43 protein-coding genes and 1 pseudogene (1 of these 44 cut by a window edge) are annotated in these 57,671 nt (G+C 72.0%); 28 read left to right on the forward strand and 16 right to left on the reverse strand.

Going from position 1 to position 57,671, the window contains the following annotated elements; genetic code table 11:
• Positions 1–65 precede the first annotated feature (65 nt).
• From ACT2CW_RS36240 to ACT2CW_RS36265, 6 genes are all read right to left on the reverse strand, one after another.
• Positions 66–671 carry a LuxR C-terminal-related transcriptional regulator gene (locus tag ACT2CW_RS36240; RefSeq protein ID WP_051573486.1) on the reverse strand — a complete coding sequence of 202 codons (606 nt, stop codon included), beginning with the start codon at positions 669–671 and terminating at the stop codon, positions 66–68.
• A gap of 331 nt (positions 672–1,002) precedes the next feature.
• Positions 1,003–3,813 (reverse strand): AAA family ATPase, encoded by a 2,811-nt coding sequence (locus ACT2CW_RS36245; protein WP_445519612.1) that lies wholly within the window; start codon positions 3,811–3,813, stop codon positions 1,003–1,005.
• Entirely contained in the window at positions 3,803–6,559 is a 2,757-nt protein-coding gene (locus tag ACT2CW_RS36250) for an AAA family ATPase (protein WP_445519613.1), read from the reverse strand. The genes ACT2CW_RS36245 and ACT2CW_RS36250 overlap by 11 nt, the downstream gene beginning before the upstream one ends.
• A 58-nt stretch (positions 6,560–6,617) precedes the next feature.
• Positions 6,618–9,518, reverse strand: a complete 2,901-nt coding sequence (locus ACT2CW_RS36255) for a helix-turn-helix transcriptional regulator (protein ID WP_445519614.1) — start codon at positions 9,516–9,518, stop codon at positions 6,618–6,620.
• A 235-nt stretch (positions 9,519–9,753) separates the two neighbouring features.
• Positions 9,754–10,257, reverse strand: coding sequence for an ATP-binding protein (locus ACT2CW_RS36260; RefSeq protein ID WP_445519615.1), 504 nt, complete (start codon positions 10,255–10,257; stop codon positions 9,754–9,756).
• A complete protein-coding gene (locus tag ACT2CW_RS36265) occupies positions 10,254–10,448 on the reverse strand; it encodes a DUF5999 family protein (RefSeq protein ID WP_078956464.1) in 195 nt (64 codons plus the stop codon). The genes ACT2CW_RS36260 and ACT2CW_RS36265 overlap by 4 nt, the downstream gene beginning before the upstream one ends.
• A gap of 367 nt (positions 10,449–10,815) precedes the next feature.
• On the opposite strand from ACT2CW_RS36265, the gene ACT2CW_RS36270 reads away from it, so the two are divergent.
• Both ACT2CW_RS36270 and ACT2CW_RS36275 read left to right on the forward strand, forming a co-directional pair.
• Positions 10,816–13,116, forward strand: a complete 2,301-nt coding sequence (locus ACT2CW_RS36270; protein ID WP_445519616.1) for an ATP-binding protein — start codon at positions 10,816–10,818, stop codon at positions 13,114–13,116.
• A gap of 233 nt (positions 13,117–13,349) precedes the next feature.
• The gene (locus ACT2CW_RS36275) at positions 13,350–15,314 is read left to right on the forward strand and encodes an aminotransferase class I/II-fold pyridoxal phosphate-dependent enzyme (protein WP_445519697.1); all 1,965 of its coding nucleotides are present in this window, start codon (positions 13,350–13,352) and stop codon (positions 15,312–15,314) included.
• Between the two features lie 19 nt (positions 15,315–15,333).
• On the opposite strand, the gene ACT2CW_RS36280 is transcribed toward ACT2CW_RS36275, so the two are convergent.
• Entirely contained in the window at positions 15,334–15,876 is a 543-nt protein-coding gene (locus ACT2CW_RS36280; protein WP_445519617.1) for a hypothetical protein, read from the reverse strand.
• 141 nt (positions 15,877–16,017) lie between these two features.
• Between ACT2CW_RS36280 and ACT2CW_RS36285 the strand changes: the two genes are divergently transcribed.
• Together ACT2CW_RS36285 and ACT2CW_RS36290 are read left to right on the forward strand one after the other, a co-directional pair.
• Positions 16,018–16,878, forward strand: a complete 861-nt coding sequence (locus ACT2CW_RS36285; RefSeq protein ID WP_182473539.1) for a helix-turn-helix domain-containing protein — start codon at positions 16,018–16,020, stop codon at positions 16,876–16,878.
• 5 nt (positions 16,879–16,883) lie between these two features.
• Positions 16,884–17,120 (forward strand): DUF397 domain-containing protein, encoded by a 237-nt coding sequence (locus tag ACT2CW_RS36290; RefSeq protein ID WP_037957374.1) that lies wholly within the window; start codon positions 16,884–16,886, stop codon positions 17,118–17,120.
• A 76-nt stretch (positions 17,121–17,196) separates the two neighbouring features.
• On the opposite strand, the gene ACT2CW_RS36295 is transcribed toward ACT2CW_RS36290, so the two are convergent.
• Positions 17,197–18,351, reverse strand: a complete 1,155-nt coding sequence (locus tag ACT2CW_RS36295; RefSeq protein WP_445519618.1) for a M20 family metallopeptidase — start codon at positions 18,349–18,351, stop codon at positions 17,197–17,199.
• 261 nt (positions 18,352–18,612) lie between these two features.
• On the opposite strand from ACT2CW_RS36295, the gene ACT2CW_RS36300 reads away from it, so the two are divergent.
• Entirely contained in the window at positions 18,613–19,023 is a 411-nt protein-coding gene (locus ACT2CW_RS36300; protein WP_445519619.1) for an SRPBCC family protein, read from the forward strand.
• 8 nt (positions 19,024–19,031) lie between these two features.
• On the opposite strand, the gene ACT2CW_RS36305 is transcribed toward ACT2CW_RS36300, so the two are convergent.
• Positions 19,032–19,865 (reverse strand): MOSC domain-containing protein, encoded by an 834-nt coding sequence (locus tag ACT2CW_RS36305; protein WP_445519620.1) that lies wholly within the window; start codon positions 19,863–19,865, stop codon positions 19,032–19,034.
• A 1,660-nt stretch (positions 19,866–21,525) separates the two neighbouring features.
• On the opposite strand from ACT2CW_RS36305, the gene ACT2CW_RS36310 reads away from it, so the two are divergent.
• Together ACT2CW_RS36310 and ACT2CW_RS36315 are read left to right on the forward strand one after the other, a co-directional pair.
• Positions 21,526–22,683, forward strand: a complete 1,158-nt coding sequence (locus tag ACT2CW_RS36310) for a transglycosylase family protein (RefSeq protein ID WP_445519621.1) — start codon at positions 21,526–21,528, stop codon at positions 22,681–22,683.
• 183 nt (positions 22,684–22,866) lie between these two features.
• Complete coding sequence (locus ACT2CW_RS36315) at positions 22,867–23,313, forward strand: VOC family protein (protein WP_432046731.1); 447 nt, start codon at positions 22,867–22,869, stop codon at positions 23,311–23,313.
• A gap of 29 nt (positions 23,314–23,342) precedes the next feature.
• Here the strand turns inward: ACT2CW_RS36315 and ACT2CW_RS36320 are convergent.
• Positions 23,343–24,070, reverse strand: a pseudogene (locus ACT2CW_RS36320) (transposase); the annotation flags it as partial.
• Positions 24,058–24,729 carry a DUF429 domain-containing protein gene (locus ACT2CW_RS36325; protein ID WP_445519698.1) on the reverse strand — a complete coding sequence of 224 codons (672 nt, stop codon included), beginning with the start codon at positions 24,727–24,729 and terminating at the stop codon, positions 24,058–24,060. The gene ACT2CW_RS36325 and the pseudogene ACT2CW_RS36320, both read right to left, overlap by 13 nt.
• A 123-nt stretch (positions 24,730–24,852) precedes the next feature.
• Between ACT2CW_RS36325 and fdh the strand changes: the two genes are divergently transcribed.
• The 3 genes from fdh to nrfD are packed head-to-tail and all read left to right on the forward strand — an operon-like array spanning position 24,853 to position 30,181.
• Positions 24,853–28,116, forward strand: a complete 3,264-nt coding sequence (gene fdh / locus ACT2CW_RS36330; protein WP_445519622.1) for a formate dehydrogenase — start codon at positions 24,853–24,855, stop codon at positions 28,114–28,116.
• Positions 28,113–29,132 carry a 4Fe-4S dicluster domain-containing protein gene (locus ACT2CW_RS36335; RefSeq protein WP_445519623.1) on the forward strand — a complete coding sequence of 340 codons (1,020 nt, stop codon included), beginning with the start codon at positions 28,113–28,115 and terminating at the stop codon, positions 29,130–29,132. The genes fdh and ACT2CW_RS36335 overlap by 4 nt, the downstream gene beginning before the upstream one ends.
• Complete coding sequence (nrfD, locus tag ACT2CW_RS36340) at positions 29,132–30,181, forward strand: NrfD/PsrC family molybdoenzyme membrane anchor subunit (RefSeq protein WP_445519624.1); 1,050 nt, start codon at positions 29,132–29,134, stop codon at positions 30,179–30,181. The genes ACT2CW_RS36335 and nrfD overlap by 1 nt, the downstream gene beginning before the upstream one ends.
• A gap of 24 nt (positions 30,182–30,205) precedes the next feature.
• Here nrfD and ACT2CW_RS36345 read toward each other — a convergent pair whose 3' ends face one another.
• Complete coding sequence (locus ACT2CW_RS36345) at positions 30,206–32,113, reverse strand: sulfatase (protein WP_445519625.1); 1,908 nt, start codon at positions 32,111–32,113, stop codon at positions 30,206–30,208.
• Positions 32,114–32,488: 375 nt separating this feature from the next.
• On the opposite strand from ACT2CW_RS36345, the gene ACT2CW_RS36350 reads away from it, so the two are divergent.
• The 3 genes from ACT2CW_RS36350 to ACT2CW_RS36360 are packed head-to-tail and all read left to right on the forward strand — an operon-like array spanning position 32,489 to position 34,009.
• On the forward strand, positions 32,489–32,860 hold the full coding sequence (locus ACT2CW_RS36350) for a MerR family transcriptional regulator (RefSeq protein ID WP_182473547.1): 372 nt from the start codon (positions 32,489–32,491) through the stop codon (positions 32,858–32,860).
• A gap of 19 nt (positions 32,861–32,879) precedes the next feature.
• The gene (locus tag ACT2CW_RS36355; protein WP_164426665.1) at positions 32,880–33,251 is read left to right on the forward strand and encodes a VOC family protein; all 372 of its coding nucleotides are present in this window, start codon (positions 32,880–32,882) and stop codon (positions 33,249–33,251) included.
• Positions 33,248–34,009, forward strand: coding sequence for an aminotransferase class IV family protein (locus ACT2CW_RS36360; protein ID WP_445519626.1), 762 nt, complete (start codon positions 33,248–33,250; stop codon positions 34,007–34,009). Before ACT2CW_RS36355 ends, ACT2CW_RS36360 begins: the two co-directional genes overlap by 4 nt.
• Before the next feature lie 152 nt (positions 34,010–34,161).
• Here the strand turns inward: ACT2CW_RS36360 and ACT2CW_RS36365 are convergent, their stop codons facing one another.
• Entirely contained in the window at positions 34,162–34,920 is a 759-nt protein-coding gene (locus ACT2CW_RS36365; protein ID WP_445519627.1) for a GntR family transcriptional regulator, read from the reverse strand.
• Between the two features lie 104 nt (positions 34,921–35,024).
• On the opposite strand from ACT2CW_RS36365, the gene manD reads away from it, so the two are divergent.
• From manD to ACT2CW_RS36395, 6 genes are all read left to right on the forward strand, one after another.
• Positions 35,025–36,242: a D-mannonate dehydratase ManD gene (manD, locus tag ACT2CW_RS36370; RefSeq protein ID WP_445519628.1), complete on the forward strand. Its 1,218-nt coding sequence runs from the start codon at positions 35,025–35,027 to the stop codon at positions 36,240–36,242.
• Positions 36,239–37,672 carry a mannitol dehydrogenase family protein gene (locus tag ACT2CW_RS36375; protein WP_445519629.1) on the forward strand — a complete coding sequence of 478 codons (1,434 nt, stop codon included), beginning with the start codon at positions 36,239–36,241 and terminating at the stop codon, positions 37,670–37,672. The genes manD and ACT2CW_RS36375 overlap by 4 nt, the downstream gene beginning before the upstream one ends.
• A 33-nt stretch (positions 37,673–37,705) precedes the next feature.
• A complete protein-coding gene (locus ACT2CW_RS36380; RefSeq protein WP_445519630.1) occupies positions 37,706–39,085 on the forward strand; it encodes an MFS transporter in 1,380 nt (459 codons plus the stop codon).
• Between the two features lie 38 nt (positions 39,086–39,123).
• The gene (locus ACT2CW_RS36385) at positions 39,124–40,146 is read left to right on the forward strand and encodes an NAD(P)-dependent alcohol dehydrogenase (RefSeq protein ID WP_445519631.1); all 1,023 of its coding nucleotides are present in this window, start codon (positions 39,124–39,126) and stop codon (positions 40,144–40,146) included.
• A 95-nt stretch (positions 40,147–40,241) separates the two neighbouring features.
• Entirely contained in the window at positions 40,242–40,664 is a 423-nt protein-coding gene (locus ACT2CW_RS36390; protein WP_164426651.1) for a YchJ family protein, read from the forward strand.
• A 177-nt stretch (positions 40,665–40,841) separates the two neighbouring features.
• Positions 40,842–44,348 carry a phosphodiester glycosidase family protein gene (locus ACT2CW_RS36395; protein WP_445519632.1) on the forward strand — a complete coding sequence of 1,169 codons (3,507 nt, stop codon included), beginning with the start codon at positions 40,842–40,844 and terminating at the stop codon, positions 44,346–44,348.
• 67 nt (positions 44,349–44,415) lie between these two features.
• Here ACT2CW_RS36395 and ACT2CW_RS36400 read toward each other — a convergent pair whose 3' ends face one another.
• A complete protein-coding gene (locus tag ACT2CW_RS36400) occupies positions 44,416–44,970 on the reverse strand; it encodes a tyrosine-type recombinase/integrase (RefSeq protein ID WP_445519633.1) in 555 nt (184 codons plus the stop codon).
• A 108-nt stretch (positions 44,971–45,078) separates the two neighbouring features.
• Here ACT2CW_RS36400 and ACT2CW_RS36405 point away from each other — a divergent pair, with 108 nt between their 5' ends.
• The 3 genes from ACT2CW_RS36405 to ACT2CW_RS36415 all read left to right on the forward strand — a co-directional run bounded on the left by ACT2CW_RS36405 (position 45,079) and on the right by ACT2CW_RS36415 (position 46,898).
• Complete coding sequence (locus tag ACT2CW_RS36405) at positions 45,079–45,582, forward strand: metallophosphoesterase family protein (RefSeq protein ID WP_164426647.1); 504 nt, start codon at positions 45,079–45,081, stop codon at positions 45,580–45,582.
• Between the two features lie 124 nt (positions 45,583–45,706).
• Entirely contained in the window at positions 45,707–46,282 is a 576-nt protein-coding gene (locus ACT2CW_RS36410) for a DoxX family protein (RefSeq protein WP_164426645.1), read from the forward strand.
• A 121-nt stretch (positions 46,283–46,403) separates the two neighbouring features.
• A complete protein-coding gene (locus ACT2CW_RS36415) occupies positions 46,404–46,898 on the forward strand; it encodes a hypothetical protein (RefSeq protein WP_164426643.1) in 495 nt (164 codons plus the stop codon).
• A 311-nt stretch (positions 46,899–47,209) separates the two neighbouring features.
• Here ACT2CW_RS36415 and ACT2CW_RS36420 read toward each other — a convergent pair whose 3' ends face one another.
• Positions 47,210–48,277: an alpha/beta fold hydrolase gene (locus tag ACT2CW_RS36420; protein ID WP_445519634.1), complete on the reverse strand. Its 1,068-nt coding sequence runs from the start codon at positions 48,275–48,277 to the stop codon at positions 47,210–47,212.
• A gap of 258 nt (positions 48,278–48,535) precedes the next feature.
• Here ACT2CW_RS36420 and ACT2CW_RS36425 point away from each other — a divergent pair, with 258 nt between their 5' ends.
• Positions 48,536–49,174: a response regulator gene (locus tag ACT2CW_RS36425; RefSeq protein ID WP_445519635.1), complete on the forward strand. Its 639-nt coding sequence runs from the start codon at positions 48,536–48,538 to the stop codon at positions 49,172–49,174.
• Entirely contained in the window at positions 49,171–50,217 is a 1,047-nt protein-coding gene (locus ACT2CW_RS36430; protein WP_445519636.1) for a sensor histidine kinase, read from the forward strand. Before ACT2CW_RS36425 ends, ACT2CW_RS36430 begins: the two co-directional genes overlap by 4 nt.
• A gap of 25 nt (positions 50,218–50,242) precedes the next feature.
• On the opposite strand, the gene ACT2CW_RS36435 is transcribed toward ACT2CW_RS36430, so the two are convergent.
• The gene (locus tag ACT2CW_RS36435) at positions 50,243–51,556 is read right to left on the reverse strand and encodes an aminotransferase-like domain-containing protein (protein ID WP_445519637.1); all 1,314 of its coding nucleotides are present in this window, start codon (positions 51,554–51,556) and stop codon (positions 50,243–50,245) included.
• A 593-nt stretch (positions 51,557–52,149) separates the two neighbouring features.
• Between ACT2CW_RS36435 and ACT2CW_RS36440 the strand changes: the two genes are divergently transcribed.
• From ACT2CW_RS36440 to ACT2CW_RS36455, 4 genes are all read left to right on the forward strand, one after another.
• Positions 52,150–54,534: an ATP-binding protein gene (locus ACT2CW_RS36440; RefSeq protein ID WP_445519638.1), complete on the forward strand. Its 2,385-nt coding sequence runs from the start codon at positions 52,150–52,152 to the stop codon at positions 54,532–54,534.
• Positions 54,535–54,662: 128 nt separating this feature from the next.
• Positions 54,663–56,033, forward strand: a complete 1,371-nt coding sequence (locus ACT2CW_RS36445; RefSeq protein WP_445519639.1) for a cytochrome P450 — start codon at positions 54,663–54,665, stop codon at positions 56,031–56,033.
• A 46-nt stretch (positions 56,034–56,079) separates the two neighbouring features.
• A complete protein-coding gene (locus ACT2CW_RS36450; RefSeq protein WP_445519699.1) occupies positions 56,080–57,060 on the forward strand; it encodes a terpene synthase family protein in 981 nt (326 codons plus the stop codon).
• On the forward strand, positions 57,057–57,671 hold the 5' portion of the coding sequence (locus tag ACT2CW_RS36455) for a polyprenyl synthetase family protein (protein ID WP_445519640.1). The gene runs 405 nt beyond the window's last position; 615 of the gene's 1,020 nt are visible here — the first part of the coding sequence; it begins with the start codon at positions 57,057–57,059; the stop codon falls past the right edge of the window. Before ACT2CW_RS36450 ends, ACT2CW_RS36455 begins: the two co-directional genes overlap by 4 nt.

Below are 57,671 nucleotides of genomic sequence, written 5' to 3' on the forward strand. Positions count from 1 at the left end.
AATGTCTGGCCAGGATCGCATCTGGTTCGGCTTTACCGCGTTCGTGGACCTCCGCGGCGCGGGGGTCATTTGATGAAGTCGTCGACGACCTTTGGCGGCCAGCAGCCGACGTTGAGTACGCCGATCGAGTAGGCGCGGGAGACGAGGGCCGCGCGGTTGGGCACCCGCAGCTTCCGCAGCAGCCGGGTCACGTGGTACTCGACACCCTGCCGGCTGAGGTAGAGCCGGGAGGCCAGCGGGATGGTGGAGAGCCCCGCGGCGATGCCCTCCAGGATGCGCGCCTCGGTCTCGGTGAGGAGCTTCTTGCGGTTGGTGACCATCTCCACCTCCTCGCCACCCGCCGTGGGACGCATCACCACGAGGATCGAGGCCACATGGGCGGTGCCCTCGCGCACCGCCACGGCGGTGAGCCCGCTGGTGAAGGCGGCCCCCTCGGCCCCGATGGCCACCACATGGGTGGTGAACCGGTGACGGGAGCCGTCGAGGAGCCGGGTGAACTGCCGCTTCAGCGCCTGTCGGACGCTGGGGTGGACAAGGTCACAGAAGTCACGGCCGCACACATCCGAGGAGGCGTCGTCGAACTGCCGGAAGAATTCCCGGTTCGCCTGCTGGACGATGAGCGACGGGTCGAGACAGACGACACACGCCCCTGGCTGATCGAACTGGCGCAATAGATCCGTGTACTCGGTCTGCTCGTGTCCAAGCTCGTGGGGGGTTGGCCGAGCCGAATCCGATAGTAAAGGCAATGCCAAGGGACTGCCATCCCTTCCTAATTCTCAGTATTCGGAATTGAATACCGATATTCAATTCCGAATGTTCATTTCAGAATTGAGACTAGGGATCTGCGGGTACGGAAGTCAACGTCAACAGGGGTGTGGCCACCCAATCCTGTGGTGGGGTGCCCCGAAGGTTCGGTCCGCACCCCACCCCTTCGGTGGGCCGGTACGGTCGGTTCACGAATCCTCGTCAAACAGCGTCCAATTATCGCCGTTAACGCTCCGTTCACGAATGCATGCGAGGCAGCAGCTCGATGAGCTCGCGCCGGCCGGAGACGCCCAGCTTGCGATAGGAACTCGTCAGATGCTTCTCGATGGCGCGGGAGCTCACCCCCAGCTCGGCCGCGACCTCCTGGTTGGTCAGACCGCGTCCGACGAGGGAGGTCACGGTGCGTTCGGTACGGGTGAGGGTCGCCTCCGGCGGGGCGGCCGCGGCACCGCTGCCGTCCGCCGCGCGGATCCGCTCGACCAGCCGTGGCACCCCGCACGCCGAGGCCAGCGCCGCGGCCTCCCGGAGTACCGCCGCCGCCTCGCCGCCTCCCGGCCGCAGCCGCTTGCCCAGCAGCAGCAGCGTGCGGGCGAGCTCCAGTTCATTGGCCGAGGCACGCAGTACATCGACCGATTCGCGCAGCAGCCGCATCCCCTGGTCACCGTCGCTCAACCGGGCCTTCACCCGCAGCGCGCGGCCGAGCGCCACGGGGGCGCCCCATTCGGTCGCCCGCAGCAGCTCCTCCTCGGCCAGCGCCCCGGCCGCGTGGGGGTCGCCGACCCGCCGGTGGAGGTCGGCCGCCCAGGGCCGCCAGGAGAAGAGCACGGGATTGCGCCAGCCCGAAGCCTCCAGCTGCCGGCCGCAGGCCAGGAGGGTTTCCAGGGCGCTGGACCAGCGGCCCTGCTCGGCGTCCTGTGCCGCCTTGACGAATTGCAGCGCCGCGGTCAGGGCCAGGCTTGAGGAGCGGCGCCGCCCGGGGCCGTCCAGAATCCGCTCGATCAGCGCGGAGTCCTGGAGGTCCAGGGCGACGCGGGTGAGGGCGAGGGTGGAGACGACCCCGACCTCCTGCCAGTGCACCTCGGCCAGCCGCACGGCGCGCTCGGCGTACTCACGCGCCTGGGCGACGCGGCCGCGGGCGCCGAGCACCATGGCCTGCTGAACGTTGACGAGCGCGTCCACGACCGTGCCGCCCTGCCGCCGCGTCTGCTGCTCCATCGCCAGCCAGGAGCTGATCCCCCGTACCGAATCGGCCGCCACCAGCCCGATCACCACCAGCGGCAGCGGGGTGTGGACCTGGTCGGAGGTGGCCGGTTCGCGCTCCAGGATGCGGTTGGCCAGCCGGGAGACCTCGGCCGCGGGCCATCGGGCGGTGAGCACCGCCGCGTTGAGCAGCACCGCCGTCAGCTCGCGCTCGGCGGAGGTGAGCAGTGGCGGCTCCGCCCCCAGCGCGGACAGCCGCTCGACCGCCGCGGCCAGCTCCGCCGGGTCCTCGTGTCCGGCGTGCCGCAGCCGCGCCTCGAGCCGCAGCGCCACATCGCGCGCCGTGCCTTCCAGCGAGGCGGCGGGCCCCAGGTCCTCGGCGACCTGGTGCAGCAGATCGATGACCGACGGGGGCCCCAGGCCCACGATGCTGGGCGAGATCCGCAGGGCCGCGGCGGCCCGGAGCCTGGCCGTGGTCAGCAGGGGGATCGCCTGGGAGATATGGCGTTCACAGGCGGCCGGGTCGAAGCCGCGCTCCGCGGTGGCCAGATCGATCAGCAGCCGGGCCCGGCCCTCCCCGGTCAGCGAGCCGTCCAGGAGGGCGCGGCGCAGATAGCGGGCGGCGGTGCGGGGCGCGCCGCGGCGCAGCGCAGTGTCCGCCGCGGCCCGCAGCACCTCCACCGCCCAGGGGTGGTCGGAGCTGGTGACGGCCAGGAGCTGGGCGGCGACGCGTTCGGCGGGGCGTCCGTTGTGGTACATCAGTGCCGCCGCGGCGTCGTGCAGCCGCTCCCGTTCGGCCACGGTCATCGAGGACTCGACCGCGTCCTGCACCACCCGGTGGAGAAAGCGCGGCTCCTGTTCGGCGGCGACCAGCCCCAGCTGGTGGAGGTCGCGCAGCGCGGCCAGGAAGCCGATCGGATCCAGCCCGGCCAGCCGGCCCAGCAGCTCCGGTTCGGCCTGGTCGCCGAGGACCGCGATGGCGGCGGCCAGGTCGCGCGGCGGCCGGGGCTGGGCGCGCAGGGAGCTGGCCAGCCGCTCGCGCAGCTGGGCGGGGCGCAGCGAGCGGGCCGTCTCGGCATTCTCGGCGGTGGGCCGGTGGCCGCGCATGGCCAGGTCCGCCAGCACCGACTTCAGGAACAGCGGGTTGCCCGCGGAGCTCTCGTGGCAGGCGCGGGCGAACTCCTCGTCCCCCGGCACGCCGAACTGCTCGAGGATCACTTCCTTGGTGGCCCCGAGCGACAGCGGCGCGGGGCGCAGCACCAGCCGTGCCGCCTCGACGATCTCCCGCAGCAGTGGGTCACCGGGGCGCCGGTAGCCGTCCCGCAGGGAGCAGACGAGCACGGCGCGCAGCCCGTGCAGCCGCTTGACGAGGAAGGCGAGCCAGCGCAGCGAGGGGGTGTCGACCCACTGGAGATCGTCCACGAGGATGAGCAGCGGGCGCTCGGCGCCGGCGGTGGCCAGCACCGAGCGCAGGCCGTACAGCGCCTCCTCGGGGATGGCGACGGCCCCGTTCTCGTCGAGCGGCGGGGCGTCGTCGGAGAAGACCGTCCGGCAGAGGTCGACCTCTGCCTCGATGCGCTGCCCGCGGAGGTCTTCCGGGGCGCCGGTGAGCAGGCTGTCGAAGAGCTGGCGGACCACGCCGAGGTCGAAGTCCTGCTCCATCGGCGCGGCGTTGGCGCGCAGGACCCTGATCTTCTCGCCCTCGGCGAGCATCGGCAGCTGGTGCAGCAGCGCGGTCCGGCCGGTGCCCAGGGGGCCGGTGAGCAGCACCAGTGACGAGTCCCCCGCCGCCGCGGCCCGCAGTGCCTCCGCGACCCGCGCCAGCTCGGCCTCCCGTTCAAGCAACATCGATTCCCCCTCCTTGCGCCGCCCGCAGCAACTCGATCAGTTCCGCGCGACCGCCGATCCCCAGCTTTCGGTACGCACCGCTGAGCCTCAGCTCGACGGTGCGTCTGCTAACGGAGAGGGTCTCGGCTATCTCCCGGTTGCCATGACCGAGCCCGGCGAGGGATGCGGTGCGCTGCTCCGGCTCGGTCAGCGTCGCCCACGCCGGATGCGGGACGCGTCCGCGGACGGCGGAGGGCCCCGTCCGCTCGGACAGTTCGCGCACCTTCGCGACCAGCTTGCTGGAGGGCCGGTGGGCGATGACGAAGGTGAACAGCTCGGCCACCAGGGGGGCCGCGGCGTCCGGGTTCCCGGTGTCGAGCTCGGCCGTGGCCAGCTCCATCAGGGCCCCCGCGTAGGCGAGCCTGGCCGGGGTGGAGCGCAGGGTGGCCACCGCCTCGCGGAGCCGCTCGACCCGCCCCTCGCGGGCCACCCGTCCGGCGCCCAGCTGGGCCCAGCCGAGCGTGTTGGGAGCGCCCCATAACCGGGCCAGCGCGAGTTCCTCGTCGGCGAGCCGCCGTGCCTCCTCGTGGTCGCCGAGGGCGTGGTGGACCCGGGCGGCCATCGAACGCCACGGCATCAGGGCGGGGTTGATCCGCCCGCGGCCCAACTGCCATCTGCCGGTGGCCCGGAACAGCTCCACCGCCTCGGGCAGCCGGTCGTCCTTGACGGCCACCTGCGCCCTGGCGAAGAGCAGATAGCCCCAGGAGGCGCCCTCGCGCGACTCGGCGGGGGCAGAGGTGGCCGCGAGCACACCGGCCTGGCCGAGGTCGCCGTTCTCCAGGGCGATGAGGATCCGGATGGCCAGCAGATACGGGACGGTGTGACGGTGCCAGAGGGAGCGGGGCAGTGACCGCTCGGCGGCGGCCACGTCCCGTTCGGCCATGTCGAGCCGGCCGCGCCGCAGGTTCAGCTCGCCGCGGACGGCCAGGGCCTGGGCTGCGGCCGCGCGGGCGTGCCGCCTGCGCAGGTCGGTGTGGAGGATGTCCAGCCGGACCTCGGCCTCGTCCAGGTCGTCGGTGAGCAGCAGGGTCCGGGCGGCGGTGAGCCGGGGCAGGATCAGGGCACCCGCGCCGCCGTCCAGGGTGAAGACCCGGTGGGCCAGCGCCCGTGCGGTGGGCAGGTCCGCCCCGCGCAGCGCCAGCCGCCAGGCGCGCGCCGCGGCCTGCGCCGGGCATGTGGGGTCGTCGGGCAGCGGCGGGATCCCGTCCGGGACCAGATCGGTGTCGTCCTGCCCGTCGGACTCGGTGAGCCAGAACAGCCCGGCCAGCGCCCCCCGTTCCTCGCCGTCGGTCGAGGGCAGCACGTCGACGATCGCGCGGCGCAGCGCCTTGTCGTCGCCGCGGGAGAGCCCGAGGTCGGCGGCGCGCACCCGGGTCCGGCCGGGCCCGCCGTCGCCGGTGCGGATGATCTCCGCCAGCCGGCGGCCGGCGGCCTCGGGGGCGGCGAGCACTTCGATGGCGGCGAGTTCGATGCCCAGCTGCGCGCGCGGCACCGGGTCCAGCGGCTCCTCCAGCGCCCGGGACAGACAGGCGATGGCCTGGGCGGTCCGGCCCGCGCGCAGCGCGGCGGCGCAGGTGCGGCGCAGCACGGGGATCACCCAGGGCTCGTCGACCGGGCGGGCGGCGAGCAGCAGCCGGGCGATGTCCTCGTCGGCCACGGCCGCCCGGTAGGCCAACTCGGCGGCGCGGGCGTGGAGTTCGGCCCGCTCGTCACCGGGCATCTCGGCGAGGATCCAGCTGCGCGCCTCGGGCCGGCTCAGCCGGAGCCCGGTTCCGGAGGCGATGGCGAGCCCGCTCTCCTGGAGCACTTCGGGCAGTCCGGGTTCGCTCGCGGCGCGGGGGCCGGCGAGCGCGAACAGCAGGGACAGATCCAGCAGATCGCCGCAGACGGCGAGCGCGCGGACGAGCGCGACGGCCGTGTCGGACAGCCCCCCGAGCACGCGGAGGGCGTGTTCACCGCCCACGGCCTCGGTGATGGTGGTCAGTTCCGGCACTCGACCGGCGACCGGCGCGTAGCCGTGTTTGGTGAAGCGGCGCAGGGCCTCGGACAGCACCTCGGGGTTGCCCGCGCTCGCCTCCAGGGCCGCGGAGATGAAGGCGTTGTCGCCGGGGCGGCCGCAGATCAGCGCGACCGTGGCGGCCACGTCGCGCGGGGCGAGCGGGGCCAGTTCGCATTCGAGGGTGATCACCTGCTGCGGCGCGGTGGACAGGGGGCACACGCCGGGGCGGAGCCGGCCGGTGCCGCTCACCAGGAGGGCGATCAGGGCGTCCGGCAGCCGCCGGATGAGCGCCCCGAACCAGCGCACCGATGCCGGGTCCAGCCATTCCACATCGTCGACGACCAGCAGTGTGGGCCGCTCCCTGGCGGTCCGCAGCAACTCGGTCAGGCCCGGTAAGCGGCTCTCGGGCCCCTGCCCGGTCAGGGCCTTCATCGAGCCGTCGGTGAGTCCGTCCATCGGGGCCAGCAGCTGTCCCACCACGCCGTAGCGCACATCGCGCTCGCCGGGGGTCGCCTTGGCGCGCAGCACCCGGAAGCCCTGGTCCTCGGCCAGCCTGGCGGCGAGGTTCAGCAGGCGGCTCTGTCCGTAACCGGGCCTGCCGATCAGTGTCACCACCGAGGAACGGCCCCGGCCGAGGTCGGCGACGGTCTGGGCAAGCATGGCCTGCTCTCGTTCGCGGCCGGGGAACGGGAGCCCGTTGAGCTGCATGGTGCGACTATATGCCTGGGATGGGTCGTGGACCTGTCACCGAACCGCCGCACGCGCGTCAGCGTCGGCCGCGTGAGGCGAAGACCCAGGCGGGGGCCTGTGGATCGGGAAGTCTCGGCGTGTTCAGCACCGAGGCCAGCTCCCCGCGCTGACTCACACTCAGCTTCCGGTAGACGCTGGTGAGATGGGTCTCTACGGTCCGTACGGTGACGAACAGCGACTCGGCGATCTCGCGGTTGCCCGCCCCGCGCGAGGCCATCTGGGCCACCTTGCGCTCGGTGCCGGTGAGCAGGTCGACCGGTGAGGCGGTGATCTCGCGCATCCGGCCGCCAGCGGCCACCAGCCGGTTGCGGGCGTCCCTGGCGAGCGCGAGCGCGCCGCAGCCCTGCGCGAGGTCGACGGCCGAGCGCAGCCGCTCCCGGGCCTCGCGCGGCCGCCCCGCGTCCAGCAGCGCCCCGCCGAGCAGGAACTCGGCCCGGGCGTGCTCGGAGCGGGCGGGCGACCCGGAGAAGCGCTCGACCGCCTCGGTGAGCCGGGCGATGCCCTCCTCGCCGGGGGTGGTCACCCCGCGGGCGAGGGCGGCCAGACCGAGCGCGCGCGGGGTGCTCCAGCGGCGGGCCAGCTCGGCGCCGTGCTCGACCAGGTCCCGCGCCTCGTCCGCCCGCTTCTCCGCCGCGAGCAGGCAGGCCGCCTCGGCCCACCAGGGCAGGAACACCGGGTTGGCGAAGCCGGACTCCTCCAGCGAGGCGCCGCAGTCGAGCAGCAGCCGCAGCGCGGTGGCGCTGTCGCCGAGCGCCCAGCGGGCCCGGGCGCGGGCCATGAGATACGAGTGGTACTCCATCACGAACCCGTCCAGGTTCGGCCGGGTGACGGCGGCCAGCAGCTCCTCGGCCCGCTCCGGTTCGCCCCGGTCGATCAGGATCGTGGCCAGCGCGGTCTGCGGCACGGTCACATTGGCGCTCCAGCGCTCCTCGCCGATGATCTCGACGGCGGTCTGGGCGTCGGCGAGGGCGTCCGGGATCGCGCCGACGCCGTGCAGCAGCTGGGCGCGGTAGGACAGGGTGATCACATACGACCACACCGCGGCGTTGTCCTGGCCGTGGCGCAGCGCGTGCTCCAGGGCCGCCATCGACTCCTCGATCTCGTCGGCCAGGCCGAGGGTGAACGCGGAGAAGAGCAGCGACCAGTTGTCGAGCCGGTCCGCGGAGCTCAGCGCGCGGCGGGCCTGCCCCACCGCCCGCTGCACCGAGCGGCCCTCCATCGCGGACAGGACCGTCATCATGGCGAGCATCTGGCGCTGGGCGGGGGTGTCCCCGGCGGGTTCGGGAATCCGCGCGAAGCGCTCCCGGACCGTGTGGATCGTGGCCTTCTCGTCGGATCCGCTGATCAGCAGCGTCGATTGGACGAGGGTGCGCAGCTCGCGGTCGCGCGGATCGGGGTCGGGCCCCAGCTCGGCCTCGAGCTCGTCGAGCACCTCGCTGAGCACCCGTACGGCGGCCGGTGACTGCTGGACGGTCAGGCAGGTGAGGCCGAACTGCACGGCGATGGGCGCCTTGGTGCGGATGTCGGTGGCCAGCGTGAGCGCCCGCCTGAGCAGGCGGACGGCCTCGGCGGGGTTGATCTCCGCGAGCGCCTTGGCGAGCGGGACATGGGCCGACAGGCTGTCCGGCTCCGCCTCCAGGACCCGGTAGAGATAGCGGGCGGCGGCCTCCGGGGCGCCGCGGTGCTCGGCCTGGGCGGCGGCTTCCCGGAGCACCCAGCCCATCCACGGCTGGGGGGTGCCGGGCACCAGCAGCACCTGGTTGGCGACCTCCTCGGCGGGCCGTCCGGCGTCGCTCAGCAGCAGGGCCGCCCTGGCGCGCAGCTCGGCCAGCCGCTCCTCCCCCGCGGCCTCGAGCACCGCGGAGCGCAGCACGTCATGGGCCAGGTCCGCCCGGTCCGGCGCCATCACCTCGGCCTCGCGCAGCTGCTCCACGGCCTCGGGGACGCGGGCGGCGGGCACTCCGGCCAGCGCGCCGATGTGCTCCGCGTCCTCCTCGCCGAGCACCGCGATGGCGGTGGCCACGTCCCGGACCCAGCCGGGCCGGGCGTCGAAGAGGGCGCGCACCGACAGGGCGACCACGTAGCTCCCGACCTCGGCGATCTCGCGGATGCCGCTCTCGTCGGGCGCCACGCCCTTGGCCCGCAGCTCGCGCAGCAGCCGGGTGACGGTCAGCGGATTGCCGCCGCAGACGGCGGCGGCGCGCTCGGCGAAGGAGGGGGCGACGGGGGCGCCGAAGACCTGGTGGGCCATTTCGGCCACCTCGGCGTCGGTCAGCGGGTCGAGGCGGATCACCGCGGAGCGCGGCTGGGCGAGGATGTCCGCAAGGGCCGCGGGTGCGACCGGTTCCTCCTCGCTGCGCTGGGCGAGCACGACCAGCAGCGGCAGCTGGTCGGCCCGGCGCAGCAGGAAGTCGATCCAGCGCAGGGAGCGCTCGTCGCACCAGTGCACATCGTCCAGGACGAGCACCAGGGGGCCCTGGGTCATCAGGTTGGCGGCGAGCCAGTACAGGCCGTGCAGCACCGGGTAGACGCTGGCGGCCGTGGGCGGCCCCTCCTCGCCGGGGCGGGGGCTGAGCGCGGGGAGGGCGCGGCGGGCGCTGCCGCGCAGCAGCGGGGAGTTCTGGGCGTCCTCGGCCGAGAGCCCGAGGCTTCCGAAGAGTGCGCGCACCCCGCCGTATCCGGCGCCGGCCACCACTTCACCGCAGGCGCCGTGCAGCACGGTCATCTTCCGGCAGGCGTCGCTGTCGAGGAAGGCGCGCAGCAGGCTGGTCTTGCCGATCCCGGCCGGACCGGACAGGACCACCAGACCGGAGCGGGCGCTGTGGGCGGCCTCCGCGTGGGCGGTCAGCGCGGCGAGTTCGGCGGCGCGCCCGACCAGCCCGCCGGGTAAACCGGAATCCGTTTTCCGGTCCACCACGCAGCCTCCTCGAGCCACAAAATACGAAGAATTATCGGAAAAGTGTGCTGCTGCCGCGATCAGCAGGCTACACGAGCGCAATGACGGCGATCAATCCCGATCAATCGGCAAGCAGAAGCCCGGAGACGGAAGGCGTGGTGAGGGCGTTCACCATTCCGTCTCCGGGTCATTCGGTATCACTGTGTGGGTACGAGGCGTGAAGTCGTCTATGGCATCTCCCTTCGTCGGCGAACGATCACGGGGTCGTTCGGGCCGCCTTCATGGCGGCCTCCAGGGCGACGGCAGGCGGGTGGAGCTCGAACCAGACGACCTTGCCGGCCGTCGTGCAGGTGGATCCCCAGCAGCGCGAGAGCAGATCCAGCAAGTGGAGTCCGCGCCCGCCCTCGTCATCGCCGCACGCCCGGCGCACCTGGGGCTGCCCGGGGTCCTCGTCCGCAACCTCGCAGCGGAAGGCGCGGTCGACGGAGCACAGCGAGAGCGTCAGCCGGATCGGTCCGCCCGCGTGCCGCAAAGCATTGGTGACCAGCTCGCTGACGAGCAGTTCCGCGTCGTCGGCGAAGTCGTGCAGCGTCCACGCCGACAGCTGGGCGCGCGCCAGCCGCCGGGCCGTCGGCACCGAGGACGGCTCGGAGGGGAGCAGCCAGGACGTCCCGCCGCTGGTGGCCGGGGGTCGCGTGTCAGGGCGGCGCTCGGTGCTCATCGGGGAGCCGTGCGCGGGGGCGAGGGTGGTGGCGTTCATGCTGACGGGTCGGGGCTGGTGCGGGGGGCGGGGATGGCACGCCCGTCGGGAAGGATCTCACCCGTGTCCGCGAAGATCACCACGCCGTTGCAGAGCAGGCTCCATCCCTGCTCGGGGTGGGAGGCCACCGGGCGCGCCGAATCGTGATCCGGTGCGTCGGCGGGAGGACATTGGGGTTGGTGGAGGCACATGGTCCGAACCTTCGATCTTCCGCCCTAGGGGGCGGCGGAACTCACCGACACCACCATCCTGGGCCTGCGCGGCCGGACGCGGCGAGGGGAGATCTCCCCGCATCGGTACCCGTCCCGCTCCCCTCCCCCCGCCGGGCGGTCACGGCCGGGCGGCCGCCACTCACCCTCGGTGACTCCGGCCCGGCGCCCGCCCGGGGTGTGTGCGGCGGCCCCCGGCCCGGGCATAGCCTGGAAACAGGGCTTCGGGTCCGCGCGGGCACAGGTCCCGCCCGCCCGGGGCCGGTGCGAGGCATCGATGGGTGCGGTGGCGACAGGCACCCCGACCGGGCGGCAGACAGTGAGGCTGCCGGCCGAGGTGACGAGTTTCGTGGGACGTCGGCACGAGGCGGCCGAGGTCAAGCGGATGCTGTCCGCGTCCCGCCTGGTCACCCTCACCGGGGTCGGCGGGGTCGGGAAGACCCGGCTGGCGCTGCGGGTCGCGGACGAGGCGCGCCGGGCCTTCCCCGACGGGGTCTGGCTGGCCGAACTCGCCGATCTGGACAACCCCACGCTGCTCGCCCAGGGCGTCACCGAGGCGCTGGAGATACGCGACCACTCCTCCCGCCCGGCGATGGACATCCTCGTCGACCATCTGCGGGACCGGCAGGCCCTGATCGTCCTCGACAACTGCGAACACCTGCTGGAGGAGTGCGCCCGGCTCGCCGACCGGCTGCTGCGCGCGGCCCCCCGGCTGCGGCTGCTGGCCACCAGCCGTCAGGCGCTGGGCACCGCCGGTGAGCAGAGCCTGGCCGTGCCCACCCTGGGGCTGCCGGACCCCGAGGGGCCGCGGCCGTCGCTGGCGACGCTCGCCCGGTGGGACGCGGTACGGCTGTTCGTCGAGCGCGCCGCGGCCATCGTGCCCGGGTTCGAGCTCAGCGAGGACAACCGGGACGAGGTGGAGCTGATCTGCCGCCGGCTCGACGGCATCCCGCTGGGCATCGAGCTCGCGGTCGTACGGCTGCGCGCCCTGTCCGTCCAGCAGCTGCTGGACCGGCTCGACGACCGGTTCCGGCTGCTCACCACCGGCTCCCGCACGGTCCTCCCCCGCCACCAGACGCTGCGGGCGCTGATCGACTGGAGCTATGAGCTGTGCACCGAGCGGGAGCGGCTGCTGTGGGCCCGGGTCTCGGTGTTCGCCGGAAGCCTGGACCTGGAGGCGGCCGAGGCGGTCTGCTCGGACGAGGGCATCGACCGCGAGGAGATCCTGGACCTGGTGACCGAGCTGGTGGACAAGTCGGTGCTGCTCAGGGAGGAGCACCCGACGGCGGTGCGCTACCGGATGCTGGACACGCTGCGCCAGTACGGCCGGGAGCGGCTGGCCGCCTCCGGGGAGGAGGCCGTACGGCTGCGGCGCCACCGCGACTACTACCGCGGGCTCGCCGCGGACGCGCGGGCGGCGCTCTTCGGACCGGCCCAGGTGCAGTGGTTCACCCGGCTCCAGCTGGAGCACGCCAATCTGCGCACCGCCCTGGAGAGCTGCCTGGCCGAGCCCGGGCAGACCGTCTGCGGCCTCGACATGGCCGCCGATCTGCTCTACCACTGGATCACCAGCTACTACCTCGGCGAGGGCCGCCGCTGGCTGGACCAGGCCCTCGCGCTGTGCACCGAACCCGACGGGTCGCGGGCGCGGGCCCTGTGGACCAACAGCTGGCTGGCCATCATCCAGTCCGACATCGACGCCGCCGCGGCCATGCTCGAGGAGAGCCGGGCCCTCGGCACCCGGCTGGGCCTGGAGCCGGTGCTCGCCTACACCGCGCTCTACTCCGGCATGGTCGCCATGTACCGGGGCGAGACCCGGTCCGCGATCGCGCTCTACGAGGAGGCCGTGGCCCGCCATCGCGCGACCGGCGATCCGGTGGGGCTGGCGCTCGCGCTCATCCGGCTCTCGCTCGCCCACTCCTTCATCGGCGACTCGCCGCGCGCGATCGCCCTGGGCGAGGAGTCGCTCGAGGTGTGCGACGCGTACGGGGAGGGCTGGCACCGGGCCTACACGATGATGGCGCTCGGCGTGGACGTCTGGCGCCAGGGCGACACCGCCAGGGCGGCCGCCCTGGAGAAGGAGAGCCTCACGTTCAACCGCTCGCTGGACGACCCGCTGGGCGTCGGGGTCAACCTCGAGGTGCTGGCCTGGATCGCGGCCACCGAACGGGACCACTCACGGGCGGCCAGGCTGCTGGGCGTCCTGGGGACCCTCTGGCACGCCATCGGCGCCCCGCTCTCCGGCTACGGGCACCTCGTCCACTACCACGAGGAGTGCGAGGCCGCGGTGCGGCGGGCCCTGGGCAAACCGGCCTTCAACGCGGCGTGCAAACAGGGCGCCCGGCTGTCCTACGCCGAGGCGCTGGAGTACGCGCTGGAGGACGAGCTGCCCAGCGGGGAGGCGACGGGCGGGCGGCCGTCGCCGCTGACGCCCCGGGAGTCCGAAATCGCGCGGCTGGTCGCGCAGGGGCTCAGCAACAAGGAGATCGCCTCTTCCCTGGTCATCGCCCAGCGCACGGCCGAGGGCCATATTGAGCACATTTTGAGCAAGCTGGGTTTCACCTCGCGTGCGCAGGTGGCGGTCTGGGTAGCGGAACAGCACCGCACCACCGAGGCCGATGGCGAACGCCCGCCGGAGGATACGGTCTGAAGGCCGTGCCGCATTCTCAAGGGGCAAGGGGCGGAATTCTATTCGAGACCGGAGCAGGTGTCCCGGAAGTTTTCACAACCCCCACGAAAATCCTCGCCCGCCCCGGCTTCGAGAGATCATGCGTCAGGCTCGAGGGACGAGCCGCTACGGCCGTGTCAGTGCGTCGACGCGGCTCATGCGACCGAGGAGGTCCCGCCGTGACTGTTGCCGCAGTCGGCAATACCGGTGATGCCATGGAGCTTTTCCGTGGCACCGCCCACAGCCCGTCGTTCTTCGCGCTCAACCGCGCCGGGGTCACGGGTGGCGGACAGGAGCTCGTGGACTTCTGCATCCCCTGCAATCCGTACTTCCCCACCCCCGCGATGTTCGCCGTGATGGCGGTGAGGCTGCGGGACATCCTCACCTACTACCCGAGCTCCGCGGAGACCATCACCGCCGAACTGGCCGATGTGCTCGGGCTACAGCCGCAGACCATGGCGATGGGCAACGGCTCGACCGAGCTCATCACCTGGATCGACCACCTGCTGGTGAAGGAAAGCCTGGCGGTGCCGATTCCCACCTTCGGCCGCTGGACCGACCAGCCGATGGAGACCGGCAAACGGGTCGATATGTTCCAGCTCCCGGAAATGAGCGGATTCGCACTCGACCCCAACGCCTTCGTCAACTTCGTACGCTCCCGGGGCTCCCGGGTCGCCGTGATCTGCAATCCCAACAACCCCGACGGCGGGCTGGTGTCCCGCCAGGCCCTCATCGGCATCATGGACGCCCTGGCCGACCTCGACCTGATCGTGATCGACGAGTCCTTCCTGGAGTTCGCGGACGCCGAGGCGTATCCCAGCGTCGTGGACGAGGCCATCCTGCGCCCGAATGTGATCGTGCTGCGCAGCCTCGGCAAGAACTTCGGCCTCCACGGGGTCCGCTTCGGCTATCTGGTGGCCAATCCGTCGCTCGCCGTGCAGATCCGCTCCCGGCTGCCGAAGTGGAACCTCAACTCCTTCGCCGAGGTCATCGTCTTCATGCTGAAGCGGTACCGGCAGGAGTACGTGGAGAGCCTGCGCATGCTCAGCCGCGACCGGCAGCAGATGACCACCCAGCTGGCCGGGCTGCCCGGGATGACGGTCTTCCCCTCCCAGGGCAACTTCGTCTTCGTCAAGCTGCCGGCCGGGACGGACGGCGGCTGGGTCCGCGACCAGTTGCTCTCCCAGCACGGTGTGCTGGTGCGCGAATGCGGCAACAAGCTGGGCAGCAGCAGCCAGTTCATGCGGCTGGTGGTGCGTTCCCAGCCGGATGTGCAGCGACTGCTGACCGGGCTGAGCACGGTGCTGTACGGGACGTCCTTCTACGCCCCGCAGGTCGGCTGGGACCAGCAGCCGTCGCTGTCCTCGGGGTACGGGGGGTCCTCGGGGTCCATGGGGGCCCTGGATTCCAGCACCTCACAGGCGCAGTTCATGGACTACTCCTACCAGCAGCAGCCCCAGCTGCCCGCGGCGCCGATGGCGCAGGAGCCGCAGCCGATGTACTCCGCGGCCGCGCTTCCGGCCCCGCAGGGCGTCGCCGGCGACCCGTACGGGCAGACGTCCTTCGCGGGCGCGGGCGCGGGCACGGGTGCCGCGCCGGGGTACGTCCAGCAGCAGCCGCTCCCGGAGCTGTCGCCCGCGTATGTCGCCACTCCCCCGGCCCAGCCGCCCCTGTACCAGGCCCCGGCCGCGCTGCCGCAGCCCCAGATGGTCCAGGCCCCGCAGCCGCAGATCCCGCAGCAGGTGCCTGCGCAGCAGTTCCAGGCCCCGCAGCCGCAGCCGGCCCAGAGCCAGGCGCCGTTCATGCAGATGGCGCCCCAGCCGCAGAGCGGGCAGTACCAGGGCGTCCAGGCGCAGACCTCCCAGATGCCCATGGTCCAGGCCCAGGTCCAGGGCGCCCAGGGGCAGGGGGCGGCGGCGTACGCCCAGACCCGGCCCGAGGAGACGACGGTCGACCAGATCCCGGTCTACGGGCAGCAGGACACCGGCATACCCGAGCCGACGCCGATGGAGCGGACGCAGGCCATGACCTACGACCCCGCCGAGCTGAGGGCCGCGGCGGCGGCAGCGGCGCCGGTCGTTCCCCTCAGCGAGCAGGAGGACGACCCGACCGGCCAGACCCCGGCGATGAAGCGCTATCCGCGCCCCGCGGCGTACCTCCAGGACGACTCGACCGCATGACCGGGCGCCGCCGCCGGGGTCATGACCGGCGCAGCCGGTCGTCGCACGGCCAGGCCGGGGAGACCCCGGCCGCCGCGCAGACCGCGATGTGCAGCAGCAGGGGGTGGGTGTACGGCTCCCCGTCGTCCGGCCAGTGCACCACATCGGGCTCCAGGCTCCCCGTGGGGCCGGTCCGCCGCCCGGGCGGGCCGGTCACCATGGCGCCGACCGCGTAGACGGCCGGTGCGGGCCAGTCGACGCCGACGTCCGAATGGGGCGGCACGATCCACCACCAGCACCCGGCGCCGGTGAGTACACATCCCGCCCGGGGCAGCAGGGCCATCACCCCGGGGCCGTGCCGCTCGGCGATCCCCACCGCGTCGTAGCCCCGGTCCGTCCGCAGCCTCGAGGGCAGTTGGAGGCGGTGGCGGCCGGAGACCGCACGGAATCCCCGCCGGCCGAACCGGCCGCGGACGAGGCCGGTCAGCGCACCGGCGAAGGCGTACGTCATCTCAGGGCACTTCACAGAGGTCGGGCCGATGGTGCCTGCGGTCGCCGCGGCGGAGCGCGGTAACGGGATCATGCCGCAACTATGCGCACCGCCGGGGACACTTGGCAAGGCTCACTCTGAATTGTGCAGAGTCGTCAGTGCAATGTGTCCGTTCCGCATTGGCCATGGCACACTGCGAACATCAGCGTTGGGGAGGGTCAGGGAGGGATTCAGGTGAGCGAACCGCGGTCGGCACCGACCGTGGGTCAGGTCGTCCTCGGCAAGAGGCTCCAGGATCTGCGGGAGAAGGCGGGATTCAAGCGGGACGAGGCGGCCAGGGTGCTGCGGGTGGCGCCCGCCACCATCCGCCGCATGGAGACCGCCGAGGTCGCGCTGAAGGTCCCGTATGTGCAGCTGCTGCTGGACGCCTACGGGGTCACCGGTGAGGAGCTCGACTCGTTCATCACCCTGACCGAGGAGGCCAACAAGCCGGGCTGGTGGCAGCGGTTCCACGACATCCTGCCCGACTGGTTCAGCGTCCACGTCAGCCTGGAGGGCGCGGCCGAGATGATCCGGGCGTACGAGCCGCACTTCGTGCCCGGGCTGCTCCAGACCGAGGACTACGCCCGCGCGGTCATGCAGACCGGCGCCGTCGGCCAGGCCGGTCCCCGGCAGGCGGAGCGCCATGTGGCGCTGCGCATGGAGCGGCAGTCCCTGCTCACCCGGCGGGAACCGCCCCGGCTGTGGGTGGTGATGGACGAGACGGTGCTGCGCCGGCAGGTGGGTTCGGCGGAGGTGATGCGGCAGCAGGTCGACCGGCTGCTGGAGGCCGTGGAGATGCCGCACATCACGCTACAGATCTCGGAGTTCACCTCCGGCCACCATCCGGGCACCTATGGGCCCTTCGTCCTCTTCCGCTTCGCTGTACCCGAACTGCCGGACATGGTCTACGTCGAGTACCTGACCGGCGCCGTCTACCTGGATGAGCGCATCGAGGTGGCCTCCCATCTGGAGGCCATGGACCGCATGGCGGCCCAGGCGGCAACCGCACGACGCACAAAGGAAATCCTCCAGGATTTCCGCAAGGAGCTCTGATCGGAATGGATCGCATTCACAACGGCATGCGCGCGAGCGACCTCGGCAGTGAGGGCTGGCAGAAGCCGTGGAGCGGTGGCAACGGCGGCAACTGCGTCGAAGCCATGAAGCTGGACGACGGCCGGGTCGCGATCCGTCAGTCGACCGATCCGGACGGTCCGGCGCTGATCTACACCCGCAGCGAGATCATCGCGTTCATCCAGGGCGCCAAGGCGGGCGAGGCCGACTTCCTCGTCTGCTGACCTTCCTCGTCTGCCGACGCGGCCCCGTGCGCCGACGGCCGGTGGCCGTCGGCGTCGGCGTGGCCTCGGTGTGCCGCTACGTGGCGTCGGCCGCCAGTGCCCGCAGCAGACCGATGGTCAGCGCGGTACGGGCCGGGATCGGGGCGAGCACGGTGTGTTCGTGGCGGGCGTGGGCCCCGGAGCCGAGGGCACCGAGCCCGTCCAGGACCGGACGGCCGAGCGCGGAGACGAAGTTGCCGTCGCTGGCACCGCCGACCGCGGTCTCCTCCAGCTCCCAACCGTGTTCCGCGGCGATCGCGTGGGCCCGCTCGAACAGCCGGCGGGAGGCATCGCCCGGGACCATCGGCGGACGGTTCCACTCACCGGTGACGGTCAGCCGCACCCGCTGGTCGGAGGGGGCGAGGGCGTGCAGCGCAGCGTCGATCCGCCGCATCTCCTCCGGCGCGGCGATCCGGATGTCGATACCGCAACTCGCCCGCGCGGCGATCACATTGCGCCCGGTACCGCCTTGAATCAGCCCCACGTTCACCGTGGTCCCCCGCTCCGGGGCGCTGAGCGCGGCGATCCGCGGGACCACCTCGGCCAGCGCGTGGATGGCGCTCGCGCCCGCGAACGGGTCGAGACCCGCGTGCGACTCGATGCCGTGGGCCGTCACATCGAACAGCCCGACGCCCTTGCGGGAGGTCTTGAGCGCCCCGTCCAGCGACGCCTCGAAGACCAGCGTGGCCAGGACGTCCTCGCTGAGCCGCTCGATATGGCGGCGGGAGCCGGGGCTGCCGATCTCCTCGTCGCCGTTGAGCAGCAGCCGCACCGAGGGGTGGGGAAGCTCCAGCTCGCGCAGCAGCCGCAGGGTCCACACGGCCTGCACCAGGCCCGTCTTCATGTCGAAGACACCGGGGCCGCTCGCCCGGCCGTCCTGGACCTCGAAGGGCCATTCGGCGAGCGTTCCGGCCGGCCACACCGTGTCGTAGTGGCACAGCATCAGCACGGTGCCGGGGGCCGTGCCGCGATAGGTCAGGACGAGCACATCGCCCTGCGGTCCGCAGTCGTGGCGCTCGGTTCCGTCCGGCTCGCCCAGCCGGTCGACGACCCAGCCGCTGATCGCGGCGAGCCCCGCGTCCAAAAGCCGCTTGTCGTCGCTCGGCGTCTCCAGCTCCACCAGCGTCCGTAGGTCTTCGATCATCTCGGGCAGCGCCTGGGCGGTCGCGGCGGCGAGGTCGGAGGGGGTCATGCGATGAGGGTCCTTCCCGGGGGTGGCGGGGTGAGGGAGCGGCTGGGGATCAGCGGACGGGCGCGCCGGGGCGCACCGGGACGGCCATCCGCTGGAGGTCGTGATCGAGTTGCATGCCGCGCCCGCGGCCGCGCCGGTACTGGATCGGCCGCGCGGACGGAAGGCTGCTGGGCCGGGACCGATGAGTTCCGCGCGGCGCGCCGGTCTGAGTGGTGAAACAGGAGGCGGCGCCTGCCCGCCCCCGCTCACCGAGGAGACACCATGAGCAGCGACGAGATCACCATCAGCCGGGACCTGGACGCACCGCGCGAGACCGTGTGGCGGGTGTGGACCGAGCCGGAGTACTTCGCCCGCTGGTTCGGCGCCGCACCCGAGTCCGTCGACCTCGACGTCCGGCCGGGTGGCGCCTGGAAGGCGACCGTCGCCACGCCCGCGGGCGAGATGCCGATGCGCGGTGTCTACCGCGAGGTGGTCGGCCGGGAGCGGCTGGTGTGGACGCTGGACCTGCCGCAGGGCGCGATGGAGATGACCGCCACCTTCGCCGATCTGGACGGCGGCCGGACCCGGGTGGTGCTCCGGCAGCCGGCCCCGCCGCAGGAGCAGTGCGCCCAGGCCGAGGAGGGTGCCGGCCAGCTGCTGGACGCCTTCGCCAAGGTGCTCGCGTCGGTCTGAGTCCCCGGTCACTCCCCCGGCGGCGGCCCGTCCCACTCGATGACGTCCACTTCGTCGCCCACGGCCAGTTTTCCGGCGCGGACCACGGAGAACTGGCAGCCGAACAGGGTGGCGCCGCCGGGGCCGCGCCGGTAGCCGGCCATGGTGCGCAGCGGTTCGGGGCCCGCCTTGACGCCCTCGCTCTGATCGACCGTCGTCACGGCGCACCGGGCGGTGTGTTTGGCGAAGCCCAGCTCGGCTCCGCCGATGGCCATTCTGCGGATCCGGTCCTCCCGATGGGGTTCGTCCCATCCGCCGATCACGATGCCGGGGCGGAAGCGGTTCATCGGCAGTGCCGCGCCGCCCGCCTCGGCGATCCGTTCGTTCAGCCCGTCCAGGCTGGCCCGGGAGACGATGTGCACCGCGGCGCTGTCGGCGTAGCCACAGGTGCCGGGGATCCATCCGTCGGTCACCCGGTCGTGCTCCGGGGGCACCCGCACCAGCCTGCTCGGCGCGCCCAGGAACCGGGAGAGCCACGTGGCGGCGGCCTCGCCCTGGTCGATGCCGAGATAGGGCGTGTCGAACACGGTGACCTCGCGCCGGGCGGAGGTGGTGTCGATGTCGATGGCCACCTCGCCCTCGCCGGGTGCGGACAGGGTGAGCCGGGTGCCGTGCGGGTCGATGGCGGGGCGGATGACGGCGAGCCGGGGATCCCGCCGCTGAGTGCGGCACTCTCCGTCCTCGCCGATGACCATGAAGCTGCGGTCGTGTCGCAGACCCGCCTCCGTCAGCAGTGCCTCGGACAGCGGGACGCCCGCACAGCCCTTGATGGGATAGCAGGTCAGCTCGACAACGGTGGCCACGTGGGCACCTTACCCCAGGGGTGGCCGCGTCTCCGAGCGGGCGATCGAGGCGCTCATTCCGCATCGCCCGGTGCCCGACCGGCGTTTCAGGGCACGGCCCGGCGGCGCCATGCGCCCCCGGCCCGGCGTCCAGCGGCAAGGCGTAGCGCCGAGTACGCCGAATGACTCACCGCGCACGGCCGGTGACCACCGGCATGCGCCGTAGGCGCGCCGCGCCTCCCGTCGGCGGGAACCCAAAACGAACCGTTTCCGGGGAGCGGCGGACGAGGCCGCGGGAAAAGCGCGGCCCCCGGCGCCGCCCGGGGTCCCGGACAGGCGGGGTGAAGGGTGATTATTCCGGGGCCGCTCCCGCGAGCGGCCGGAAGGGAGGAAGTCGATGTGAGGCAATGATATGCGCGGCGGCGCGGTTCCCGCTATACACGGGCGGCGTGATTCTCCGCCAGTTCCCCACCGCCATGACGACCGGCCCTATTCGGAGAACTGCCGGGGCGCACGGGCGGTCGGCGAGGCGATGCTTGACAAGAGATACGGTAAACGCCGAGTCAAGTCCGTTCCGTGGCCCATGAGTTGGCCAGGCGCGCAAGCGGCTTCCCCTGTTCCGCGGGCCATACGAGGGCGAGCGGGCATAGGAGTCGGGGCCCGGGTTCCGCGCCCGGTGCCCTCGGGAGCGAGCCGTAGGGCGCGCCGGTGCCGAAAGCGACGAGGAGCAGTGAGCGAGGAACGAGCGACCGTCGACGAGGAGTGCCGGCACCGGATCAGAGGGCCCGGAGGCGAGCGACCCAAGACGAGGCGGTCGCCCAGCCGTCTTCCCTCCGTCTCCTCGCCGTGTCGCCGCTCCGGCCGCGTCCGCTCCCGGCCGGCCCCGGGCCCGAACGCCACGGTCGGCGGCGGGCCCCATCGATACGTTTCAGTCTCCCGCCGCACCCGGGGAACTCCGCCGGGCACCTCCGGCGCGTTCGCTCACGCGTCCCCCTCTTCCCCGCCCCACCGCAAGGCCGTCCTATTTCCCGCCCCTCCCACCGTCTCCCGCTCTCCCCTTCCTCTCCTCCTCTCCCCGGCATTCCCCGGATGCCGGGGAGGCGACCGGAACGGCCGGTTCCAGCGCGGTGCCGCGCGGTTACGGCCGCCCGCTCGGGCCCGTCCGCCAAGCGGCCGATCTTGACCGGGCGGTGCGGCAATAGCGCCGGGGAAGATCCCGTGCCGTGCGACCGGTCCGCACCGGACGCCGTATTGAGCCGCCCGCCGCTCGTCCGGTCTTCAACCTCCCGCGCCCCGGCTGCAATTCACCCGGACCGCCGTCCGAGATCGGTCACCGATCACCCGGAAACCAATCCGGCGGAATAGCGTCCGGCCCGTCCGGCGCCCCGGAGAATCATTTCCCGCCCAACGAGGACGTCCGGCGGCGCGTGATCGCCCGCGCCCGTCCCCGGCCCGCCGCTCCCGCCCCGCCGACGGCCGTGCGCCCCCGGCCCTCCATGCGCCTCCCACCGCGCAGCTGAGGGGGCGTCAACCGATTCCGGGGTGGCACCGGGCGGCGCGCGGCGGTCCATGAGGCCCCCTGCGCCTTGTGACCGGCGGGGCCGGGCTGCGGTACTCGTGACAGCCCGCCGGGTCCTCCGGAGGGCGACGTCGAGAGCCGTTGTGGAGAGGAACCAGCCTCATGGCCGTACGAGGAAGTCACCGACGCCCCGCATCGCCCAGCCGGGTCTCGCCGCTGTGCGCGGCGCTCACCGCGGGTGGTGTCGGCATCGTCCTGCCGCTCCTCGGCACCGGCGCCGCCCACGCGGCCTCGGTCGACACCTGGAACCGGGTCGCCAAGTGCGAGAGCGGGGGCAACTGGCACATCAACACCGGCAACGGCTACTACGGCGGACTACAGTTCTCCCAGCACACCTGGGCGGCGTTCGGCGGCACCGCCTACGCCGCGCGGGCCGACCTGGCCTCCAAGGCCCAGCAGATCACCGTGGCGGAGGCCGTGCTGCGCAAACAGGGCCCCGGCGCATGGCCGGTGTGCTCCGTCCGCAGCCGGCTGACCCGGTCCGGGCCACCCGCCGCGGTGACGAGCCAGAACGCCCACCCCCGCGCCCAGCACCCGGCGAAGCCCAAGAAGTCGGCCAAGTCCGCCGCGAAGTCCCGGGCCCGGCAGCACACCGCCCGGCGCGCGGCGGCCTCCGGCTCCTACGCGGTCGTCCGCGGCGACACACTCTCCCGCATCGCCACGCGTGCGTCGGTCAGGGGCGGCTGGAAGGCGCTGTACCACGCCAACCGCGGCACCGTCGGGCCGAACCCGGATCTGATCCACCCGGGGCAGCGGCTGACCCTGCCCGCGGGCTCCCGGCATCCGCACAAGCCGGCGCCCCGCCGGCGCGCCTCGACGGTCTCGAGCCACACGGTGGTCCGCAAGACGGCGGCCCGCCCGCATACGGCCCCGGTCAGCGGGCCGGTCAGCGCGGGGTACGGCGTCCGCGGCTCGCGGTGGGCCAGTGGCCATCACACCGGTGTGGACTTCGCGGTGCCCGTCGGCACCTCCGTGCGCGCGGCCGCCCCGGGCACCGTGGTGGCGGCCGGGTGGGGCGGTGCCTTCGGCTACCAGGTGATCATCCGCCACGCCGACGGGCTCTACACCCACTACGCGCACCTGTCGGCGCTGACGGTCCGCACCGGGCAGTCGGTCCAGGCGGGCCACCGGATCGCCCGGTCCGGCAGCACCGGGAACGCCACCGGACCGCATCTCCACTTCGAGGTCCGCACCGGCCCGCGCTACGGGTCCGACATCGACCCGCTGGCCTATCTGCGCTCCCACGGCGTCAGCGTCTGACGCCGCACACCGGACGCATCGCGTCCGCACGGTCCATCTCCGAGGGGTGGGAAAGGGGAGGTCGCCCGAGGCACGGCTCGGGCGGCCTCCCGCCATCCGCGCGCGGACCGCTCAGCTTGTCGTTTAACGTCCGCACCGGGAAACCAGCAGACATAGCTTCGGCATCTGGTCGATCATGAGCTGATGACTGCTTTCTACCATGTGTGCTTCGTCGTGCCGGACATCGAGAAGGCTATGCAGGACCTTGAGATGTCTGTGGGAGCTGAGTGGGGTGCTCCTGTAGCTGATCGGCTTGGCGAGTGGGACTTCCGCATCGCCTTCACTCGCGGCGGGCCACCGTTCATCGAGCTGATCGAGGGGCCTGCTGGGAGTCCTTGGGATGCGTCGCAAGGAGCTCGGTTCGACCATCTGGGCTACTGGACCAGCTCGGTCCAGCAGGGTTCTCAGCGGCTGGAGGACGATGGTTTCACCGTTGACTTCTCCGGCTGCCCCTATGGCCGGCCCTTCGCGTATCACCGCTTGGACAGCATTGGCGGCCGTGTCGAGCTGGTGGATGTGACACGGCAGCCGAGCTTCCTCCAGATGTGGCATGGGGATGGCGGCCCAATGCCCGTGATCGACGAGAGATGACGCCAAGGTCCTTGGCCTCGTTGTGTTGCTCACCCCGCGCGTCGTGGTTTGGTGCCCTTCTTGTGATGTGAGGGGCGTGCGTAAGCCTCGCCCGTGGCCAGGACGCGTCCAACGTCGTGGCGTGTCGCTGAGTGACGGTTCTTCGAACCTGCCGGGCGTCCCGGGCCGGGCCGGGAGGGGCAATCACCAGCCACGTCCAGCGGTCGGCGGCCTCGGGGCTACGGAGCCTCGGCTTCGTCCAGCCCAGGGTCTGCTTGAGCATGGGGAAGGTGTGCTCGACGTCGAATCTGCGCAGGAAGGACTGCCAGCAGCGGTCGACGTCCGCCGCAGCGGCGCCGGTGCCCGACCACCATAGCCAGACCGGCTTGCTGACCCCGCCGGAGGGCAGATTCTCGACGGTCAGGCGGATGACGCTGCCCTCGATGATGGGCAGCGGTCCCTCGTAGTCGGTCCAGGCCGCCCGGTGGGTCAGCCGCGGGTGCAGCCGGTCCCACGCCTGCGCGGTCGCCTTCCCGTAGAGCCGGGTGTCGGTGATCGTGACGGCCTGCTCGGCGCCCCAGGTCTCGGGTTGACCAAAGAGGAACTCGCCGCCGTGCTTGGGCGGCCGACCACCCTTGGGGTTGTAGACGCGCGGCGGCGTCGGGCGGCGCATCACCCGGTCCGAGCGGAGCCGGCCAAGGATCTCGACGGGCAGGCCGGCCAGCAGGTGGGCGATGCGCGGGGCGTCATATCCGGCGTCCAAGCTCAGTACCAGATCGCGACGGGCAGCCCGGTCTCCGTCGTCTGAGGCGGATCGGGCAGGCTCCGGGCGGTGCGGAGCGCGATGCGCCGCGCGCTCCAGGCCGCCGCAGCGGCGTCCAGGACGTCGTCGGGCGGCACCCGCCCGGCCGGTCCGAGGTCGTCGGGCAGGACGATGCCCTGGTCCTCCAGCAGCCGGCGGCGCACGGCCTGGCCGTTCCAGCTCTTCTTGCTCCAGGGCACGGGCCGCCCCTCGCCGAGGGCGGCGAAGGAGACCTCGGGATGGACCTCGTACAGCCGGTGGTCGCCCCCGTCGCGGCAGGCGTTGGCCTCGCGCAGCTTCGCCGCCAGCCCCCACGACTGACGGCTCAGCCCCTTCTCGACCACCCGCCGGCACACCGCGTTGGCGGCGTCGTAGCCGTCCGCCTCCCAGACCTCGCGCGGCGGTACGGAGAAGACCCGGGAGCGGTGCGGGGCCACCATCGCGGTGGCCAGCGCGTCGGCCTCACGCCAGCCCCGCTCCAGCAGCCCCAGCGGCATGTCGACCGCCACCACGGCGGCGTCCGGAACCCGGCCGAGCAGCTCGCTGAGCGCCTCGTCGGTGTCGGCCCCGGCGAAGCGGCCCTCCTCGTCCAGGGTCACGGCCACCCAGCCGGTGCGGCAGGCGTCCACCCCCACGACGGGCGATTCGGCGCATCCGGGTGCGGGCGGAGTGTGAAAAGTATCGCGACGGGAACCCATGCGCCGTATCCGACCACGCGGATGAGCCGGTACGGGGCCGAACGGCAGGAAAGGACGGCGATGGGCGTACGCACATGGATCCAGGATTGGCCTGTCTACCGCCAGCTGACCGGAAACGACCCGCTCGGCCGCGGCGCCGCCACCACCTCGGCCGCCACCCGTGGACAGCGCCCCCGCACCGTCACGGCCGACAAGGTGGTCAAGTCGGTGTGCCCCTACTGCGCGGTGGGGTGCGCCCAGAACGTCTATGTGCGGGACGACCGGGTGGTGCAGATCGAGGGCGACCCCGACTCACCGGTCAGCCGCGGCCGGCTGTGCCCCAAGGGCTCGGCGTCCCTCCAGCTGACCACCGGCGAGTCCCGGCGCCATGAGGTGCTCTACCGCCGCCCGTACGGCACCGATTGGGAGCGGCTGGACCTGGACACCGCGATGGACATGGTCGTCGACCGGGTGATCCGCACCCGCCGCGAGGGCTGGCAGTGGGAGCGGGACGGGGTCGACGTCAACCGCACCATGGGGATCGCCAGCCTCGGCGGCGCCACCCTGGACAACGAGGAGAACTACCTCATCAAGAAGTTGCTGACCGGTCTCGGGGTGATCCAGGTGGAGAACCAGGCCCGGGTCTGCCACTCCTCGACCGTGGCCGGGCTCGGCACCTCCTTCGGCCGCGGTGGCGCCACCACCTTTCTCCAGGACCTCCAGAACGCGGACTGCATCGTGATCGAGGGCTCCAACTTCGCCGAGGCCCATCCCGTGGGCTTCCAGTGGGTGATGGAGGCCAAGGCGCGCGGCGCGAAGGTCATCCATGTCGATCCGCGCTTCAGCCGCACCAGCGCGCTGGCCGATCTGTACGTACCGATCCGGGCCGGCACCGACATCGCCTTCCTCGGCGGCATCATCAACCACGTCCTGACCGGCGGCCACGACTTCCGCGACTACGTCCTGGAGTACACCAACGCGGCAAGCGTCGTCGGCGAGGAGTTCGAGGACACCGAGGACCTGGCCGGGATCTTCTCCGGTCTCGACCCGGAGACCGGCCACTATGACATTTCCACCTGGGCCTATGAGGGCGCCGAGGTCCAGGCGCCGCAGGGCGCGCCCGACGAGCTGTACGAGGACCGCACCCGGCGCGGCGCGTCCCTGTCCACCGCCGCCTTCTCCGAATCCCACGGCTCCGGCGGCGCGCCCGCCGCCGCGGAGGTCCCCACCGACCGGACCCTGCGACATCCGCGCTGCGTCTATCAGATCCTCAAGCGCCACTTCTCCCGCTACACACCCGAGATGGTGGAGGAGACCTGCGGGATTCCCCAGGACACCTTCCTGGAGGTGTGCCGCGCGCTGGTGGAGAACTCCGGCCCGGACCGCACCTCGGAGTTCGTGTACGCCGTGGGCTGGACCCAGCACACCGTGGGCGCCCAGTACATCCGCACCGCGAGCATCCTCCAGCTGCTGCTCGGCAACATCGGCCGCCCCGGCGGCGGCATCCAGGCGCTGCGCGGCCACGCCAGCATCCAGGGCTCCAGCGACATCCCCACGCTGTTCAACGTGCTCCCCGGCTACATCCCGATGCCTCATGCCCACGCCCACGAGGACCTGGACACCTTCGTCGAGGCCGTGAAGACCGAGAAGGGCTTCTGGGGCGAGATGCGCTCCTTTGTCGTCAGCCTGCTCAAGGCGTACTTCGGCGACGCCGCGCACGCCGACAACGACTACTGCTTCGGCCATCTGCCCCGGCTGACCGGCTCCCACAGCACGTACCACACCGTGCGGGAGATGCTGGACGGAGTCTGCAAGGGCTACTTCCTGATGGGCGAGAACCCCGCCGTGGGCTCGGCCAACGCCAAGATGCAGCGGCTGGGCATGGCCAACCTGGACTGGCTGGTGGTCCGGGACTTCTCCCTCATCGAGTCCGCCACCTGGTGGCAGGACGGCCCGGAGATCGAGACCGGCGAGCTGCGCACCGAGGACATCGCCACCGAGGTGTTCTTCTTCCCCGCCGCCGCCCACACCGAGAAGTCCGGCTCCTTCACCAACACCAACCGGATGCTCCAGTGGCATTTCGCCGCCAAGGAGCCGGACGGCGAGGCGCGCAGCGATCTGTGGTTCATGTACCACCTGGGGCGCCGGATCAAGGAGCGGCTGAAGGACTCCACCGACCCGATGGACCGGGCCGTCCAGGACCTGGCCTGGTCCTACCCCACCGAGGGCCCGCAGGACGAGCCCAGCGCCGAGGCGGTCCTGGCCGAGATCAACGGCCAGGACGCGCGCGGCGAGCCGCTCAGCGCGTACACCCAGCTCAAGGATGACGGCTCCACCTCCTGCGGCTGCTGGATCTACTGCGGGGTGTACGCCGACGGCGTCAACCAGGCGGCCCGCCGCACACCGCACACCGAGCAGGACTGGATCGCCGCCGAATGGGCCTGGGCCTGGCCCGCCAACCGCCGCATCCTCTACAACCGCGCCTCGGCCGACCCGGACGGCAAGCCGTGGAGCGAGCGCAAGGCGCTGGTGTGGTGGGACGCCGACCAGAAACGGTGGACCGGCCATGACATCCCGGACTTCATCCCCGACCGGGCGCCGTCCTACCGGCCGCCCGAGGACGCCCAGGGCCCGGACGCGCTCAGCGGAGTGGATCCGTTCATCATGCAGGCCGACGGCAAGGGGTGGCTGTACGCCCCGGCCGGGCTGGTGGACGGTCCGATGCCGGCGCACTACGAGCCGCAGGACTCGCCTGTGCGCAATCCCCTCTATCCGGAGCAGCAGCGCAACCCGGTCCGGGAGGTGATCTCCGATGAGCACAACGCCTTCCACCCCAGCGGGGGCGAGCCGGGCAGCGAGGTGTTCCCGTACATGATCACCACCTATCGGCTCACCGAGCACTTCACGGCGGGCGGGATGAGCCGCTGGACGCCGTATCTGGCCGAGCTCCAGCCGGAGTTCTTCTGTGAGGTCTCCCCCGAGCTGGCCGGTGAGCGGCAGCTGGAGCACACCGGCTGGGCGACGCTGATCAGCGCGCGCGGGGTGATCGAGGCCCGGGTGATGGTCACCGAGCGGATGTCCCCGATCAGGGCCGGGGGCCGCACGGTGCATCAGATCGGGCTGCCGTACCACTGGGGTCCCAATGGCTACACCCGCGGGGACGCCGCCAATGAACTGACCGCCATCGCCCTCGATCCGAATGTCCACATCCAGGAGGTGAAGGCGCTGAGCGCCGACATCCGTCCCGGCCGCCGCCCCCGCGGCCCGGAGCTGACCGCCCTGCTCGAGGACTACCGGCGGCGCGCCGGCATCACGGTACGGACCGGAACGGAGGTGCGGGGATGACCGACGCCTCGGAGCGCTCATCGCTGATCGGCCGCAATCTGCTGGCCGGAGCCGAACCGGATGTCGCCGGGGACGCCGGGCACGAGGACCATCCGCCCCGGGTCGGCTTCTTCACCGACACCTCGGTGTGCATCGGCTGCAAGGCGTGCGAAGTGGCGTGCAAGGAGTGGAACGCCATCCCGGAGGACGGGCTGGACTTCACCGGCATGTCCTTCGACAACACCCAGGGCCTCTCCGGCTCCACCTGGCGCCATGTGGCCTTCATCGAGCAGAACAAACCGCTGGGCCGGGCCGAGACGGGGGTCGACCACGGCGATGTCGATGTGCTGGCCCTGGCGGCGCAGGGCTCCGGGACCCCGGTCGAGGAGGCGGCGATCACCCCCACCTCCCCGGCGTCCCCGTCCGACGGCGGGCAGCACGGGCTGCGGTGGCTGATGTCCTCGGACGTGTGCAAGCACTGCACCCACGCGGCGTGCCTGGACGTGTGTCCGACCGGTGCGCTGTTCCGCACCGAGTTCGGCACCGTGGTGGTCCAGGACGACGTCTGCAACGGCTGCGGCTACTGCGTGCCCGCCTGTCCGTACGGGGTCATCGACGTACGGCCCGAGGACGGCGGGGCCCATAAGTGCACCCTGTGCTACGACCGGCTGGGCGAGGGCCAGGAACCCGCGTGCGCCAAGGCGTGCCCCACCGACTCCATCCAGTTCGGCCCCCTGGACGAGCTGCGCGAGCGCGCCGCCGCCCGGGTCGAGGAGCTGCACCGGGTGGGCGTCGAGGACGCGCGGCTGTACGGACACGATCCGGAGGACGGCGTCGGCGGCGACGGCGCCTTCTTCCTGCTGCTGGACGAGCCGGAGGTGTACGGGCTGCCACCGGACCCGGTCGTCACGACCAGGGATCTGCCTTCGATGTGGCGGCACGCGGGCACCGCGGCCCTGTCCCTGCTCGGCGGCGTGGCCGCCGTGTTCGCGGCCCAGGCCGGTGTGAGCGGGCGCCGTACCGGAAGGAGGCGCTGATGAGCGAGTCGGATGTCACCCGGGACGGCGTCCGCGGCGCCCGGCCGGGCCGGGACGCGCAGGTCGGCAAGGGGATGGGGGACGGCAAGCGGCGCGGCCGCAAGGGCGGGAGGGGCCGCAGGGGCGAGCAGTCGATGGTGCCCCGGGCGGAGTTCACCTCCTACTACGGGCGGCCGGTGCTCAATCCGCCCACCTGGCGGCCCCTGGACATCGCGGGCTACTTCTTCCTCGGCGGGCTCGCGGGCGCCGGGTCGGTGCTCGCGGCGGGCGCCGGACTGACCGGCCGTCCGGTCATGGCCCGCGCGCTCAAGGTGTCCTCGATCGCCGCCCTGACCGGGTCCACCGCCGCCCTGATCCATGACCTCGGGCGCCCCGGGCGGTTCGCCAATATGCTGCGGGTCTTCAAGCCCACCTCGCCGATGAGCATGGGCTCATGGCTGCTGGCGGCCTATGGCCCGATGGCCGGGGCGGCCGCCGCCTCGGACCTGACCGGGCGGCTGCCGCGCGCAGGCCGGGCGGCCACGGTGGGGGCGGCGCTGCTGGGTCCCGCGGTGGCCTCGTACACGGCGGTGCTGGCCGCCGACACGGCCGTCCCGGCATGGCACGACGGCCATCGCGAGCTGCCGTATCTCTTCGTCGGCTCGGCCGCCATGGCGGCGAGCGGTATGGCCCTGCTGACCTCGCCGGTCGCCGAGAACGCCCCGGCGCGGGGCGTGGCGCTGCTCGGCACGGCGGTGGAGACCGCCGCTCTCAAGGCCATGGAACGGCGGCTCGGGGTGGTCGCCGAGACCTACCGCGAGGGCCGGGCGGGCAAGCTGATGCGCGCCGCCGAGGCGCTTTCGGCGGCGGGCGCGCTCGGCGGCGCCCTCCTCGGCCGCCGTAGCCGCCCCGCCGCGGCCCTCAGCGGCGCCGCCCTGCTGGCGGCCTCCGCGTGCACCCGTTTCGGGGTGTTCCACGCCGGGATGCGGTCGGCGGAGGACCCGAAGTACACGGTCCTGCCCCAGCGGGAACGGCTCGAGGCGCGGCGGGAGCGGTCAAAGGACGACTGACCCGCCGCCAGGAGCGTCGAGCGGCTATCGCTTGGCCGAAGGCGACGGCGAGGTCGCCTTCGGCGAGGCCGACGGGGAGGCGGGCGCCGTGCCACCGCCGGGGTTCGGCCCGTAGGCGTCCAGGAAGCGGTCGCGGAAGGAGCTCATCTTCCACACCGGGGCCTTCGCGCCCGGCATCAGACCGTCGTCCCAGCCCCAGTGGGAGATCCGGTCCAGCACCGCCTTGTCGTGCGCGACGATCGCCACCGGCACGTCCCGGCTGGCGTTGTCGCCGCTGACCCGGGCGAGGGGCTGGTGGTCGCCGAGGAAGACCAGCACGGTGTTCTTGTTGCCGTACTTCAGCACATAGTCGATGAGGCTGTTCACCGAGTACTGGATGGACTTGCCGTACTCCTGCTTCACCTTGGTGGAGTTGGTGAACACGTCCCCGGGCCGCTTGCCCGCCTTCTCGATGCCCTTGTAGACCGAGCCGTTCCCGACCTTGCTCCACGGGATGGTCTTGGGGATCGGCGCCCAGGGCTGGTGGCTGGAGGTCAGGATGTTCAGTGACATCAGCGGCTTGTCGTGCTTCTTGCCGTGCTCCAGCTCCTCGAACGCCTTCAGCGCGTACTGGTCGGGCATGGTCGACCAGCTGAACTTCGGCCCCTTGTAGCCCAGCTCACGGGAGTCGTAGACGTGGTCGAGGCCGTAGAACTTGCCCTCCGGCCAAGCCTTCTGCACCCCCGGCATGATGCCGACGGTCCGCCAGGCGCCGGTGCGCTGGAAGGCGCGGGTGATGGACATGTGGTCGCCCGCGGTGACGGTGCGGTAGCGGTTCTGGTTGTCGATCCACAGGCCGGTGAGGAAGGTGGAGTGGCCCAGCCAGCTGCTGCCGCCGTACGTGGCCGAGGTGAGCCAGCCGCTCTTGGAGGCGAACCCGGCCTTGTTCAGCCGCTTGGTGGCGTTCTTGAGCGTCTTGTCGACACCGGGCGCGATCGCCGGGTCCTCGATGGCCGAGCGGCCGTAGCTCTCGATGAAGGTGAACATCATGTCCTTGCCGCGCAGCCCGGTCAGCAGCTGGTCGCCGGGGGTGTCGCCATAGGTGTCCACGGCGGCCACCTTGGCGAACTCCCGCTCGTCCTTGAGGGTCTTGCGCACCCGCTCCGCCCGGTCCTGCACCAGCGCGGTGGTGCTCCTGGAGGCGAACGGCGCCCCGGCCACCTGCACCCCGAGCGCCGCGCACATCACCCAGACGGTGCCGAGCACCAGGGTGGTGCGGGTGGCCACGGCGGTGTTCCGCGCCATCACGTTGCTGACCCGCAGGACGGCGAGCGCCATCAGGACGACCAGGGCGACGGCGAGCACCACGACCCCGATCACGGCGATGGTGGCGGCCGTATCGCCGACCGAGTCCTTGAGGTACGACTCGGCGTCGTCCAGCAGTATCCAGTCGAGCACCACGTTGAACCCACGGCCGAGGAACTCGTTGAAGCCGATGTCGAGGAGGTTCAGGATGGTCAACGCCCCGAGGGCCGCCCCGGCGAGCACCGCCACCACCCGCCGCGCCGTCGTCGGCAGCATGAGCAGCAGCGTGGCGCCGAAGATCCCCTCCACCGGGATCCGCATGAAGGCGCTGGGTTCGACGAGGGCGAGTTTGGTCGGCAGGAGGAGGGCGAGGAAGACGAGGGCGAGGGACAGCCCGGTGACCGTCCACGCCACCGTCCGTGCCACGACGGGGAACTTGGCCCGCCAGCCCTTGCGGACGGGGGCCGCGTCGGGGGCGGTGCCGACCAGCGGGCCGGTCACGGTGGTCTCCTCCGGGTCCGCCGCCTCCTCCGATGCGCCGGACGGCTCGGGGGACGCGTCGTGCCCCACGGAGGTGTCCGCGTCCGCGGCGGTGTCCGCGGCGGCGTCGACGTCCGCTGAGGTGTCCGCATCCGCAGAGGCGTCCACATCCGCTGAGTTGTCCGCGTCAGCGGAAGCGTCCGCCGCCTGGGCGGGGACATCCGGCGTGCGCTCAGGTGGCCCCTCTGGCCCCTCCGGTGACGGGCCCTCCGTCAGACCCTCCTCCGTGGTTCCCTTGTCCGTTTCCGACCGCTGACGAGAGCTCGATTGGCGCGACAACCCGAAGGTCCTTCCCTGCGAAGCCCGGTGCTGGCACGGCGGACCCGGCTCGGGTGGCCGGGCCCGTCGTTATCCGTACGGCGTGCCGGGGGTCCGCGTTCAATCACCTGGCACTTTTCCCGGCGCCTCCTCCCCTCGCGAGTGCGCCCGCCCCGAGGTTACGCTGCGTCCCTCACATGGATGTGAAGGTGAGGGGACCCGCACATGCGCATCGGAGAGCTGTCGGAGCGCACCGGCACACCGCGCCGGCTGCTGCGCTACTACGAGGAGCAGGGGCTGATCCTGCCGGACCGCTGCGCGAACGGCTACCGCTCGTACGACGAGCGGGTCGTCGACCGGGTGCTCCAGATCAGGGGCCTGCTCGACGCCGGGCTGCCCACTCGCATCATCAAGCAGATCCTGCCGTGTCTCGACAAGCCCCGGCTCATTCACTTCTCCGATGCCACACCGGAGATGATCACCACGCTGGAGGACGAGCGGGACCGCATGACCCGGCGCATCGACTGCCTGACCCGCAACCGGGACGCGATCTCCGAGTATCTTGACGCCGTGATCGGTAACCACACCACCAGCTGAACCACCGGGGGAGCCCACGATGACCGTCCGCCGTGTCGTACCCAACGTCCGGTCCGCAGCGATGCGGGAGAACCGGGAGTTCTACGGCCTCCTGGGGCTCGAGGAGGTGATGAACCTCGGCTGGGTCATGACCCTCGCCTCCCCCACCAACCCCACGGCCCAGATCGGCGTGATGACCGACGACAGGACCGGGCCGGTGGTCCCCGATCTGAGCATCGAGGTGGACGACGTGGACGCGGTCTACGCGGCGGTGCGCGACAGCGGCGCCGAGATCGTCCACCCCCTGCGGGACGAGGAGTGGGGCGTCCGCCGCTTCTTCGTCCGCGACCCCAACGGCCGGGTGGTCAATGTGCTCACCCACCGCCGGGAGCCCGGGGAGGTGGACGGATGAGCCACATCGAGATCAACGGATCGCCCGCCACCGCGGACACCCTGCGGCTGCCCGCGCTCACCAGCTATGGGCACTTCACGGCCATGCAGATCAGGGACGCCCGGGTCCGCGGCCTCGATCTCCATCTCGAGCGGCTGCGCTCGGCGACCCGGGAACTGTTCGGCGGCGACCTCGACGAGGCGCGCGTACGGGCGGACATCCGGCACGCCCTGGAGGGCGCCGGGGTCCGGGACGCCTCGCTCCGGGTGTATGTCTACTGGCCCGAGGGCGACGAGCGGGCCACCTTGATGGTCACGGTGCGTCCTCCGCAGGCGATGACCACGGAGCCGAAGTCCGTGATGTCGGTCCCCTACGTCCGGGAGGTCCCCCACATCAAGCATCTGGGCGGCTTCGGCCAGCACCACTACCTCACCGCGGCACACCGCGCCGGACACGACGAGGCTCTCCTGACCGACCCGCAGGGCGTGGTGGCCGAGGGCGCGATCACCAATATCGCCTTCTGGGACGGCTCGTCCGTGATCTGGCCGGACGCCCCCTCACTGCTCGGCATCACCATGGCCCTGCTCGCCCCGCGCCTGCCCTCGGCCCGCCGCCGCGTCACCCTCGCCGACCTCTCCTCCTACCGGTCGGCGTTCCTCACCAACTCACAGGGGTTCGCGCCGGTGCGGCGGATCGACGAGGTGGAGTACGCGGTCGACGCGGAGCTGATGCGGCGGGTGGGCGCGGCGTACGACGCGGTGGAGTGGGACGCGATCTGAGGATGCCGGGCGCCGCCCCGAAGGGGCGCGGGCTGTGTCGATGTGCGGCTCCGCCGCGGCTGTCTCGATATGCGGCTCCGCCGCGTGGGCCGACCAGCCACGACGGCGCCGCAGACGATCGACGGCAGGTCGGGGCACTTCCAGCGAAGCGCTTAGCGGTCCCGCTGGGAGGCGGTGCGCCGGGCGCTGTCGCGGCGGGGACGCAAGGGGGCGTCCTCGTCGCTGAAGAGCTCGGGGTGCTTGGCGCGGATCTTCTCCACATCGCTGAAGACCAGCCGCAGATGGGAGCGGAGCGACTCGTCGGCCCGGTCCAGATCGCCCGCCTCCAGCAGGTCGACCACCTCGCGGTGCTGGCCGATGAGCAGGGACATCTGCTGGGTCATCGGCAGTGACAGCCTGCGGGCCCGGTCCAGCTGGGCCTTGGCCTGGCTGACGACGGGCCAGGCCGAGGCGTGGCCGCTGACGGCCATCAGCCGGGCGTGGAACTCCTCGTCCAGCTGGAAGAAGCCCTCCATGTCGGACCGGCGGTCGGCCTCCTCCTGCGCGGTGAGCAGCGCCCGCAGCTCCGCCACGTCCCGCGCGCCGGCCCTGCCGACGGCGTCCCGCAGCGCGGCGCACTCCAGGGCCTCCCGGATGAACTGGGCGGAGGCCACATCGCGCTCCCGGATGCGCGAGACGAACGTGCCCATCTGGGGGTAGATGTCCACCAGCCCCTCGTCGGCGAGCAGGATCAGCGACTCGCGGACGGGGGTGCGGCTCACCCCGAGCTCGGCCGCCAGGTCGTTCTCCGAGACGGCCGAGCCGGGCTTCAGCTCCAGGCCGACGATGCGCGAACGCAGCACCTCATGGACCAGTTGCCGGGTGTTGCGCCCCCGGGAGCGCGCCGCGTGCAATCCCTCCGCCGATGCCATCTGGCCCCTTCCCAACCCTTGACTCCGCTCGCTGACGTACTTGTATGGTAGCCGACCGACAGCCCGGACTCCACCCCGGGAGCCCGCTTCAGTGAGGAGCACGCATGGCCACGATCACGGAGGCCAAGGTCATCGTCACCTCGCCGGGTCGCAATTTCGTGACCCTGAAGGTGACCACCTCCGACGGCGTGACCGGTCTCGGTGACGCGACCCTGAACGGCCGCGAGCTCGCGGTCGCCTCCTATCTGGAGGACCACCTCATACCGCTGCTGATCGGGCGCGACCCCGCCCGTATCGAGGACACCTGGCACTACCTCTACAAGGGGGCCTACTGGCGCCGCGGCCCGGTGACCATGACCGCCATCTCGGCCGTGGACACCGCGCTGTGGGACATCAAGGGCAAGGTCGCGGGCCTCCCGGTGTACGACCTGCTGGGCGGCAAGGCCCGCGAGGGCGCCCTGGTCTACGGCCACGCCAGCGGCGGCGACGTCCCCGAGCTGCTGGACGACGTGGCCCGCTTCCAGGAGATGGGCTACCGGGCGATCCGCGCCCAGGCCGCCGTCCCCGGCTCACCGGGCACCTACGGCATCCGCCACGGCACCGTCGCCACCGTCTACGAGCCCGCCACCGGCGCGCTGCCCGAGGAGCAGCCGTGGTCCACCGAGGCGTATCTGGACTTCGCGCCCCGCTATCTGGAGGCGGTCCGCGAGCGGTTCGGCTTCGGCTTCCACCTGCTGCACGACGTCCACCACCGGCTCAGCCCCACCGAGGCGGGACGGCTCGGCCGCAGCGTGGAAGACCTGCGGCTGTTCTGGATGGAGGACCCCACCCCCGCCGAGCTCCAGGAATCCTTCCGCCAGATCCGGCAGTCCACCACCACCCCGATCGCGGTCGGCGAGGTCTTCAACTCCATCTGGGACTGCCAGCAGCTCATCACCGAGCGGCTCATCGACTACATCCGCGCCTCGGTCGTGCACGCCGGCGGCATCACCCATCTGCGGCGGATCTTCCACCTCGCCGAGCTGTACCAGGTGCGCACCGGTTCGCACGGCGCCACCGACCTGTCCCCGGTGAGCATGTCGGCGGCCGTCCACCTCGATGTCACCGTGCCCAACTTCGGCATCCAGGAGTACATGGCGCACGACCCGCTCACCCACGAGGTGTTCCGGCCGGCCTACGAGCTGATCGACGGCGCCCTGCACCCCTCGGCCGCGCCCGGCCTCGGCATCGAGCTCGACGAGGAGGCGGCCGCCCGCTTCCCGTACGACCCGAAGTACCTCCCGGTGAGCCGCCGTACCGACGGGTCGGTGCACGACTGGTGACCGCCGACTCCCCGCCGCGCCTGTCGCTGGCCACCCTGGACCGCGTCCCCGCCGGAAGCCGCCCGCCCATCGACCCGCGGGGCCTGCGCCCCCGGATCGTGCACCTGGGCATCGGCGCCTTCCACCGCGCCCACCAGGCCCTCTACACCGAAGCCGCCGAGGCCGCGCACGGCGGCGGCTGGGGCATCGCCGGTGTCACCCAGCGCAGCCGGTCCGTCGTGGACGCGCTGCGCCCCCAGGACGGCCTGTACTCCTTCACCGAACGGCGCCCCGAAGGCCCGGCCACCCGCGTGGTCGGCACCGTGACCGAGGTGCTGCACGCCACCGACGACGGCGCCCGGCTCGGCACGCTCCTCGCCTCCCCCGAGGTCACCGTCGTCACCCTCACCGTCACCGAGAAGGGCTACCGGCGCGACCCCGCCACCGGCGGACTCGCCCTGGACGACCCGCTGATCCACGACGACCTGGCCGGACGGCCCGCGCCCGCGAGCGTGGCCGGACAGCTCGCCGCGGGGCTGCGTGCCCGGCTGCGGGCCGGCGGCCCCCCGGTGTCGCTGGTCTCCTGCGACAACATGGCCGACAACGGCGCGGTACTGCGGCGCCTGGTACGGGAGTTCATCGCCGCCACCGCATGGGACGACCGCGACCGCCTGCTGGACTGGATCACCGGCTCGGTCGCCTTCCCCGCCACCGTCGTCGACCGCATCGTCCCCGCCACCACCGACACCGACCGGCGGACCGCCGCCCGTGCCCTGACCGTGGACGACGCGGGCGCGGTCACCGGCGAACCGTTCACCCAGTGGGTGCTCCAGGACATCTTCGCCGCCGACCGCCCGCACTGGGAGGCGGCCGGGGTGCGCCTCGTCCCCGATGTGAGCCCCTACCAGCTCGCCAAGCTCCGGCTGCTCAACGGCTCCCACTCGCTCCTCGCCCATCTCGGGCTCGAACACGGGTGTGAGACCGTCGCCGACGTCCTGGCCACTCCCTGGGGCGAGGAGACCGTACGCGCCTACTGCGCCGAGGCCGCGCAGAGCCTGCCGCCCACCGAGGGTCTCGACCTCCCCGCCTACATCGACAGCCTGGTGGACCGCTTCGCCAACCCCGCGATGTACCACCGCATCCAGCAGATCGCCATGGACGGATCCCAGAAGATCCCCGAACGGTGGCTCGCCCCGCTGCGCGAACTGCGCGCTGCCGGACGGGACACCCCGCTCCTGGCCACCGCCCTCGCCACCTGGGCCCGCCGCACCCGCGACCACCCCCTGGACGATCCCCGCGCCGAGGAGCTGCGCCGCGCCTGGGACGGTCCGCACACCGAGGCCCCGCGCCGGCTGCTGCGGCTGCTGGGCGCCGAGGACCTCGCGGACGACACCGCCCTCATCGCGTCCGTACAGGCGGAGCTGGCCCCCCGCGCCCGGCCACCGCGCTGACCCCACGCACCGCCCCTTCCAAGGAGAGCCGCCTTGAAGACCCCCAGAGCCGTCCCCGCCACCGACCAGCCCTCCGCGGCCCAGGACGAGGCCGCCACCGGGCCACCGCGCCCCCGCGGGCCGCGCCACAACACCCGCTGGCTGATGGTCTTCCTCTGCTTCCTGGGCATGACCGTCAACTACGTCGACCGCGCCACCATCTCCATCTCCCTGCCCTATATGACCGATGACCTGCACATCGGCCCCGAGTGGCAGGGCGTCATCCTCAGCATGTTCTTCGTGACCTACGCGCTGGGACAGCTGCCCGCCGGGGCGCTGATCGACCGCTACGGCGAGAAGCGCATGTTCGCCATCGGCGGGCTGATCTGGTCCCTGGTCACCGTCGGCACCGGATTCGTCCGGGGCATCGGCAGCCTGCTCTTCGCCCGCCTCGCCCTCGGCGCGGGCGAGGCCCCCGCGTACCCCTCCTGCGCCAAGTCCGTCTCCCGCTGGTTCCCGGTCCGCGAACGCGCCCTGGCCAACAGCGTCTGGGACAACGGCGCCCGCGCCGGCACCGCCGTCGCCGCCCCCGTCGTCACCGCGCTGATCGCCTGGCAGGGCTGGCGGATGGCGTTCTGGGTCACCGGCGCCGTGGCCCTGCTGTGGGTGGCGCTGTGGCTCAAGGCGTACCGCGAACCCTCGGCGCACGACGGACTCAGCGCCGAGGAACGCGCCTACGTCACGGCGGGCGGCGCCCGGCTCGAGGAGAACCCCGCCGAGAAGACGACGGCCCCGGAGGAGCCCGCCGTCCGCTGGCGCGACCTGTTCCGCCACCGCACGGTCTGGGGCATGATGATCGGCTTCTTCTGCCTCAACTACGTCATCTACTTCTTCATCACCTGGTTCCCCAGCTACCTCGTCGACGCCCGCGGCTTCGACCTGCTCAAACTGGGCTTCTACGGCGCCCTGCCCGGCATCGTCGCCATCGGCGGCAGCCTGCTCGGCGGCTGGACCAGCGACACCCTGCTGCGCCGCGGCTGGTCGGTGACCCGGGCCCGCAAGACCTGTCTGGTGTGCGGGATGCTCTTCTCCTCCGTCATCGCCTTCGCCGTGCTCGTCCCCGGCGCCATGTGGGCCCTGGCCCTGCTGTCCGTCAGCTACGCCAGCCTGGCCTTCTCCGCCGCCTCGGTGGCCAGCCTGCCCGCCGACGTCGCGCCCACCCCACGCCATGTCGCCTCGCTCGGCGGCATCCAGAACTTCGCCTCCAACCTCGCCGGAGTGCTCGGCTCGACCACCACCGGTCTGCTGCTGGGCTTCTTCCACCACTCCTTCGTCGCCCCGCTGATGCTGTCCGGCGCGCTGTGCATCGTCGGCGCCCTCACCTACGGCCTAGTCATCAAGCGCGTCGAACCGCTGCGGCCGACCGCCGTCTGAGCCCCCTCCACGTCCCCGCCTACCAGGAGAACCACCCGATGAACGACGCCACCGCCGCGATCCTGCACGGCCCGAAGGATGTGCGCATCGAGCGGCACCCGATCCCCGGGCCCGCCCCCGGCGAGGTCCTCGTGGCAATCGGCGCGGTCGGGCTGTGCGGCTCCGATCTGCACTACTACGCCCATGGCGAGAACGGCCCCAATGTGCTCCGCTCCCCCACCGCGCTCGGCCACGAGGCGGCCGGAACGGTCGTGGCGGGCCACGGCCACGGCCACGGCCCGCTGCCCGCGGGCACCCGGGTCGCCATCGAGCCCGCCATCCCCTGCGGACGCTGCCGCGCCTGCCGTGCGGGCCGCTACAACCAGTGCCCGCAGGGCCGCTGCTTCGGCTCCCCGCCCACCCATGGCGCCCTGACCGGACACCTGGCCGTACCCGCGGAGTTCGCCCACCCCCTCCCCGACGGCTTCCCCCTCACCTCCGGCGCGCTCATCGAACCCCTCGCGGTGGCCCTGCACGCGGTGCGCCGCGGCGGCGTCGCGGCCGGGGACCGGGTGCTGATCACCGGCGCCGGGCCGATCGGCCTGCTCGTCCTCCAGGCCGCCCGCGCGGTGGGGGCGGGCGAGACCGTGGTGACCGACGTCAACCCCGGCCGGCTCGCCCACGCCCACCGCCTGGGCGCCGACCGGATCCTGGACACCTCCCGCGAACCCCTCCCCCGGGAGCCGCTGTTCGACATCGCGCTCGACTGCTCCGGCATCGAGGCCGCCCTGGCCGCCGCCGCCCACGCGGTGCGCCCCGGCGGCACCCTGGTCGCCGTCGGCAACCCGCCCCAGCCCCGGACCGCGCTCCCGCTGGCCTGGATGCAGCGCCAGGAACTCAGCCTGGTCACCGCCTTCCGCTACGCCGGGGAGTTCCCGGCCGCGGTGTCCCTGGCCGCCACCGGGCGGGTCGACCTGGAGTCGCTGATCACCGCGCGCTTCCCGCTGGAACGTTCGGCGGACGCGCTCCACACGGCGCTCACCGACCCGGCACAGCTGAAGGTCGTCATCGAGCCCAACTAACTCATCGGGACCATCAAACCCATCGGGCTCATCGGGCCCTGAGCGGGTGTGGACCGGGCGGCATCCCGTCCGTCCCACCCGTCACAATGGGGATCATGTCCCGACGTACCCGACGCCCGCGGCCGGCCCGCCCCACCCCGGCCACCTGCCCCTGCGGGCTGCCCGCGGCCTACGACGACTGCTGCGGCCGGCTGCACCGCGGCCAGGCCCAGGCGACCACCGCCGAGCAGCTGATGCGCTCGCGCTACAGCGCCTTCGCCGTCGGGGACGAGGCGTATCTGCTGCGCAGTTGGCACCCGACCACCCGGCCGCCCGGCGCGGACCTCGACCCGGGGCTGCGCTGGGTGCGCCTGGAGATCCTGGGCACCACCGAGGGCAGCGCGTTCCACACCACCGGCACCGTCGAGTTCCGCGCCCACTACACCCAGGGCGGCCGCACGGGCTCGCTCCACGAGAACAGCCGCTTCGTACGCCACGAGGGCGCCTGGGTCTATCTCGACGGTCTGACCGAAGACTGACCCCACCCCCACCCCCACCCCCACACCCACCCCGCGTCCGCGATCACGGTCCGCACCGACTTGGTCATTTGTTTCCCGTGTCGTCGCCGACGCCTTCTGGTGCCCGGTCAACTCCGGGGCGATGCTGGGGCGCTGTGCGTGTGAACCACGCGTGTCCCCTGGCCCCATGGAGTTGCCGTGCCTCCTGTCGCGTGTCCCAGACCACTGGCGGCCCTGGCCGCGGTGTCCGCCCTCGTGCTGGGCGCCGCCGGCCAGGCCACCGCCGACAACACCCCCGCCCCGGCGCCCGAACCCGTCCCCCGGTCGTCCTCGGAGATGCTGCGCCCGGTCGCGCCCCCCGCCGCCAGCGGTGCGACCGGCACCCGGTCCGTGGCCGACGGCGACGGGGTGGAGACCGCCCGCTCCTCCCGCCCGGTCGCCCCGGGGGTGCGGCTGACCTCGTACGACCGGCTGGAGTCGGACAAATGGCTGCGGGTCGACTCGCTGTCGGTGGACCTGGCCGGCGGCACCAAGGTCGACTATCTCCACCCCGACAAGGTCGCGGAGCGCCGGAGCGTCTCCCAACTGGCCGCCGCGCACGACCCCGGGCCGGGGCGCCGCACGGTCGCGGCCATCAACGGTGACTTCTTCGACATCAACCAGACCGGCGCCCCCGAGGGCAACGGCATCGGCGACGGCCGCCTCGTCAACTCCGCCTCCGCCACCGGGCCCGCACGGGCCGTCGGCATCGGCCCGGCCGACGCCGGCCGCGTACTCCAGCTCTACTTCGACGGCACCCTGACCCTCCCCGACGGCCCCCACCCGCTCGCGGCGCTCAACGCCGCCAACGTCCCGGCCACCGGCATCGGGGCGTACACCGCCCAGTGGGGCGAGGCGGACCGCGCCCAGACCGTGGACGGCGCACGGCGCACCGCCGAGGTCACGGTCGTGGACGGCAAGGTCACCCAGGCGGCCGGCGCGCCCGGCAAGGGCCCGATCCCGTCCGGCGCGACCGTGCTGGTCGGCCGGGACGCCGGGGCCGACACGCTGTCCGAACTGGCCGTCGGCGACGCGGTGTCGATGGAGTACCGGCCCCGCACCGACGGCGGCGACCTGCCCCGCACCGCCGTCGGCGGCCGCGAGCTGCTGGTCGTGGACGGCAAGGCGGTCGGCCACGAGGGCGAGGGCAACAACGCCACCGCGCCGCGCACCGCGGTCGGCTTCTCCCGCGACGGCCGCACCATGCGGATCCTCACCGTGGACGGGCGGCAGGCCGACAGCGGCGGCGTCACCCTCACCGAACTGGGCCTGATGATGAAGGACGCGGGCGCCTACAGCGCCCTCAACCTCGACGGCGGCGGTTCCTCCACGCTCGTCGCCCGCGAGCCGGGCAGCGACACCCCCCGGGTGGAGAACAGCCCGTCCGACGGGACCGAGCGCACCGTCCCCAACGGCCTGGCCCTCACCGCCCCCGACGGCAGCGGCCGCCTCAAGGGCTTCTGGGTGGACACCGCGATGGATCGCGCGTCCGCGCCCACCGCGGATCCGGTCCGGGGCGGCCACCCCGAGCGGGTCTTCCCCGGGCTCACCCGCCGCCTCACCGCCGCCGGTTACGACGAGACCTACGGCCCCGCCGAGGGCGCGCCGCAGTGGCGGACGGACGATTCCCACATCGGCCGGGTCGACGGCGACGGCACCTTCACCGCCCGCCACGGGGGTGACACCACCATCACCGCCCGGCGCGGCGCCGCCCATGGCGACCTCGACCTCACCGTCCTGGACCGGCTGGACCGGATCCAGCCCACCAGCCGGCTGGTCGGCCTGGCCGACGCCGAGGCCACGGGCCGGTTCGGCATCGTCGGCCTGGACGCGCACGGCACCAGCGCCCCCGTCGAACCGTCCGATGTGCGACTGTCGTACGACCACGCGCTGTTCGACATCGCCCCGGACCACCGGACCGGCACCTTCACCGTCAAGGCGCGCCACGACCAGGCCGCGGGGCAGGTCAAGGTCGCCGTCGGCACCACGACCACGGTGCTCGCCGTCACCGTCGGCCTGACCGAGCGGCAGGAGGCGTCCTTCGACGACGCCGACCGCTGGACCTTCAGCCAGGCCCGCGCCTCCGGTTCGGCCGAGGCCACGCCCGACGGGCACACCGGCACCGGGCTCGCGCTGGACTACGACTTCACCCAGTCCACGGCCACCCGCGCCGCCTATGTCACCCCGCCCCAGCAGATCGCGGTGGACGGACAGCCGCAGTCCTTCGGTCTGTGGATCAAGGGCGATGGCAAGGGGGCCTGGCCCACCCTGCACCTCAAGGACGCGGCGGGCTCCGACCAGTTGCTCCGCGGACCGTATGTCACCTGGACCGGATGGCGGCATGTCGACTTCGCCGTACCGGCCGGGGTCGCCTATCCGCTGAAGGTCAACCGCTTCTACCTCGCCGAGACCTCCGCCACCCGCCAGTACACCGGCAGTGTGGTCATCGACGACCTCACCGCACGGGTGCCGCCCTCCGTCGAACTGCCCACGGAGAGCGTGCGCCCCGATCCGCTGATCTCCACCGCCGCCCAGGTACGGGGACGCGACTGGCGGTTCGCGGTGATGTCCGACGCGCAGTTCGTGGCCCGCGATCCGAACAGCCCCATCGTCGCCCAGGCCCGCCGCACCCTGCGCGAGATCAAGGTGGCCAAGCCCGACTTCCTGGTGATCAACGGCGACTTGGTGGACGAGGGCTCCCCCGCCGATCTCTCCTTCGCCCGCACCGTGCTGAAGGAGGAGCTGGGCGATGAGCTGCCCTGGTATTACGTGCCCGGCAACCATGAGGTGATGGGCGGCTCCATCGACAACTTCACCGCCGAATTCGGGCCCGTCCACCGCACGTTCGACCACCGGGGCACCCGCTTCCTCACCCTGGACACCTCACGGCTGGGGCTGCGCGCGGGCGGCTTCGACCAGATCAAGGAGTTGCGCGCCCAGCTGGACGCGGCCGCGAAGGACCCGGACATCGGCTCGGTCATGGTGATCGAGCACGTACCGCCGCGTGACCCCACCCCGCAGCAGGGCAGCCAGCTCGGCGACCGCAAGGAGGCGGCGCTGCTGGAGGGCTGGCTGGCCGACTTCCGCCGCACCACGGGCAAGGGCGCGGGCTTCATCGGCAGCCATGTCGGCACCTTCCACGCCTCCCGGGTGGACGGTGTCCCCTACCTGATCAACGGCAACTCGGGCAAGAACCCCGCCACCCCGCCCGGCCAGGGCGGCTTCACCGGCTGGTCGATGGTCGGCGTGGACCACGTCTCGGCGCGGGACCAGGCGGCCGCCCGCCACGCACCGTGGCAGGGCGGCCCGGACTGGGTGTCCGTACAGACCCGCGCCCATGTGGACGGGCTGACCGTCACGGCCCCGGCCGAACTGCGCACCGGGCAGGACGCCGATGTCACCGCGACCGTCCTCCAGGGCGAGGGGACCGCTGCCCGGCGGGTGCCGGTCGGCTTCCCGCTCAGCGCGGACTGGACCGGCTCGCCCAACCTCCACATCGGCGATCCGGACGGCGCCGGGCGGCGCGATGTGGCGGCGTACGACCCGGCGACCGGCAAGCTGACCGCGCTGCGCCCGGGAACGGCCACCCTCGCGGTGAGCGTGAACGGCGCCATCGCACAGGCGCGGTTCACCGTCACCGCGGCGGCCGCGGCACCCGCGGCCTAGCCGGTCCTGTGGGGGCGGGGCGGCCTGAGCGCCCCGCCCCCACCAGATCCAGTCGCCCCCGCCGCGCTCAGGTGTCCCAGACGCGGCGTACCTGCTCGAAGCGGGTGGGCAGCGGAGGGCGGCGACCGGCGTACCGGGCGTTCGTACGGTGGACGAACCGGCGCCAGGAGAGCACCAGACCCTGCCGGGTGATGGGCAGTCCGGCGACCACGGTCACCCCGTTGTCATGGGTGTGGTGCACCGTCAGCAGCAGCGCTTCCGGCACCGACCCCTCCAGCTCGGCGCAGAGCTCCTGACGCACCCGCAGCCAGCGGCGCAGCACCAGCACGGTGCCGCGGTCCAGGCCGTGCCGGCGCGGGACGCGGTGTTTGCCGTGCTCGATGGTCACCCATCCGGAGTCCAGGTCCAGCGCCGACACGGTGCAGCGCAGCAGCCCGCCGTACCGGGCGCCGCTGGCCCGCGCCAGGCCCACCACCACGGCGAGCCGTACGGTCTCCGGCTTCACGCCGTCCTCCATCGCCTCCACCGACAGCCGGCGCCAGATCCACTCCGCCTCCGCCGCCGTGACCACCGGCCGCGGATAGCGGTCCCGCGCCGTGTCCTTCGCCGTCCGCGCCGCCACGTCCACCCCCTGGGAGCCTCCCGATCGAGCCGCTTGGCACACTATTTCTTCCACCGATGCCCTCGTCAAGGGACGCGTCAAGGGACGCACGGCGGTACGGTCGTCCGTGTGCGCCTTCTGCTGATGTCCGACACCCATCTGCCCCGGCGCGCCAAGGCGCTCCCCGGCGAGCTGCTGGAGCGGCTGCCGGACGCCGATGTGGTGATCCACGCGGGCGACTGGGTCGACCTCGCCACCCTCGATCTGCTCGAGGCGCGCTCGCGGCGGCTGATCGGGGTGTACGGCAACAACGACGGGCCCGAGCTGCGGGCGCGGCTGCCCGAGGTGGCCCGGGCCGAGCTGGCGGGGGTGCGGCTGGGCGTGGTGCACGAGACCGGCCAGTCGAAGGGGCGGGAGCGGCGCTGTGCCGAGCGGTTCCCCGACCTCGATGTGCTGGTGTTCGGCCACAGCCACATCCCGTGGGACAGCACGGCCGAGGGGCGGCTGCGGCTGCTCAACCCCGGCTCCCCCACCGACCGGCGCCGCCAGCCGTACTGTACATATCTGACGGCCGCGATCGAGGCCGGGCGGCTGACCGCCGTGGAGCTGCACCGGCTGCCGCCCCGCCACTGACCGATCGCCGCCGCCGACGGGCATCCGGATTGAACCCGGCACCCTGGTGGAATAAAGAGTACTTAAGGTGCATATCGGATATCGGCTCGGCGATCCGCGCCAAGCCCGACCAGACGAGGGCGCCATGTCTTATTCCCCCTACGAGAACGGCCCGGAGCACGTACCGGAGAACGCCTCCGCACCCGCCCCGCACTCGCACAGGTCCGCGGCGCACGTACTCCTCGCCCATGACGTCGGGCTGCTGGTCATCCGGCTCGGCGTCGGGCTGATCGTCGCGGCGCGCGGCGCGCAGCACCTCTTCGGCTGGTGGGGCGGCCTGGGCATCGACAAGACGGCGGTGGCGTTCGCGCACTTCGGCTATCCGGCACCCAAGGCCATGGCCGTGATCGCCGGGATCGCCGAGACCTTCGGGGGCCTCGGCCTCGCCGTGGGGCTGCTCACCCCGCTCGCCGGTGCGGCCGTCGCGGGCACGATGGCCAACGCGGTGGCCGCCTCCACCCCGCTCGGCTATTTCGGCGGCTTCGAGTTTCCGCTGCTCGTGGGCGTCGGCGCGGCCGGGCTCGCACTGTCCGGCGCCGGCCGGATCTCCCTCGACGCGTTCCTCCCGGTCCTGCGGTCGCAGCGGCTGATCTACGGCATCGCCCTGCTGGTGCTGGCGGCGATCCTGGCGACGGTGACGATCCTGCTCAGCAAGAACTGACAGCCCTCCGGCGGTCAGGTGAACGCGCGTGGCCGGTTCCCCGTATGGCTCTGTGTGCGTCCTGCCCACGGGGACGCGCGTCGTCCGCACAGGCCGATACCGAGACCGGAGGCCCCGTTCCATGAATGACCGGTTCATCCCTCCCATCCAGGCGCTGCCGGATGGCGACGCCGAAGTCCGCCTGGTGCTCCATCTGCCCTGGGACGTGGTCGCCGCCCTGGGCCAGGAGGCCGGCCGGCTGGCGGCCCAGACACAGCGGCCGGTGAGCCTCGACGAGGCGGTCAGCCACCGCCTGCGCCACGGGACGGCCCAGACGATGGGTGTCCACGCCAAACCCGAGCGGGAGCGGAACCAGCCCACGCCCACCGCGTCCCACACCTCGCCGCCGCTGGCGGCCCGCTCCCCCGGTGAGCAGGCCCGGCAGGCGATCGAGAAGATCAACGGCGGCTCGGCGCATCCGCACAACGGCGCCGCGAACGGCTCCGCCGAGTCCACGGGCCCGCAGCACACCACCAGCGCACCGGATCCGGCCCCGCCCGATGCCCGGGGCATCCTGGAACGCCCGACGCGTGCCACCGGAACGGTGAACGGCACCGCGACGGAGATGCCGAGATAGCACCGGGTCCCGGTGTCGGGAAACGGCTGGAAAGGCCGCGGATACGAGGGTGCCGTCCCCATCCGGACGGCGCCCTCGTATGCGCGGGGCCCTTCACAGACACGTACGAACGAGCCATGCGTCGGAGTCGTACGCGTCTCTCGCCGAGTCCGGTGCCGTAGCGGGCCTTTCCTCGACCATGTCCTCCGCACGAACGCGCTCCGGCAGCGTGCCGAACCTGGCACGCCGCCTTGCCTCGGCGGCATCGGCGGTATCGGCGGGCCTGGGCTCTCCGGGTGTCATCTCATCCTCCTCAGAATCGGTCGACGTCCTCAGAATCGGTCCACGTCGAGGACGGCCTCGGCGAACGCCTCGGGCGCTTCCTGCGGCACGTTGTGGCCGATGCCCTGGAGCGTTCGGTGGTCATAGGGGCCGGTGAACTTGGACCGGTACGCCGCGCCGTCACCGGCCGGAGTGAAGGGATCCAGCTCACCGTCGAGGGTGATCGTGGGCACCGCGATGTCGGGCGCGGCCGCCAGCCGCGCCTCGAGCCGGTCATAGCGGGGGTCGCCCTTGGCCAGGCCGAGCCGCCAGCGGTAGTTGTGCACCACGATGGGGACGTAGTCGGGGTTGTCGAACGCCGCCGCCGTGCGCTCGAAGGTGGCGTCGTCGAAGTTCCACGTCGGGGAGACATTGCGCCAGATGAGCTTCGCGAAATCGTGTCGGTACGTCTCGAAGCCCACCGCACCGCGTTCGGTCGCGAAGTAGTACTGGTACCACCATGCCCACTCGGCCGACGGCGGCAGCGGCTGCTTGTTCTTCTCCCGGTTGGTGATCAGGTAACCGGTCACGGAGACCAGGGCCTTGCACCGCTCCGGCCAGAGTGCCGCGATGATGTCGGCGGTCCGGGAGCCCCAGTCGAAGCCTCCGAACACGGCCTTCTCGATCTTCAGGGCGTTCAGCAGGGCGATGATGTCGAGGGCGATCACCGATTGCTGCGCGTTGCGGAAGGTCTTGGGCGAGCGGAAGCTCGTGGTGCCGTGGCCGCGCAGATGGGGGACGATGACCCGGTGGCCCCGGGCCGCCAGCAGGGGCGCGACCTCCGCGTAGCTGTGGATGTCGTACGGCCATCCGTGCAGGAGGACGACGGCCGGTCCATGGGCCGGGCCGGCTTCGGCGTAGCCGATGGTGAGCTCGCCGGCCTCGACCCGCTTCAGCGCCGGGAAGGAGCCGCCGCCGGGGTGCGACATCGGCGCCGGGGCCGCCCTGTCGGCGCCGCCGGGCCCGGATGACGACGAGGCCGCTGCCGACGAGGGGTGGCTCAGCCCGGTCAGGGATACGGCGGCCGTTCCCGCCGCCCCCGCGCCGATGGCCTTGCCGAAGGTACGCCTGTCGATCATCTGTGAACCTGAACCGTTTCTATTTGTGCCGGCAGCGCGGGCAGCGCGCCCGACTGAGTGCTCCGAGCAGCCATAGTGGTGCTCCGGCGCCTTCGGGGCCTCGGTGTCCGTCCGCAGACATCCTGCGGGTTTCCCGCAGCCGCCACTTCCGGAGCTCGCCCGATCGCCGCACCGCTGCCCTGGGGCGCTGACCGGCCGGACTCGCCGAGTACCTTTACTCCCGTGCCTGCCGACCGCGCTGAACAGGGAGTGGATGCCGTGTCGCACCTCAGCGTGGTGATCGCCGACGATCATCCTGTGGTCCGTGCGGGCATGCGCGTGCTGTTGTCGCAGGACGATTCCCTGGAGGTCGTCGCCGAGAGCTCCACGGTCCCGGAGACGGTGGCGACCGTGACCGAGCACCAACCGTCCGTGCTGGTCCTGGACCTCACCATGGCCGGTCAATCCAGCCTGCCCTCGATACCCGACCTGCTCGCGGCGTCCCCCGGCACCCGCATTCTGATCCTCACGATGCAGGAGGATCCCGCGTTCGCCCGCGCGGCCCTGCGGATCGGGGCGGCCGGATATCTGCTCAAGGAAGCGGCGGCGGAAGAACTGGTCGGTGCGGCTCGCCAGGTCGCGCAGGGAGCCACCTACCTCCAGCCCGCCATGGGCGCCCGGCTGGCCATCGCGGACACCGGCGCTCCCGGCACCGATGGCGAGGCCTCTTTGACAGCGCGCGAGCTTCAGATTCTCTCGCTGCTCGCCCTGGGCCACACCAACCAGGAGATCGCGCGACGTCTCCACGTTTCCGTCCGGACGGTGGAGACGCACCGCGCCAGGATTCGGGACAAGCTCAAGACCGAGACCCGGGCGGAGCTCATCGCGGCGGCGCGCGAGCGCGGACTGCTGGGATGAACGGCTCGCCACGGGCCAAGGCCGGCCCGATCACCGAGGCCGCCGGTGCGGCGCTCCTCGTCATCGCCTTCGCGATCGAGGTCCTCCAGCAGCAGCCTCGCTGGGTGATGCGGCTCTCCCTCGGCGCGGCCGTCGTCCTCATCATCGCGGCGGCGCTGAACACCGCCGTCCGGCGGGCGTGGCTGGCGGCCCTGTGCGGGCTCGCCCTCATCCTCGCGGTGTCACAACTGGTCCGCATGACCAAGGAGCCGCTTTTCAACGGCTTGAACATCGTGCCTCTCCTGCTGATCGGCTGCGCCGCCATGCTGGGCCGCGGCGCGGTGGCGCGCCGCCGTAGTCTCGCCCGGGAGCGGGCTCAGGCCCGCAGCGACGGCGAGGAGCGAGAACGGCGGCGCTGGGCACGTGAGTTGCACGACGAGACGCTTCAAGAACTGGTCGCCGTCCAGATCGTGCTGTCCACCGCCACCGTCAGTGGCGAGCCCGCCGCCATGAAGGACGCCATCGACCAGGCGCGCGGCCTGATCACCAACCAGATCACCTCGCTACGGCACCTGATCGTGGAAATGCGGCCCTTCGCCCTCGACCAGCTCGGCCTCGCGCCCGCCCTCGAGACGCTGTGCCGGCGCACCGGGGAGACCTTCGGGCTGGAGGCGGAACTGCGCGTCGGAGCGGAGTGGAGCCGGCTCGGGGACGAACTGTCGCCAGAGGCCCAGGCCCACATCTACCGCATCGTGCAGGAAGCGGTGAACAACGCGGTCAAGCACGCCGAGGCGAGCCGTCTTCTCGTGGAACTCGACAGCGACGATCACGCGATCACCGTGGCGGTGCGGGACAACGGCCGCGGAATGGCCCATCCGCCTGCCACCCCGGTCAACCGGTCCGCGCCCCGCACGGTGGTCTCCACGGGTACCGGACTGTCGGCCATGCGCGAGCGCGGCCACCTGCTGAACGGACACCTCACCGTGGGTTCCACCCCCGGTGAGGGAACCCATGTGTCCCTCCTGATACCCCGCCACGCCAAGCGACGCCCCAGGGCCACGTAGCTCTCCGCCACCGCCAACATCCACGTCAGCCAATAGTGCCGCTGTCCCGCCGGCGTTCGACTTCCTCCGACAGGAAGGCGGTCAGGCGCCGCACCCCCTCCTCGATCCGTTCGGGATCGAGGTAGCTGCATGAGAGCCGAAGTTGGTGATCACCTGCTTGATCCAGGTAGAACTGCCGCATCGGAGTCCACAGCACACCGTATTTGGCCGCGGACACCTCCAGCAGAGCGGCATCCACGGGGACGGGCAGACGTATGCGGACGAAGAACCCACCGCTAGGGCGGTTCCAGCGGATTCCGGGATGCGATCCGTCTCCCAGATGCCGGTCCAACGCGTCAACCAGGCAGGTCAGGTTCCGTTGGTAGATCTCGGACTTGCGACCGCTCAGCTCCATCACGGAGCCTCCGTGCTCCAGCAACATCCCGCCGATCACGGCCTGGCACAGCGGGGACGTGTTCACGGTGACCATGCTCTTCACGGCGGCCAACTCGTCCGCCAGCAGTGATGTGCCGCCAGACGCCGAGCCGACCGGCTGATCAGCGATCACATAGCCGACCCTGGCCCCCGGGAAGGCAACCTTGGCAAAGGTACCGATATGCACCACACTGCGAGCGGTGTCAAGCGCTTTGAGCGGAGGCAGTTCGGCTCCGGCTGCCGCCGTGAACCCGTAAGCGTTGTCCTCTATGACGAGGAAGCCCTCGCGCTCCGCGAGGTCGAGAAGTCTCCGACGGCCGCCAAGCGACATATGTGCCGCACCGGGATTGGAGAAGTCCGGTGCGACGTACAGCGCACGAACCGGCCGGCCGTCTTCCCGGGAGGAACGGCACGTCCGCTCCAAACCGTCGAGATCGATCCCGGCGTCCGTCTCGTCGACCGGAATCACATCGATGTCCAGGAGCCGGGCTGCCCCGATGATGCCCACGAAGCACGGATTGGCCACCGCGAGCACGCCCTCGGCCGAGCGGAACAGCGCACGCAGCACGAGCAGCATCGCTTCCTGGGCACCGACGGTCATGACGAGCGTGTTCTCGGGGGCGTCGATCCCGTGGTCCCGGCGCAAGGCATCAGCGACGATGCCGTTGATGATGCCCCGGCTCGGCCCGTACTCGAAAAGCAGTCGGCGGGCCTGCTCCGGGCTCCGTCCGGTGTGGACGAGATAATCGATGAATTTATCAACGTACCGTTCGGTGTCGATATCCTCGAACGTGTCCGGATGCGGCGCGCCGGGCGCGAAGGATATCGCTTCCGGATAGCGGCTCATCACCTCGTTCAGAAATCCGATCGAACCGAGGACCGGATCCCGCAACGAGCTGTGCAACGAGGACGAATGCAGTCTCATCCGCCTGGCGTCCTCCTACCCGCGAGATTGTGAGCGCTGCCAGCGTCGTTCCCACCCTGGCCAAAGCATCGTCACTCTACGCGCTCACCGCCCCGCCGTGAAGATCCACCGGCCGAGGCGGTCCAGCGACGGTGGCCCGAGCACAGACCGCTGGGTAGGCGCCGATCGGCCGGGCCACGCCCCGGCCGTCCGCTCGGCGGCCCACAGACTTCGCACAAGAACGCTCCCTAGCCTCTCGGGTCGTAAGCGATCGATTCACCTCCGTCCTACCAGGTCACAGCTGTGTTCAGAGCGGACGTCGACGGCTTCGCCGCTTCGCACACGCCGGACGCGCACGCTCTGACGTCGCCCGCCTGCGAGTGCCGACCGCCGACCGCCGCCGGACGGCAATGCACCCGTACGGCCCCGCCCTTCCCTCGTATGTCCATGACCGTTGACCCGAAGGTGGGTGACCCTTGTCCACTGCCACATGCGGCACCTGCGGTGAACCGCTGTCCAGCCCCACACACTCCGGTGAGTCCCTCTCCCGGGCACGCTACTGTTCCAACGCCTGCCGACAGCGCGCGTATCGGTCGAGGCAGAAGGCGGGCGGCATGGACACCGCGCTGGGCGGTGGACCGCTGACCCAGCTGAGCAGCCTCGTAGGCCGCACCGACGAGCTCGTGGAACTGGCCCGGCTGCTGGACGGCGTACGGCTGCTCACACTGACCGGCCCCGCCGGGGTCGGCAAGAGCCGGCTGGCGCTGGAACTGGTCGGCCAGGAGCTCCGCAGAAAACGCCGCGACGTATCGGTGGTGCGGCTCGGCTCCCACACCGAGCCCGACGAGATCCGGCGGGAGGTACTGACCGCGCTCGACGAGCCGCCCGGCACCACGCCGCCCTCCGTCACCACCACCTCCGAGGGCTCCGACGGCCCCGAGAGCACCGACCGGGACCAGCTCCTCCTGCTCGACGACTGCGAACACGTACTGGACAGCTGCGGGGAGCTGCTGACCGAGTTGCTGCCGGTCCGGCCACGGCTGCGGGTGCTGGCCACCAGCCGCGAATCACTCCAACTGCCCGGCGAGACCATCTTCCCCGTGGCCGGCCTGGCCCTGCCCGACACCGGGTCCGATGCCGGCCCCGACACCGTGCTCAACGCATGCCTGCGCTCCGACGCGGTCACCCTCTTCGTGGACCGGGCCCGCGCCGTCGTACCCGGCTTCCAGCTCACCCACGACAACGCCGTACACCTGGGCGAGATCTGCGCCCGGCTGGACGGACTGCCCCTCCCCATCGAGATGGCCGCCCGGCTGATCCGGGTCTTCCCACCGGCCGAGATCGTGACCCGGCTCGACGACCGGCTCGCCCTGCTGACCAACGGCTGGCGGCTCGCCGACGACCGCCACCAGAGCCTGCGCGCCTCCCTGGAGTGGAGCTACGCCCTGCTGAACCCGCAGGAACAAGCACTGCTGCGCAGACTGTCGGTACTGCCCGGCGACTTCGGCCCGGACACCGCCGCCGCGGTCGCCTCCGACCTGCCCGCCCCGACCACCGCGATACCGCGGCTCCTCACCGGCCTGGAAGCCAAATCCGTCATCACTGCGCTGACCGACACCAGCGGCCCCACCCGCTTCAGACTCCTGGAGTCCATCCGCTGCCTCGGACACGACAGGCTCATCGCCGAGGGCGAGGAAACCGCGGCGTACGAACGGCTGGTCACCTGGCTGACCACGATGTGCCTGCCCCTGCACGGCGAGGCCGTGATCCCTCCCGCCACGCTGGAACGGCTGGCGAAAGAGCGCACCAACCTCACCCATGCGCTGCACCATTTCCAAGCCGGTACGGACGAACGCCAACTGCTCCTGGCCAGTGCGCTCGCCGCGATCGAGACGGCCGACGGGCGGACCACCGGCACCGCCGACCTGGTGGCACAGGCCCTCGACCACACCGCCCCGGACTCGGACTACCGCCCTGCCGCCCTGGCGGCGGCCGCCTCACTGGCGGCCCGGGACGCCGACCACCACTCCGCGTTCCGCCACATCGACGAGGCGGTGGAGCTGGAACACGGCCGGGATCACCCGCAGCTGCTCGCCCGGCTGCTTCTGCTACGCGGCACCATCCAGCACCTGCGGGACGAGCGAACCGCCTCTCTCGCCGATCTCCAGGAGGCGCTGGCGATCGGTGCGCGGCTTCGCCACGACGCACTGTCCGCCCTCTGTCTGTCGATGACTGCCCAGCATCAAGTGGAGACCGGCGAACTCGGTGCCGCGGAGCGCGAGCTCGCGGATGTCCTCCCCATCATGCGCCGCCACGCGCCACGACACTGGCTGCACCGGGTGTTGATGACGGCCGGTGCACTGGCCCTGGAGAAGGACGATCTGGCAGCGGCCGAGCGGTGCTTCACCGAGGCAATGCGCAGCCACGCCGAACACCGCCGCGATGTCGCGCGGTCGCTCGAGGGCATGGCGCTGGTCGCAACCCGCGCCTACCGCTTCGACCGGGGACTGCGACTGCTGGGGGCGGCGAAGCGGATGCGGGCACGAGCCCCACGCGACGCCTCCTGGTGGACCGCGCGCACCGCTGAGGCGCGCGAGACCGCCTTCCGGGCGCTGCCCACGGCACGCGCCAAGGCATCGCTGGAGGCAGGAGGCGCCATGCCCCGTAGCCAGATCCTCGCGCTCGCGTTCGACCACGGGTCGACCGACGCCCCGCGGGAGGAACGGTCCGGGCATCCCCTGAGCAAACGGGAGTGGGACGTGGCCGCACTGGTCGTGGAGGGACTCACCAACCGCCAGATCGCGGCCCGCGTGCACGTCTCGGTACGCACCGTCGAGACGCACATCCGGCACATCCGCAACACACTGGGGCTGCGCTCGCGGGCACACCTCGCCGCCTGGGCGGCACAGCTGCGCAATGACGCTCCGACCGCGCACCGGAGTGCCCCACCCCGCCCGACTACCGGCAGCCCGCCGACGTCGTGGTGTTCGACCGGCTGAAGCCCCCGCGAAGGCGCGCGCGGCGAGTGTAACGGTGGCGATTGTCGATGCCGGCGAGCCCGCTGCCCGAAAACCCTGGTGGCTCACATCGCCGACGCACAGCACGCGCTAAGGACTCGTTGCCCCTCATGACGCCAAGAGAACTACCCATCGCCGGGACCCGCGAGATACTCGGCGGCGCCCTCGCCTTCAAACGAGATCAACTCGGCTTCCTCGCCGACGGCATAAGCCGGCACGGCGACCTGTTCCGGTTCAGCCCGCTCGGCCTCACCATGATCCTCGCCAACCATCCGGATCACATCCAGCACATCCTCGTGGACGGCGAGCACCGCTACGACAAGGACGCGTCCCTCTTCAAGATAGTCCGGCCCGTCCTTGGCGAGGGGCTCATCGTCATCGCCGACAAGGAGCGCTGGCGCCGCCAACGCCGCATGATGGCTCCGCACTTCACCCCGCGCACGGTCGCCGGTTTCGCCGAGAACATGACCGGCGAGACGCTGAGCATGCTGGAGCGCTGGGAGCGCCGCCCGGCGGGCGACGACGGGCTTCTCGACGTCACCGACGAGATAGGCCAGTTGGCGCTGCGGATCGTCAACCGGTCACTCTTCAGCGCCGACGTGAGCGAGGCCGCCCAGACCTTCGAGCGGGCCTTCGCCTCCGCCAACGGTGTCCTCGGCTCGTTCTTCCGGTTTCCCTTCCCGCCCCTGACCTGGCCCACCCCCCGGCGCCGTCGACTGCGCCGGGCCATCGACGACATGGACCGCTTCATCTCCGGCGTCCTCAAACAGCGCCTCGGCGACGAGGAGGCGGAAGGCACCAGCCCGGCGGAGCCGGACCTGCTCACCCTGCTGCTGCACAGCGTGGATGACGACGGTCACGAAATGGACCTCGGGCAACTGCACCACGAGGTGCTCAACATCTGCGTCGGCGCGTTCGAGACGACCACCAACGCGCTCTCCTGGGCGTTCTATCTGCTCGCACGCCACCCCGAGGCCGAGGCGCGCCTCCACGAGGAGGTGGACCGCGTTCTCGGCGGTCGCGTGCCGACCTTCGACGACCTGCCCCGCCTCGAGTACACCCGGCGCGTGATCGACGAAACGCTGCGCATCTACTCGCCCGCGCACATGACCATGCGGCATGCGCGCGAGGAGGACGTCATCGCCGGCTACCGCATACCCGTGGGCAGCAACATCCTGATCAACACCTATCTGCTGCACCGCCACCCGGAGTTCTGGCACAGCCCCGAGACCTTCGACCCGGACAACTTCACACCTGAGCGCGTCGCGGAGCGGCCCAAGCACGCCTACGTCCCCTTCGGCAGCGGCCCACGCGTCTGCGTCGGCAAGCACTTCGCCCTCGCCGAGCTCGTCCTCGCCCTGTCCACGGTGGCTCGCGGACACCGGCTCGTCCTGCCCCGGGACGCCCGCCCCGTCGAGCCCGAACCGCTGGTCACCCTGCACCCGCGCGGCGGCATCCAGCTCCGCCTCGCCCACCGCTGAACCGCCGCACCCGGCCTTCGCCCCCTCGGGAGTCCCCTTGATCGATGTGCCCTGCCCGTTCCCGTTCTCGGTCAGCCCACATGTGGAGAAGGCGCGGGAGAACCTGGCCGCCTGGGCCCGGGACAACGGCCTGCTCCACGGGGCGAGCGCACGCGAACGCCTCGACCGCGCCGACTTCGGCTGGTTCGCGGCGCTCGTCTACCCGACCGCCGACGAGGCCGGCCTCGACCTCATGGCCCAGTGGTTCGCCTGGCTGTTCCTCGTGGACGACCAGCTCGACGACGGGGACCTGGGCCGCTCGCCGAAGCGCATGGCCGAGCTCGTCACGCTCATGAGGGACGTCCTCGGGGACCCCGGCCCCGGGCACGACCCGTCCCTGCCCCCGGTCGTGGCCTCCCTCGCGGACCTGTGGCGCCGCACGGCCCCCGGGGCATCGCCCCGGTGGGGTCGGAGGTTCGTCCGCCACCTCGAGGAATGCCTCGCCACGGCCACCCTGTGGGAGGCCGAGAACCGCATGCGCGGCACCGTCCCCACCGAGGACTCCTACATCACCAACCGACGTCACACCGGCGCCATCTACGTCTGCATGGACCTCGTCGAGATCGTGGCCGAGGCCGAGGTGCCCGCCGACGCCTACAACACCACCGAATTCGCCACCGCGCTGGACGCTGCCTGCGACGTCGTCTGCTGGGTCAACGACGTCTACTCCCTCGCCAAGGAACGCTCTCTGGGCGAGGTCCACAACCTCGTCCACGTCGTCCAGCACCACCGTGGACTCGACGAGCACCAGGCGCTGGAGGAGGTGTACTCGGCCATCGGGCAGCGTACGGACCTGTACCTGGCGGCCGAGGAGAAGCTGCTGGCGACCTACCCCGACGAGTCGTGGCCGCGCCCGGTCCTCGCCGGAATGCGGACCTGGATGCGCGGGAACCTCGACTGGTCGCGGTGCACCGAGCGCTACACGTCCGGATTCGGCGACGCCGACGCCTATATCGAGGCGGCGATGCTGGAAGGGGGCCGGCCATGACCGTCGTACACCCTGAGCGAGACGCCTGGGAGCTGTTGTCCCGGTCCCGGCAACTGACCGAGCCGTTCTTGCGCAAGGCGGTCGGTCGGCTCCCCGGCCGCACGCGTGCCATCGCGGAATACCACTTCGGCTGGAAGGACCGCGACGGCAACCCGGACGTCGGCGGCTGGGGGAAGGGAATGCGCGGAGCGCTCGTCCTCGCATCGGCTCGGGCCATGGGCGGCGCTCCCGAGTCGGCCGCCGCGGCGGCGGCCGCCGTCGAGCTGGTGCACAACTTCTCCCTCCTGCACGACGACCTCATGGACCGGGACGCCGTACGCCGCAAGCGCCCGACGGTCTGGTCCCAGTTCGGCGATGCTCAGGCCGTGCTGACCGGAGACGCACTGCTCGTCGTGGCGATGGAGATGCTGCCCGACGGTCCGGCCATGCTTCGGGAATTGTGCGAGTCGCTGCTGTCGCTGGTCGGCGGCCAGGACGAGGACCTGGCCTTCGAGCAGCGCAGGGATATCGACCTCGACGCGTGCGTGGCCATGGCCGCCGGGAAGACGGCCGCGTTGCTGGCCGGCTCGTGCGCTCTCGGTGGGCTGGTGGCCCATGCCGATCCCCAACGC

The organism is Streptomyces sp. NEAU-174 (assembly GCF_052665095.1).

What these genes read in the sequence shown, in the direction of transcription:
- ACT2CW_RS36420 (WP_445519634.1), bottom strand. Translation starts at nt 48,277, where the DNA reads ATGATCGACAGGCGTACCTTCGGCAAGGCCATCGGCGCGGGGGCGGCG.
- ACT2CW_RS36415 (WP_164426643.1), top strand. Translation starts at nt 46,404, where the DNA reads ATGAATGACCGGTTCATCCCTCCCATCCAGGCGCTGCCGGATGGCGAC.
- ACT2CW_RS36335 (WP_445519623.1), top strand. Translation starts at nt 28,113, where the DNA reads ATGACCGACGCCTCGGAGCGCTCATCGCTGATCGGCCGCAATCTGCTG.
- ACT2CW_RS36355 (WP_164426665.1), top strand. Translation starts at nt 32,880, where the DNA reads ATGACCGTCCGCCGTGTCGTACCCAACGTCCGGTCCGCAGCGATGCGG.
- nrfD (WP_445519624.1), top strand. Translation starts at nt 29,132, where the DNA reads ATGAGCGAGTCGGATGTCACCCGGGACGGCGTCCGCGGCGCCCGGCCG.
- ACT2CW_RS36315 (WP_432046731.1), top strand. Translation starts at nt 22,867, where the DNA reads ATGACTGCTTTCTACCATGTGTGCTTCGTCGTGCCGGACATCGAGAAG.
- ACT2CW_RS36280 (WP_445519617.1), bottom strand. Translation starts at nt 15,876, where the DNA reads ATGATCCCGTTACCGCGCTCCGCCGCGGCGACCGCAGGCACCATCGGC.
- ACT2CW_RS36390 (WP_164426651.1), top strand. Translation starts at nt 40,242, where the DNA reads ATGTCCCGACGTACCCGACGCCCGCGGCCGGCCCGCCCCACCCCGGCC.
- ACT2CW_RS36295 (WP_445519618.1), bottom strand. Translation starts at nt 18,351, where the DNA reads ATGACCCCCTCCGACCTCGCCGCCGCGACCGCCCAGGCGCTGCCCGAG.
- ACT2CW_RS36275 (WP_445519697.1), top strand. Translation starts at nt 13,350, where the DNA reads ATGGAGCTTTTCCGTGGCACCGCCCACAGCCCGTCGTTCTTCGCGCTC.
- ACT2CW_RS36430 (WP_445519636.1), top strand. Translation starts at nt 49,171, where the DNA reads ATGAACGGCTCGCCACGGGCCAAGGCCGGCCCGATCACCGAGGCCGCC.
- ACT2CW_RS36300 (WP_445519619.1), top strand. Translation starts at nt 18,613, where the DNA reads ATGAGCAGCGACGAGATCACCATCAGCCGGGACCTGGACGCACCGCGC.
- ACT2CW_RS36445 (WP_445519639.1), top strand. Translation starts at nt 54,663, where the DNA reads ATGACGCCAAGAGAACTACCCATCGCCGGGACCCGCGAGATACTCGGC.
- ACT2CW_RS36360 (WP_445519626.1), top strand. Translation starts at nt 33,248, where the DNA reads ATGAGCCACATCGAGATCAACGGATCGCCCGCCACCGCGGACACCCTG.
- ACT2CW_RS36260 (WP_445519615.1), bottom strand. Translation starts at nt 10,257, where the DNA reads ATGAACGCCACCACCCTCGCCCCCGCGCACGGCTCCCCGATGAGCACC.
- ACT2CW_RS36365 (WP_445519627.1), bottom strand. Translation starts at nt 34,920, where the DNA reads ATGGCATCGGCGGAGGGATTGCACGCGGCGCGCTCCCGGGGGCGCAAC.
- ACT2CW_RS36265 (WP_078956464.1), bottom strand. Translation starts at nt 10,448, where the DNA reads ATGTGCCTCCACCAACCCCAATGTCCTCCCGCCGACGCACCGGATCAC.
- ACT2CW_RS36250 (WP_445519613.1), bottom strand. Translation starts at nt 6,559, where the DNA reads ATGCAGCTCAACGGGCTCCCGTTCCCCGGCCGCGAACGAGAGCAGGCC.
- ACT2CW_RS36440 (WP_445519638.1), top strand. Translation starts at nt 52,150, where the DNA reads ATGGACACCGCGCTGGGCGGTGGACCGCTGACCCAGCTGAGCAGCCTC.
- manD (WP_445519628.1), top strand. Translation starts at nt 35,025, where the DNA reads ATGGCCACGATCACGGAGGCCAAGGTCATCGTCACCTCGCCGGGTCGC.
- ACT2CW_RS36350 (WP_182473547.1), top strand. Translation starts at nt 32,489, where the DNA reads ATGCGCATCGGAGAGCTGTCGGAGCGCACCGGCACACCGCGCCGGCTG.
- ACT2CW_RS36290 (WP_037957374.1), top strand. Translation starts at nt 16,884, where the DNA reads ATGGATCGCATTCACAACGGCATGCGCGCGAGCGACCTCGGCAGTGAG.
- ACT2CW_RS36245 (WP_445519612.1), bottom strand. Translation starts at nt 3,813, where the DNA reads ATGTTGCTTGAACGGGAGGCCGAGCTGGCGCGGGTCGCGGAGGCACTG.
- ACT2CW_RS36385 (WP_445519631.1), top strand. Translation starts at nt 39,124, where the DNA reads ATGAACGACGCCACCGCCGCGATCCTGCACGGCCCGAAGGATGTGCGC.
- fdh (WP_445519622.1), top strand. Translation starts at nt 24,853, where the DNA reads ATGGGCGTACGCACATGGATCCAGGATTGGCCTGTCTACCGCCAGCTG.
- ACT2CW_RS36410 (WP_164426645.1), top strand. Translation starts at nt 45,707, where the DNA reads ATGTCTTATTCCCCCTACGAGAACGGCCCGGAGCACGTACCGGAGAAC.
- ACT2CW_RS36310 (WP_445519621.1), top strand. Translation starts at nt 21,526, where the DNA reads ATGGCCGTACGAGGAAGTCACCGACGCCCCGCATCGCCCAGCCGGGTC.
- ACT2CW_RS36435 (WP_445519637.1), bottom strand. Translation starts at nt 51,556, where the DNA reads ATGAGACTGCATTCGTCCTCGTTGCACAGCTCGTTGCGGGATCCGGTC.